Raw genomic sequence first — 57,671 nt, forward strand, 5'->3', positions numbered from 1 at the left:
AAATTAAGTTTAAAAATATTTCTAACTGAGATAAAGGTGACTTTGTCTACTATCAGGAAGGACAAAAAGGTGTTTTATCTTATTATGATTTTGATGAAATTATGTCGCTTTTAAATGAAGCTAGAATTAAACAAATTTATAAATATGCACATAGAGATAGTTTAGGAAAAGAAACAAAAAATGCATTAGATTTTAGTGATAATGCTATCTATTATGTAATTAAAAAACAAAGTTAATTGTTAATTAAACAAATGACTTCTTTATTAAAATAAAGAAGAATTCATCTTGTAAATAATTTTAGCAATTAGCTTTGTTTTTTGCTAACTTATGCTAAAATATTTTCTATGGAAACAAAAAAAGAAACTTCAGATTACACAAGATTAAAACCAAAACACGAACCAGTTTTAAGATCTACGGTTCAAGCTTACATTGAAACAGGAAACGCTGTAAGTAGCGCATATTTAGTTGAAAAATATAGTAAGGTACATCCTGAATTAGATTTTTCAAGCGCTAAAATGAGATACATTTTAGGTGAGCTTGAAGAGTTAGGTTACCTTATAAAAGAGTCCGGAACAAGTGGAAGAATTCCTACTTTATTAGGTCTTAATTATTATGCTAAATATCTTGCTAAACCACAGACATCAGAATTTGAAAACAAAATTGAAGCTATATTAGCAAACAAAAAAGTTGATATTGATAATACAGTTGAAAAAGCAGCTCAAATTATTGCAGATATGTCAGGTTATACAATGATTACAACTAATAATATCGATGATCAAACACTTCTTAAAAGTATTGATTTAGTTGTATTGTCACCTACAAAAGCGACAATTGTATTAGTTACATCAAATGGTGATGTATTTTCAAGAATTTTGAATATTGAAAATAACGAATTTAGAATGACTGACGTTAAAACAGCAGTAAGAATTTTCAAAGAAAGATTAGTTGATAAACCACTTTGTGAAATTCCTGAAACTGTTGCAATTTTAGAACCTATTTTAAAAGAAGCAGTTCAAAAATATCAAGAGCTTATCAACTCATTTGTTAGAAATGTTTTTGGCAACTTCAAGACTAGAACAAGAAATAAAAATAATGTTTATGGAAAAAATAACATTATCTTGAGTCAAAATATTCAAAGAGAAGACCTTTCAAAAATGATTGAGTTGATTGAAAATCACTCAATTTGAGAAAGTATTGAATCTCAAATTGAAGATGAGGAAAACATAAGAATTCAAATTGATAATTCAGGAACATATATGTCAAAGAAAATTAACAATCATAATCAAATCACTGAAATTGCTATAGTAGGTGCTACTACTTCAAAATATGATGATATGAAGACCGCGCTTGCAATGTTGGAAAGAATTTTAAGTAATAAGAAAAAATAATCTTGCTGTAAAAATTAAGAGCAAAAGAGGAGAAAAATGAATAATTATTTAACAAAGGGAAAGATTTTTGAGGGTAATAAAATTACTGCTGAATTTGAGCTTTTCTTAGATTCAAAAGAAATTATTGAATTTAAAGGTAAAAAAACAATCATAGTTGGTAAAAATGAATACTTACCTGATTTTGACAAATATTTAATTGGTCAAAAATTTAATAAAAAATTAACTATCAAATTAGTGTTTCCAAGTGATTACATTTTTAAAGACTTCCGTGGTAAAAAAGCTTATGTTAATTTAAAAGACATAAAACTTCAGATTTCACACATTAAAAAAGAAGAATCAAAAGCTAATGATAAAGAGAAAGAATTATTAGCTGTAGAAATTGAAAAACTTAATGCAGAAAAAATTCAATTATCTTCACAAATTGATTCTTTAAATGCAAAAGTTAAAGAATTAGAAAACAAAATTCAATTAGATCAATATACATACAAATTAAAACTTCAAGAATTAGACGGAAACTTCAAGCAAAAATATGAAGAATTAGTTACAAAAACTAATGAAGCAAAAAAACAAGAAGTTTTAGAAAACAAAAAATATGCATTATCTAAGTTTTTGGAAGAATTTATGGAACCATATAACAATTATATGGGGGCTATGAATGCTGGTTTAAATTCAGATAATGAAGTTGTTAAAAACTACTGCTTTGGATTTTCAATTGTTGCAAAACAATTTGAAAATCTATTTAACGAAAATGGTGCTCAATTAATTGACCCAATTGTAGGTTCTGAATTTGATGCTCACACTCAAGAAGTTGTTCAAATCGAACAAGATAATAATAAAGCTGACAATTCTATTATAAGAGTAGTTAGATACGGTTTAAAAATTAGTGATAGAGTAGTTAAACCTGCATCAGTTGTTATCTCAAAAATAAAATAAGAAAATTTAGCAAATAAATTATTGTTTTGCTAAATTTCTGTTATAATATACTCAATTAAAAAGAGGATGAAAACATTTTATTGCAAAAGGAGATTAAATATGGCTAAAGAAATAGTATTAGGAATTGACTTAGGTACAACAAACTCTGTTGTTACTGTTATTGAAAATAAACAACCTGTTGTTTTAGAAAACCCTAATGGGAAAAGAACAACTCCATCAGTAGTTGCATTTAAAGGAGATGAAATTATTGTTGGGGACGCTGCTAAAAGACAAGTTGAAACAAACCCAAACACAGTTGTTTCTATTAAAAGATTAATGGGAACAGATAAAACAGTTAAACTAAATGGAAAAGATTACAAACCTGAAGAAATTTCAGCAATGATCTTACAATATATGAAAGATTATGCAGAAGCTAAATTAGGTAAAAAAGTAACTAAAGCTGTTATTACAGTTCCAGCTTACTTTGACAATGCTCAACGTGAAGCTACAAAAATCGCAGGTAAAATTGCTGGATTAGATGTTCTTAGAATTATCAATGAACCTACTGCAGCTGCACTTGCATTCGGTTTAGAAAAAACTGATAAATCAATGAAAGTTCTTGTTTATGACTTAGGAGGAGGAACATTTGATGTTTCTGTTCTTGAATTAGAAAACGGAACATTTGAAGTTTTATCAACTTCAGGAGACAACCACTTAGGTGGAGATGACTGAGATCACGCTATTGTTGAATGAATGATTTCACAAATTAAGTTAAAATACGATTTTGATGTAAGAAGCGACAAAATGGCTATGTCAAGATTAAAAGAAACAGCTGAAAAAGCAAAGATTGACTTATCAAACCAATCAACAGCTGCTATTAACTTACCATTCTTAGCAATCACACCAAACGGACCGTTAAACGTTGAATTAGAATTAAAACGTAGCGAATTTGAAGCTATGACAGCTAACTTATTAGATAGAACAAGAAAACCTATTGAAGATGCTTTAAAAGAAGCCGGAATTACAGCTAACGACTTACACGAAGTATTATTAGTTGGTGGATCAACAAGAATGCCAGCTGTTCAAGAAATGGTAAAAAGAACATTAGGTAAAGAACCTAACCGTTCAATTAACCCAGATGAAGTTGTTTCAATCGGTGCTGCTATTCAAGGTGCTGTTTTAGCAGGAGACATTGATGACATTTTATTACTTGATGTTACACCATTAACATTAGGTATTGAAACACTTGGAGGTATTGCTACACCACTTATCCCAAGAAATACAACAATCCCAGTTACAAAATCACAAATCTTCTCAACAGCTGCAGATAACCAAACAGAAGTTACGATTACAGTTGTTCAAGGTGAAAGAGAAATGGCTTCAGACAACAAATTATTAGGACAATTCAACCTTTCAGGTATCGAACCAGCTCCTAGAGGAATTCCTCAAATCGAAGTTAGCTTCTCAATTGACGTGAACGGTATTACAACAGTTAAAGCTAAAGACGTTAAAACAAATAAAGAACAATCAATCACAATTCAAAACTCTTCAAAACTATCGGAAGCAGAAATTGAAAGAATGATTAAAGAAGCTGAATTAAACAAAGAAGCTGACAAAAAACGTAAAGAAGAAGCTGAAACAATCGTTAGAGCTGAATCATTAATTGACCAAATTAAGAAAGCTAACGCAGAACAAGGTGACAAATTAGACGAAAAAGCTAAGGCAGAATCTGAAAAATTAATTAGTGAATTACAAGAATTAATTAACAAAAAAGACATTCCTGCTCTTAAAACAAAATTAGATCAAGTTGAAGAAGTTATCAGAAACTTTGCTAATGCATCAGCTCAACAAAATGCTCAAAATACACAACAAGCATCACAAAATAACTCTGATGAAGATGTTGCTGAAGTAGTTGAAGAATAATTTATATAGATATTAGGACACTATAGTGCAAACTATGGTGTTTTTATTTGCTTTTGTAAGTAAAAAAAACTTAATAAAACCAATTTATTTCTATATTTACTTTTAATAAATATATGTTTTTATCAGATTTATAAATAACACTTTAAATTGTTTAAAAATTTAATAAAAAAATTTTCATAGTATAAAAAATATACTATAATAAGTTAGCACAAGGCACCATAGCCAAACGGCCAAGGCATGAGTCTGCAAAACTTTGATTACGGGTTCGAATCCCGTTGGTGCCTCCATAAATGCGCCCGTAGCTCAATTGGACAGAGCGTTAGGTTACGGCCCTAAAGGTTACGAGTTCGAGTCTTGTCGGGCGCGCCAGATGTTGCTTTGCTTTGTGCGAGAAAATAAAAAATTTAAAAAATTTCGTTATAAAAAATTAATTGTGTGTTATAATATTTACACCAATAACGAATGCGAGTGTAGTTTAATGGTAGAACTTCAGCCTTCCAAGCTGACTGTGAGGGTTCGATTCCCTTCACTCGCTCCATATCAGCGAGAAATCGCTGACCTCATTTGTTTTTTTGTTATGAAAAACAACTCCCTTTTGGGAGTTGTTTTTTATCTTTTTTACTTACTAAAATTTGCTTATTACTTATAATATAAAAATACATGAAGACAAAAATACATGAAGACAAAAATACATGAAGACAAAAATACATGAAGACATTGGAGTATAAAGGTAATCGTTGATATATCAATGATTTATTTAGAAGTTTCCTAAATAAAAAGATGATAATCAAATCAATTTCTCAAATAATAACCTTTTTAATAATTATTACATTTATTGTTTTAGCAATTTGTGGAAAATCAAATGTAGTGGAGAATAATCAATGATATACATATCTAATTTTCGCCCCAATAATTTGAGTTATTTATTCTCTCAAATCATTCTACGACGCTAGTGAGCTGGCTAAAAAAGTTAAAAATGGTTATTACACTTTTAATCCGAGAATGCATTTTGTATTAAGTAATAAAAAGCATCTTTTTAATTTACTTTATATAACAGCAGTAATACCACCTATTGATGTTGTTTACAAAATTTTCTTTGTAAACACTTTATACCTTTCAGATAAGCAAAGAAATTCGATTGAAAAGGTTGATGAATTAATTTATTTAATCAATTTAGAATCTGAAAACAAGTTTTCAAGATTCAAAAATGTTGAATTTAAATTTGATGTTTATGAAATGTCAATTGCCGGCATAACAATGGGATTATTTTTAATAGTCCAAACACTTGTTAAATTTACAGGACTTTCTAAAGCTGGATTAGACTTTGAATATGTGTTTTACATTATCTATGCAATCTTTTTCACAACTTATAAAGCAGCACTTTTAGGAGTTGCATCAGACTTTTTTGCACTATTATTTAATGGTGGAGTTTGATCTTGATATTGAATGTATGCAATAGTTCCAATTGCAGTTGTATTGATTACAAAACTATTCATTTTTATGTATAAGACAAAATCAATAAAAGCAGTTATTGCGACATTTGTAATGATACTTATTTCACTCTTTTCTACCTTCCTTACAGTGGTTTTAGTATCAAATTCAGATAATCCAAAATTCTTTTTTAAGAATAAAAAAACTAACTTAATTGAAGGTCTTAAAATCAGCAAAATTTTTGGAGTTGGTGCTCTTACAGATGCAACTTTATACATAATAATTGCAATTTCATTTATTCTAACTTTTGTTCTATTGTTCATAATGCTTTATGTATACACAAAACAAGATCAAAATAAGAGAATTGCAAGTTATTTCATAAACTTATTTATGATTATTGGAATTGTTCTGATTGTTATGATTGTATGTAGATGAATTTATGGGCCTTATGTCTTCATTAATTATGCAAACTTATTCTTAAAACGTAATTACACAGTAGGAAATAATTATCTAATCATTATGATACCAATCATATTCAGAACCTTAATTTCAATTCCAATTTATGTACTTATTTTATCTACTTTATTCTCACTTCTTGAATTAATCAAAAACAAGATTGAAGCAAGAAAAACTGTTAAATATATCTAACTAAAAGTTAGATATTTTTTTAAACTTTCTATACCATAGAACTAAAAGCAAAATACACAAAAACATTTTTTTAATATAATTAAAAAAATATTTAAGGAGTATTTTATGAGTAATAAAAAATCAAGAAGAGAAATCAGGTTAAATGTTATTCAAGTTCTTTACAAATATGAACTTTTAAATGAAGCAATTGACGTCCCTACTGCAGTTACTGAATTTGATTTTGTTGATATTGAAGAAACAAAAAGATTAAGTTTAATTGCATCTAACTACAAGTTTTTAAGAAAGACTTTATCATCGCTTTTAAACAGTGACTGAAGTTGAGAAAGACTTTCTCCAGTTGTTAGAGCAATAATTTTAAACGGTGCTTTTGAGTTGTTCAATAATCAACCTAAAATTGTTTTCAATGAGTCAGTTGAAATTACAAAAATGTTCTTCCCACCAGCATTAGACCAATCAAACGTGACACAAGAAGAAAGCTACTACAAATTTGTTAATGGTATTTTAGAAAACTATTACAAATTGATTCAGTTAATGGATAAAGCAAAATAATGTCATCAATCAAAATTAATAATCTTAAATTTGTAATTGCATACAACTCACATCTAAAAAAGATTATCAAGCAATTTTATTTTACAATTGAGCAGTTCGCTAACTATAAGTTAATCAAAAAGCAAGCAGATAATTCAGCTTACAGTAAAAAAGAAATGAGTATTTCTTCAAATACACTTAATGAACTTATTGATAAGTTTTTAAGTCACATTGAATTTGAAGAAAATGCAACTGATGCTCAAAAGCAAATGATTAGCAACTTTTATCATTTTATGTTCTATCAACTAATTGCTAAATATTACAACATTGATAATTTGACTTTTGATATTGAGTATTTAGAAAATAACCAAATTAAGTTAGTTAACAATAAGTCATTATCAAAAAAAGAAACTAAACACGAGTTTGATCTTTTAGTTAATAAAGTTAAAAGAACATACTACTATGACTTTTTAGATGAGTTTCAAAAATTACCAAATTACAACACTGTTTTACGTTCTATTCTAAAGAAGGTGCTTTAATGAAAAATAAAGAAATTAGAGAACAATTTCCAATCTTAAAGTCTATTGTTTATTTTGATTCAGCTGCCTTAGTTTTAAAACCCCAAACTGCAGTTGATGCTTTAGTCGATTTTTATTGTAATAAATCAATTTCATCACGTACAGCAGATACACCAATCGGTAGTGAAGTTAATCAAACAATTTCAAGAGTTCGTTCAAAAGTTGCTGATTTAATCAATGCAAAAGAAACAGAAGTTATATTCACATCAGGAACAACTGAATCAATTAATATGTTTGCCCAAATGATGGGGCAAATTCTAAAAGATGGTGATGAAATTTTATTAAGTTCATACAATCACTCTTCAAACATTATTCCTTGATTAGAAATTGCTAAAAAAACAAATTCAAAAGTTGTTATCTCAAATGACATTTTAAGTGATATTAATGAGAAAACTAAACTCATTTCATTTTCTAACGAAACTAACAACGTTAATATTCAGTTAGATATTAATACAATTTGTAAGATAGCAAAAGAAAAAAATATTGTAATTTTAGCTGATGCAGCACAAGCTATTAGTCATAAAAAAACTTCCTTAAATGATTTTGATGCAATAGCATTCAGCACAAATAAATTTTATGGACCAACAGGAATGGGTGTCTTAGCAATTAAAGATACATTACTTTCACAATTTAGACCAGTTAAATTTGGTGGTGGTTCAGTTGATGCGATCGGTAAAGATAATAATTGAACTATTAAAAAGACAATTTCAAGATTTGAACCAGGAACACCTGATTTAGGTGGTTTCTTTATGTTTGATAAATCACTTGATTTTTTCAACTCAATTGGATATGAAAAAACTCAAGAAATTCTTAAGGATTTATCAACTTACTTACACAATCAATTAGCTACATTAGACAATATTGAAGTTTTCTCAAAACCAGGTGACAACATTGCACTTATTAATGTAAGGGGAATTAATCCTCAAGATGTTGCTACTTATTTAGGTTCAAAAGGAATTTACACAATAGCAGGAATTTTCTGTGCTCCTTATTTAAGAAACATTCAAGATAATTATTCATTTTTAAGAATTTCACTTGGAATTTACAATTCATATGAAGATATTGACAAACTTATTGAAGAGTTAAAAAATGGAGGTGACTTTTATGCATTTTAATCAAAATGAAGCTCGTGAAATGATTATGGAGCATTATAAAAACCCAGTTAACAAAAAAGATTTAGATGATAAATTTCAAACCCATTACAGTAATACTTGTTCTGACAAAGTTCAATTAGACATTCAATGAGAAAATAACAAAATCAAAGAAGCAAACTTTAACGGAATTGGATGTGCAATTTTTGTTGCTTCAACTGATATGTTCTTAAGTTTAATTAAAAACAAAACTAAAGAAGAAATCTCAAATCTTATTTCGCTTTTTGAAAAGTTTGTTAATCAAGAACAATTAAGCGATGAGCAAATTACAAAATTAGAAAACCTTTGAGTTTTCTATAATGTTAAATCACACTTAAATAGAGTTAATTGTGCTCTTTTAATTGCAAAAGCTTACCAAGATGAGAACAACAACTAAAAAACCAATTATTTTCCATATTGACTTTGATAGTTACTTTGCATCAGTAGCAAGATTAAAATATCCATTACTCAAAGGAAAACCAATTGCAATATGCAAAAGCAAATCACATGCAATAGCTGTATCTATTAGTTACGAATTAAAAAACACAAAATTAGTTCGTGTTGGAATGAAAAAAGAAGAAATCAAAAGACTAGTTCCTGAAACAGTGTTCGTTGATGTTGATATGGATTTATGCATTAGTACATCTAACTCTATTTTTGGTTTTTTAGGTAGAAAATACACTGAAAATATTCATATATCATCAATTGATGAATGTTTTTTAGATGTAACTAATTTAGTTTATAAAACAAAAGTTTCACCAAAGTTTTTAGCTAGACAAATCCAACAAGAAATTTTAAGAGTTTTTGATATTCCGATCACAATCGGTATATCTCACAACAAATTTTTAGCTAAGATGACTACTAATATTTCAAAACCATTTGGAATCGGATTTACTAATGAAGCTAATTTCAAAGATCAATTCTTTCACCTACCAATTGGTGAATTTCACGGAATTGGTTGAAGGTCTGCTCCAAAACTTGAATCAATGGGACTAAAAACAATTGGTGACCTTTATAAAGCATCTACAAATATGTTGCTAATGCAAACATTATTTGGTAAGTATGCTGAAACAATACTTAAAAATTTACAACCTTATTATTATGAAAATATTCAACATCACGAAGAACAACTTCAAGGGTTAGGGAATGAAATAACTTTTGAAGATTACTATATGGATGAAGAAATTAAAATCAAATACTTTGATGATCTAATTAAAAAAGTTTCAGGAAGAGCTATTAAACACAATTTAGTTGGAAATGTAGTTTCTGTTTTAATCAGAACCAAAGAGAAAAAATGATTTACAAAGCAACATAAAATTTCCAAATATATCAACACATATGAAGATTTACATAGAGTTGCTTTTGATTTATTTGATAAACACTTCAGGGATAAAGAATACATTGGTATAGGTGTAAGAATATCAGGTCTTAGAGATGTTTTTGATATTTACATACCAGTTCCATTATTTCAGGAAGCGACTGAAATTAAAAAGTATGAAAACTTAAATATTAACTTTGCAAACATTGGTGTAACTAAAAATGTAAACAAAGAAAAAAACAAATTCACCTTACAAGGTAGCTTATACAGAAAGTAGGTATTATGAAAATAGGAATTTTTGGTGGTTCATTTGATCCAGTTCATAAGGGTCATTTAGAAATTGCTAAATATGCAATAAATGAACTTAATTTAGATAAATTAATTTTTGTTCCTACATATTCATCACCATTTAAGACAACTAAAAAAATTGCTTCAGGTGAGCACAGGATTAAAATGATTCAATTAGCGACAGATGGTGAAGATAAAATCGAAGTATCTGATTTTGAAGTTAAACGTGGTGGAGTTAGTTATACAATTGACACACTTAAATACTTTAAAAACAAATACAAAAATGACCAATTATTCTTGCTCATTGGTTCAGACAACTTAATGTCACTTAATAAATGAAAAAATATTGATGAAATTTGTAAGCTTGCAAAAATTGTTGTTTTCAAAAGAAGTAACAATTTCAACAAAATTTATGCAAAAAAATATAATGCTTTAATTTTAAATAACCCAATTAGACCTGAATCATCTACTTTATATAAAAAAGGTGAATTAAACTTTGTTCCAGAAGTTGTTGCAGATTACATTGCAGAACACAGATTATATATAGAGCAAATTATTTTCAATACACTTACTGCACTTAGAGCAAAGCACTCTATGTCTTGTGCTGAATTTGCAGTTGCACTTGCAAAAGCACATGGACTATCTGCTAGAGACGCTTATTTTGCAGGATTAGTTCACGACATTGCAAAAGAAATTGATCCTGAAGTTTCAATGCAAATAATTAAAGAAAATGAACCTGAATTATTAGATGGTTTTGAAAACCATATGTTACACCAATACACTGGTTACTTAATTCTTAAACACGCTTTGAAAATCAAAAATGAAGATATTTTAAATGCAGTTAAATATCACACGTCTATGAGAGAAAATATGACACCACTTGATATTGTGGTTTATATAGCTGACAAAATTTGTCAAGGAAGAAAGTATCCTGGTATCCAAAAAGTAAGAGCTCTAGCTTTAAAAGATTTAAAAGCAGGATTTTCACAAGCGGTTCAAGATGCTTATGATTACAACATTAATAAAGGAGTTGTCTTTTCAGATAAGCAACTTGCTTTATACAACAAATACAGAAGTGGTCAATCGCCTTTAGATATAGATTTGAAAGAAGGTAACTAATGCAAATGCAAGAAAGATTACAAAAGATTCTCTCTAAAGCAGGAGTTGCTTCAAGAAGAGAAGCTGAACAAATGATTTTAGATGGAAGAATTTCTGTTAATGGTTATATAGCTAAATTAGGTGACAAAGCTTCATTTAATGATGAAATTTTAGTTGATGGGTTACCGATTAATGGTGAAGAACAAAAAGTTTATTTTGTTTTAAATAAACCACCAAAAACTGTATGTACACTTAAAGATAATTTCAATAGAGCAAAAGTTACTGATTTAATTGATACACCTTACAAAATTTTTCCTGTAGGTAGATTAGATTATGATACAACCGGAGTTCTTATTCTTACAAACGATGGAGATTTAGCTAACAAATTAATGCACCCATCATATGAAGTTGTAAGAGTTTATAGAGCAAGATTAAATGAACCGCTTGATAAAAAAGAATTAGCTAAATTAAACAAACCTGTAATTATTAACAAAAAATTTTCAAACCAACAAGTTATTCACATTGAATCAAAAAGTTATTTTGTTGTTTTAACACAAGGAACTTACCATCATGTTAAGGAATTATTCAAATTAGTTGATAAAGAAGTTATCAATCTTAAAAGAGTTGAATATGGTGGAATTACAGTTGAAAACATTCCTGTAGGAAAATATAGACCACTTACAATAAAAGAAGTTAAAACTTTAAAAGCGTGAGTAAACAAACCAAAGGCTAAAAAATAGTCTTTGTTTTTTTTACTTTTAAAGCTTGCACACTACTGCAAAAGGTAAAAATAATGTATGTTATATAAATTTGTAAAAAATATATAATATATTTAAATTACATTTAAATATATCCTGTTAGGAGTTTGTATGATAGACAATAAAGACAAAGACAAAAAATTAATTGAAGAAATTGATGTTACATTAAAAGCTTCAGACGATACAGAATTTGAATATGAAGAAAATAACAAAATGATCTTCAAGAAAAAACAACCAGTAGTTGAGCAAGTTGAAGAAGAGGAAGAATTACCTCAAAACAATGATGAATATCAAGTTCAATCTCAAATCATTGAGTCACCAACAGAGGGATTAATTCCAATTGTTATTGATAACGAAATGAAGCAATCATTTCTTGAGTACTCTATGAGTGTTATTGTTTCACGTGCTCTTCCAGATGCACGTGATGGGCTTAAACCGGTTCACCGTAGAATTCTTTACGATATGTCAGAATTAGGAATTACTCCTGGTTCACAACATCGTAAATCAGCTCGTATTGTAGGGGATGTTTTAGGGAAATATCACCCACACGGTGATTTATCAGTTTATGAAGCTATGGTTCGTATGGCTCAAGATTTCTCAATGCGTTATCCACTTGTAGATGGACATGGTAACTTCGGTTCAATCGATGGTGACTCAGCTGCTGCTATGCGTTATACAGAAGCAAGAATGTCTAAAATTGCTTCTGAAATGTTAGAAGGAATTAAAAAAGATACAGTTGATTTTGTAGATAACTATGATGGAAGTGAAAAGGAACCTACAGTATTACCTTCAAGATTTCCTAACTTACTTGTTTCAGGTTCATCAGGGATCGCTGTTGGTATGGCAACTGAAATCCCACCACACAACTTAGGTGAATCAATTGATGCAGCTATTGCTCTTGCTAAAAATCCTGAAATTACAGTTAGAGAATTAATGCAATACATTAAAGGCCCTGACTTCCCAACTGGCGCAATTATCCTTGGAACAAAAGGAATTTTAGAAGCATATGAAACTGGAAGAGGAAGTATTCCTGTTCGTTCAAAATGTGAAGTTATTGAGCAACCAAATGGAAAATCAAAAATTATTATTAGAGAAATTCCTTATGCAATTAAAAAAACTACAATCATTGAAAAGATTGCTGAATTACACAAAGCAAAAGTCGTTGAAGGAATTACAGACTTAAGAGATGAATCGAACAGAGAAGGTATTCGTTTAGTTATCGATGTTAAAAAAGGTGTAAATCCACACATTCTTTTAAACAAGTTATTCCAAAAATCAAATATCCAAACATCATTCAACTTTAACTTAGTTGCTATTGTTAATGGAGAACCTAAAACATTAAACTTAAAACAAGCTCTCGAAGTGTTTATTGAACACCAAAAAGATGTTGTTTCAAGAAGACTTAAATTTGATTTAAATAAAGCAGAAGAACGTGCTCATATTTTAGCTGGATTAAAAATTGCTGTATCAAACATTGATGAAGTAGTTAAGATAATTAAACAATCTAAAACAGATGCTGAAGCTCAAGAAAAATTATCAAGCAGATTTGATTTAACTGAAAGACAAACAAAAGCTATCCTTGAAATGCGTTTAAGCAGATTAACAGGATTAAACATTGAAAAAATGGATCTTGAAATTAGTGAATTAAATGTTGAAATCGCTCATTACAAAGACATTTTATCTTCAGAAGAAAAATTAATTAACCAAATTGTTTTAGAACTTGAAGAAATCAAAGAAAAATTCAATGACAAACGTAGAACTGTTATTGATGAATCAGCTGTTGGTGTTATTTCAGATGAAGATTTAATTCATGAAAGAGAAATTGTTATTACATCAAGCTCAAAAGGTTATGTAAAGAGAATTGACTTAGATGAATACAACACACAACGTAGAGGTGGAGTTGGTTCAGTAAGTATGAAAACTTACGAAGATGATGATATTGCAATGATTATTCATGCATCAACACATACAAACTTATTGTTATTCTCAAACATTGGTAAAGTTTATGCATTAAGAGGACATCAAATTCCAGAAGGTTCAAAACAATCAAAAGGAGTTCCTTTTGTAAACATCCTTTCAGGACTAGATGTCGAAAATGGAGAAAAAATTATATCAATTCTTAATGTTGATAAATTCTCAGATGATCAATATTTAGTAACTGTAACTAAACAAGGTATGTTTAAAAAATCTGATCTTAAATTATTTGCAAACATTAGAAAAAATGGACTTATTGCATTTAAATTAAAAGAAGGTGATCAGTTAGTTAGAGCATTTGTGATTGGAAATGAAGAATCTGTATTAATCGCAAACAACTACAGAAATGTATGTATGTTCAAATCTGATGACATTAGACCACTTTCAAGAAATTCATTAGGAGTTAAGGGGATTAAACTTGATGATAATCAAGAAGTTGTATCAGCTTCATCGGATAGCGAAGGTTCATTAATCCTTACACTTGGTGAAAAAGGATTCGGAAAACTTACAGACAAAGAACAATTTAGATTAACAAGAAGAGGTTCTAAAGGAGTTGCTGGTATTGATAGTAACAAAGCTGGAAACTTAGTATTTGCTAGATTTGTTAATACAAACGATGAGCTTTTAGTAATTACATCATCAGGTTCAACAATAAGAACTCAAATTAACCAAATTTCTGAAACAGGAAGAAATGCTAAAGGTGTAAAAATTATTAACTTAAAAGACAACGATTCAATCGTTGCTGTTGAAGTTATTTCACAAGATAATTAAGAAGTACAATAATGCTAAAGTAAATTAGCATTATTTTTTTATTCCTTGCATTAAGTTAAAAAAGGGTATAATAGCGTAGTTAATTTATTAAAATACAAAACAACGAAAATATATAAAAAACTTAATTTGGAAAGGAATTGAAATGTCTAAAAAATCTTCAATTTTCAAAAAGTCATTAGTTGATGCTAAAAACAATTTAAAACGTGGAAACATTTTATTATTAGCTATTGCTTTCATTTTAGGAGCAGTATTCAGTGCTTTAGTTGCTTCATTAGCAAACGATATTATTATGAACCCAATTTCTAAATTATTAGGATTTGACGAATTAGCAAAAATGGAATCAAATGGTGTTCTTTATGGAAAATTCTTAGCTGCATTATTAACATTTATTATTGTTTCATTTGTTGTATTTGCAATTTTATTTGGATACTTCTTAATTGCTAACGCTATTGCAGCTCACAAAGCTGCCAAAAGACCAGTAGTTGCTGAAGCTCCAGCTAAACCTACAACAGAAGAATTAATCTTAAAAGAATTAGTTAAACTTAATGACAAAATGGATAAAAAATAATTTATCCAAAATGAAAAGCTACCTTTTAATTAACAAGGTAGTTTTTTTTGTGACTTTTTAAAATAAAAATAATTCAACGTGCAATAGTTGATATCACTTAAATGTATGAATTATTTAAAGTGCGATTTTCAAGATTCTTAAAGGTTGTTAAATGAATAAATATTTACTAAAATTATTACAATATAGACTTAAGAATAAAAGGTTAGTGCAATTGAAAATGCTATAATAAAATTAAGATTAGAGACTATAGTTAAATACACAAAATGAGTTAAATTTTGGTTTTAAAAATAAAATAAATTAGGGAAAGGTGCATGGGAAATATGAACAAGATTCAATACGGACAATTCTTCACTGAAAGAAATGTTTTTGAAAATAACTCTGTTTTTCAAGAGTTTATGTCTAAAAATGAGTTATGAAATAAAAATATCTTAGAACCTTTCGCAGGTGCTAATAATTTAATTAGATTCTTACAAGAAAAAAATAAAAAATTGAAGTATGAATCTTTTGATTTAGAACCTAAAAACTCAAATGTAAAGAAAAACGATAGTATTAACAATTGATTCTATAAAGACTTTGATTTAATAGTAACTAATCCCCCATATTTATCAAAGCATTCTGCTAGAAGAATGAAAATAGATGCTGATTTTCAAAATTACGATGATTTATACAAACTATCATTAGATAGATGTATAAGCAATGTTAGATTCACAGTCGCAATTATTCCTACAACACTTATTAATAGTAATAGAAAAGAAGATCAAAAATTAATTGAAAAGTTAGTTATTTTTCAATTATTACCAGACAAGGAAAATTTCAATGATACTGAGCACCCTGTTGCTTTAGCTTATTTTGATAATCTAAAAGATGATGGTGACTTCTTGCTTTATGAAAATAATAAGTTGATAGATAGTTATAAAAACTTAAAAAATAAGGAACAAAAAATCCTACAGCAAAGAAATGAATGAAATATAAGATTTAATGTTGTTTCAGGAAATCTTTGCATAAATACAGGTGATAACACAAAAGACAAAACAAATATTAAGTTTCATGATTCTGAATGAAAATCAAATGATCAAGTCAAATCTACTGACAGACATAAAGTGAAATTGTTAATTGAAAATGTAGAAGTGGATGAAGAATTAATAGAAGCATTCAATAAAAAAATTCAGGAATTAAGAAACAATCATTGTGATTATTTATGAGCTTCATTTAAAGGCGTTTCAAGAACAGGCCATTTTAGAAAAAGATTAGATTTTGAAACTGCAAAAAAAATAATAAATTCAATACAAATTTAGAAATGAAAAGTAGACAGTTTTTGTTTTCTGTCTACTTTTCTTATCTTAGTTTAGTTCAAATTTACCGTCTTAATTTTTTAATTGAGTTATTTTGTAATTTCATAATTAATTTATCAAGATTAAGTACAATAGCATTTTCATTAATATCTTTTAGTGCTTGTATTCTGCTTTCTGTGTAATATTGACCATCTAAACAAAATCACACTGAATCAACAGTGTTAGGGCCAAGATTTTTAAGTTGGATAATAACATCATTGTATTGATTATCTTGAGCTCCACCGCATTCATTTGTATATTTATTTACAACATAAATTGTCTTACCGTTATGATGTATGACAAAATCTAGTGATTTTAGTTCTCTTGGTTTGTCATTTGAATTATGAACAATTTCATCATTGAGTAAATAAAGAGCTTCAGCTCCTTTAGGATTTAGTTTTTGAACGTTTACTCCAATTTTTGTTAATTCATCTTTAAAGACGCACTCATAGATATTTTGTCTTTTAGGATCTTTCATAAGGAAAGATAATAAAACATCATCAGTTAGTAATGACTCTCTTATTTTGTCTTCATACTTTTTATCTAAGAATACTCTATCAACAACTTTTTTAATTTTTAATTCTAGTCATTCAGGAATTCCATTTTCTTTGATTTCTTGCTTAAGTTTTTCTCTTTCGTTTTTTCATTTTTCTTCAATTATTTTGCCATATCTATCCATAAATGACACTCCATTTTATTTTCTAGTAATTTTATTATACTAAATTTGAAACTAATTTTTAATGTAGAAAAGTTTGAGTAATCAATCAATGTGATTGATCTAAATTCAGAATAAATTAATTTAATTGGTTGAAAACATAATAAATGTTATATCATTTAATTATATAAAGAGTAAGTAAAGTAATTATTTGTTTTTACTTACAGATGGAGACTTATGAAAAAATCAAGTTTATTTAAATTATTATTTTTAGCACCTGCAACAAGTTTATTGATTTCTGCAATTTCTTGTGGTACTAAAAATGTTAAAGAACCAACACCTGATAAACGGAGAGAACCAATATCAATAGAACCAAAACCTGTAGACCATATTTCTACACCTGACCCAAATCCAACTAATCCTGAACCAGTAACTCCAACACCAGAACCGAATGCTCCAGAAAAATTAAATAGTGTTGAATCATATAAATCACAAATTGAGCAAACAAGAGTTGATTTTAACAATTACTTGAACGATTATGCGAATGTTTATAACGGACGTGCTGAATCATTTGTATTTCATATGGCTAGACCTGAAGGAACTGATGAGCAATATGGATCTTACAAAAATTTTGCCGATGTAATTTTTGGCAAAATTAATACAGTAATTGATGGGTGAGATACTGTAGTGGGGAATAATGCAGAATCTGCTAAAGAAGAATATGCAAAAATTAACAAAATGTTTTCAACATTTGTTAAAGGTTTTAATAAGCAATTAGCTGCGATAAATCCTCCTACTTATTCTTTAAAATCTGAAATGACAATTGATGAAGTTAGAGAACATTTCAAAGAAATCGTTCAAAGAGTTGTTTCAGATAAAAATGAAGATCATTCAAATGAAGAAAACTACAAACCATTAAATGGAAGAATCAATTATGATAAAAATGGATATTTAATTCCTGCTGATACATATTATGAAGTTGTTAAAGATTTCTTAAAATCAGGTTTTAGAAATTTCAAACAAATTTCATTAGTTTCAACATCATCAATTTCATTTGAAGTTACACCACAGAATAAAGTTTATGGAATTTTAATAAATGCAAATGACTTTAGAAGAAATGATATGAATCAAGTTGTTGATAAATACGTTGAAAATGCACTTAGTTTAGTCGATAACTCAATGAATACTTATGAAAAAGTATATGTTCTAGGTAAATACGTTTTAGAAAACTTAATTTATAAAACTGAATCAGGTAAAGAAACAATGAATTCACTTGACTTTGCCTACATTGAACATAAAGGTGTATGTAGACATTATGTTGATCAAATGGCGCTACTTTTATCGAACTTAAATATTCCATACAAAGTGATACAAGGTGACTACCATACTTGATTAAATATCCAAAATGAAGATGGTAAATGATTCTCAACTGATCCAACACATGCAGATACAGGTAAAGCTGAAAAATACTTCCCTCTAGGAAAATCAGGTGAAATCGATTTAGATTTTGAAATGAAAAACTTTTTTAATTATCAAAATGCAGTTACAACAGATTTCACATTATTTGATTTAGAGCCAAATGATGGTTCAAATGAAACAATTAACTTTATTTCTCAAGAAATGCATAATTCATTATTTAATAAGTGAGTTTACAAACTTAAAGATATGTATGCAGATGGAGAAGAAATTTCATCATTAAACTATAGTGATCATAAGTTGTATTTTGTTTCGACAAAAGATAATCAACCTAAATTACAATATGTTGAAACAAACAAAACTATTCCAATTGAAAATATTGAAAACTCAATTCATACAGTTGATGAATTTAGTTCATTAGTTAATGGACTAAGTTTAAAAGTTTTACCAAAAGCTGCTATGCATAGGGATAAAATGTTCTTTATGGCTCAAAATGATAATGGAAATTATATTTATTCATATAATATTAAAACACGTGGACTTAAAAAAGAATTTGTATATAGTGAAGACTACAAAAACTTCTTTATCTTCCTAAATCAAAATGAAAACAAACTTGAGTTTTCATTTGGAGATCAAAATTCAGAAAACAAATTAGTTAAGTTATTTGACTTAAATTTACAAGATCAATAGAAATTGAAGCAGACTAAAATGTCTGCTTTTTGATTAAAAAAACATCTCAAGTTACCGAGATGCAAAACTCTATTTTTTAGCATTCTTGTGCTCTGAAACAATTTCATTAAGTTTTCTAAATCAGTGATTTATTCCACTTTTTGAAACATACATATTATGTTCAGTGTTAAGTAAATTTGATAATTCAGGAAGTGACAATCATTTGTTTTCAACTTTTAATCTAAATAAAACAAGTTGATTGTCTGTGAAATGAATATCTAATCCATTTTCAAACATATAGTTAATGTTTTCAATATGCTTAATTGTACTCTTTGCAATCTTATTAATATTACTCATATCGATATTATTAATACGGTTAACAACATTTTCAAAGTCGCGAGCAATAATTATGTTTTGAAGCTTGTACCAAGACTTTTTAGCATCAATAGCTGCTAAAAAGTCAATAACTTTTTCCTTATTTTTAAGGTAAATTATGTATTTATTATTTCTATTCAAGAAGTTGAAATTAAAGTCATATTGATTTAGTTTTTCTTGAATTTTTACTAAGTGTCCAGGATTATGTGAAGAAATTTCTAAGTGGTATGAAGTTGATGATTTTCCTGAGATGCTACCACTTCCGAAGAATACACCAGCAAAAAAACTTGTAAGTGAATCTTTAAAATCAATTTCCTCAATCATTTCAAGGTCAGAAATCTTAATTAATATTTTAGTTTTTCATTTTTGATTAATGATTGGTTTAATATTAATTTTTTCAAGTTTTCTAATCAATTTTGAATAAAGATATTCATTTTTAATTTTGAGAACATAAAACTCTTTTTCAACTTCTGCAGCACAAAAAAGTAAACCACTTAAAAACCTCTTAATTTCGTGTGGTTTAGATAAGTTGTTTATGACTTCTTTTTTTAACTCTCAACTAAACGATGTTTTATGTTCTTTATTCATAGTTTAATTATAAAAAATATAATATTTTATGTAAGTTATTTTTTAACAAATAAGCAATATTTTTAGTTCATAAAAATGCATATAAAAGTTGGGTTTAGACAGTCAAATAAAATAAATTTATTTGTAATTACTTGCATAAATAAAATTGCTAAAACTTTTTTACCTTACACATAGGTATATTGGTTAAAAACTAACATATAACATAGTTATATGTAAGGTTAATCAAAAAATATTTTTTTGATAAAATTAAAAAGCAATATAAAAGTTTAAATTGCAGAAAAGTAGAAGACACTTCTCACCTGATGACCATAGTCTTGGGTTTAGCTACAATTAAACGTATCAAAAATTCTGATACCTTTTTTAGTAGAACAAGGAAGTGGGTAACCACTTTTTTACTTAACATTTATTTAAGGAGTATATTATTCAAGCAAAAGGAAAGAAAACACCTTCAGAACATTACGTAAATTCTGATATTCCATTCAAACAAGTTTTTGTAATTGGAGCAGATCAAGAAAAAATTGGTGTAATGTACACATCTGAAGCAATTGAATTGGCAAAAAGCCAGAGAATGGACTTAGTTTTAATAAGCGTTGAACCTAAACCAATCTGTCGTATTCTTGATTACGGTAAGTTTAAATATGACCGTAAAAAGAAAAATAAAGAACTAAAAGAAAAACAAACAATTATCCAAAATCGTGAAGTTAGATTAACTGCAATGATTGGAGAAAATGATTTACTTACAAAAAGTAGAAAAGCTAGAGAATTTCTTTTAAAAGGTGACCGTATCAAAGTTTCATTAAAATTAAGAGGACGTGAATTATTGATGAAAGATTTAGGAATCAAGACTTTAGAAAAATTCTTCGCAACATTAGAAGATATTGCTGAAATCACATCAGAACCTAAATTAATCAATAATCGTTTCCTTGACATGAATCTCCAACCAAATAAACAAAAAGTACTTAGATACCAAAAAGAAAAGAATCTTGAATCAAAAGATCAAGATGCTAAAGAAGGAGAATAAAATGCCAAAAATGAAAACTAAAAGTGCGTTAAAAAAACGTATTAAAGTTACTGGAACAGGTAAAATCTTAAGAGAACAAGCTTACCGTTCACACTTAGCACAAAACAAAACTACAAAACAAAAACGTCACTCACGTAAAGCTGCTCTTATGTCTAAATCAGACCTTAAAAGATTTAAAGCTTTAATCTAATCTTGTTAAGTTAATTCATAAACAAGATAATAATTAACATTATTTAAGAAAGGAATTAAATTATGGCAAGAGTTAAAGGTGGAACAGTTACAAGAGCAAGACGTAAAAAATGAATAAAATTAGCTAAGGGATATTTTGGACACAAATCAATCGGTTACAAAGTTGCTAAACAAGCAGTTGTAAAATCTTGAACATACGCTTTCAGAGACCGTAAACAAGTTAAAAGAAACTTCCGTAAATTATGAATCGCTCGTATCAACGCTGCAGTTAGAGCAGAAGGAATGAGCTACTCAAGATTTATTAACGGTTTAAAAAGAGCAGGTGTTACAATTAACCGTAAAATGCTTTCAGAATTAGCTATCAACGAACCAAAAACATTTGCAGTTTTAGTTGATATTGCAAAACAAGCTTAATTTTAAATTGCTATTCACACATCCAAATGGATGTGTTTTATTTTGCTTTTGATGTCTTTAAATTGCAAAATAAAATCTCGGAATAAGCTTCCGAGATAGTATATAAGCTATATAAATTAATTTTGAGGTTTGTCAACAAAGTTTCTAATGATACTTTTAGCTGTAACATCAACATTAGCAAAGATTGGTTTTCATTCTCAATCTATTAATGTATTTTGAGGAACAATATGATCAAAACTAATGTTTACTAATTTATCAAAACTTGTTTCAGTTGAGTTGTCATCAACACCTTTAACAAATTTTTCAGGGTCAAAGTATTTTTCAATTCTGATTGAAACAATTTTAACTTCATCATCAGGTGAAACCATTTCTCTAACTGAATTAATGTTTCCTTTGAAGTATTCTAACTCATTAGGAAAACGTAAGTCGTCAATGATAAATAAACTGCTTTTACCTGCTTTAGAAGATTCGCTAGCAATTGATTTAATTTTTTCAAAAACTCTTGAACATCAAATGTTTGTGTCAATGTTTCTTCCAACTTCCCCCATAGCGATTCAAAGTGGTCTAACAATTTCTTTGTCTTGACCATTTCAGTTAATTTCATCTAAGATTGGTTGAGTAATTTGCTTAATTGGTTGTGCAAAAGATAAAATGTGTGTGTTATCTTCAAATTGAGGTTTTAATTGTTTTGAAAGTTCATTACTTAATAAACCTTTTCCACTACGTCTTTTACCATTGATTAAAATAATAACGTGTTTATTTTTGCTCATATTGTCTCCTTGTGAATCTATATAAATTTATTGTTAATAGTGCATTAAATTATGCGTTTTATGAATCTAAATTTGAAATAAAAACAACGATAGAAATTGATTAATTTCTGATTGCTGTAAATGAATTATAAAGACAAAATTTAAAAACAAAAAGAAATAGATGAAATTTTCATAAAATGTGAAAAATAGGAAAATTACATTTTTTTTGATTGGCAAAATTTACTAACAACATTAGAAAATTAAAAATTTAATTTTATTTCATAAAACTACTTTTATTACTATGCTATAGGTTTAAAAGTATTAAAAGTATTATTCTAATTTTTAAGTTATACTATATAATATAAACGCAATACATATAGACAGTAACTGTATAAATGCTTATACTTAATTTGTTACCGAGTGTATCTCATTCCTGTTCAAATTGTATTGCGTAATAGATTTTGAAGGGAGGCACAAGTATGTCAGAATCAAAATTAAAAGCAGCTAAAAAAGAAGTTGTTTTAGAAATTGTTGATAAAATTCAAAACTCTAAAGCTGTTGCTTTTGCTGAATACCGTGGTTTAACAGTTTCTGAATTAGAAGAGTTCAGAAAAGAAGCTAAAAAACTTGGTGTTGACATCAAAGTTTACAAAAACCGTTTATTCAACTTAGCAGCACAACAAACAGGATTTGCTGACTTAGCAGAATACTTAGTTGGTCCAAACATTTTCGCATTCTCAAATAATGACGATATGTCAGCAGCTAAATTACTTACAAAATATGCTAAAACTCACAAATTATTAGTTGTAAAAGCTGGAACATTTGAAGGTAAAGTTATCAACGCTGCAGGTGTTAAAGAAGTTGCTACTCTTCCAACATACGAAGAAGCACTTGGAATTCTTGCACGTTCAATGATGGCACCATTACAACAAATTTCATTATCACTTAAATTAGTAAGTGAAGGTAAAACAGAATAATAAAAATATTTAGTTTGAAAGGAAACATATTATGGCTAAATTAACAAAAGAAACATTCATCGAATCATTAAAAGAAATGTCAATTAAAGAAGTTATGGAACTTGTAGACGCTATGAAAGAAGAATTCGGAATCGACCCTACAGCTGCTGTTGCTGTTGCTGCAGCTCCTGCTGAAGGTGGTTCAGAAGAAAAAACAAGCGTTAAAGTTGTTTTAAAAGCTGACAACGGTAAAAAAGTTGCAATCATTAAAGTTGTTAAAGACTTATTAGGTGTTGCTTTAATGGATGCTAAGAAAATCGTTGACACATTACCAGCTGTTGTTAAAGAAAACATTAAACCAGAAGAAGCTGAACAAATTAGAGCAGCTTTAGTTGAAGCTGGTGCAGATGTTTCAGTTGAATAATATAACTTCAATTAATTCAAATTTATAATTAAAAAACCTTACAAAATCTGTAAGGTTTTTCTTTTTTATCTCATTAACTATAAAAAAAGTGAGAGCTCATGGCTGTACGTGAGACTCTCTTTAAAAATATCTAACAAAACCACCAGACACAGCACTTCCTCATGTGGCTGCTACATTTCTGTCCTGACCAGGTTAGTGGGTTACTGTTCTGATGGCTTAAATATTATAACACCATTTTTTAATATTCTCTATTTTTTAATTTTAAAATTTCATCTTCAGTTAAATATCTAAACTGATCTTCTTGTAGTGTTTCGTTTTTAATATCTAAGAAAGCAAATGAAATTCTTTGTAATTTAGTCACTGTTAAATCAAAATGTTTAAACATTCTTTTAACTTGATGGTACTTACCTTCATTTATTGTAAGATTTGCAGAATTATCTGAAAGAATTTGAAGTTTTGAAGGTAAGACAATTTCATTGTCTCCTATATCAAAACCTTTTTCAAATTCAGTTATTAAGTTTTGGTCAATTTTGTTATCAACTTCAACATAGTAAGTTTTCTTGACATGTTTTTTAGGTGAAAGTAAATCGTGAGTTAATTGTCCATCATTTGTTATTAATAGTAGCCCTGTAGTGTCTTTGTCTAATCTTCCCACTGTGTGAATATCTTTATATGAGTTAATGTTTTCATCTAATAATTCAAAAACAGTTTTATTTAAGTTATCGTAATTTGCACAAACATAATCAGCAGGTTTATTTAGTAAAACATAAATAAATTCTTGATTAGGAACAATTAATTTATCATCTAAACAAACTTCTTCATTGATTATATTAATAATTGATTTAACCACTTTGTTATCAACTTTAATTCTTTTAGAGGAAATTAACTTTTTAGCATCAGTTCTACTGATGTTTAAGTTAAATGAAAGTCATTTATCTAATCTAGTCATATTATTTTAGTAAAGCATTATAAATGTTGTGTTTATAAACTTCTACTCCTGGTTGAGATAATGGGTCAACTCCAAATAACAATGAAGATAAGATTGCAACAAATTGGAAGAAAGCAAATAAATGAGCTAAATTATTGATTGAAATTTCATCAAATTCAATAATTAAATCATTATCCTCAAATGCATTATTTTTGATATTAAAATTAGGTTGATTTTCACCTTTTGTGCCTAGGAGACCTAGCTGGTCGAATTTTTTATTGTCTTGATTCAAGTTGTATTTTTTATTCTTAAATACAATGTTTGTTGTGATTGAAAAATCACTATCCAAACTATTTGTATTATTAACAGAATCCTTAATTGTTAAATAACCTTTTTTCTCTTTATTTTCACTTGAGTTATATAATGAACAAACATATTCAACAAAGGAATCTAATATAAAATCATTATCATTAATAACTTCAACAGTCTTGTTATTGTATCTTGCAAAAATGTATCTAAAAATAGCTGTAAGAAACACAATATTTTCTTTTATTGGTGTGTTCAAGGTCTTTTCAATAATTGAGACAAATGTCTCGATTAATTCTCTTGAATTAAAATTCAAGAATTCAAGTACAAATAATGATGACGGATCAAATATTGAAACATATCTTTCAGGTATGTTTGTAGGTAATTTCAAGAATAAATAATTATGAATTTTAGCCATCTTATTAAGTATATTATCTGCTTCAGTGCTTGCAACTGTAATAAGTGCATTTAACATTTCAATACTATCGCTTTTTTTTAAGTTAGCTTCAAGTAGTTTTCTATATTCTCTAAATGAAACAGAGCTTTCAATAGAAATTGCACTCTTTGAAATATAATAGATAGCAAATTTTTGCCCTATTAATGAAGAAAGTTGATTTGTTAAAACTTCAGGAGAAATGTTGTTTTGTGTAAAGATAATATTAAAAGCAGGTTTATTATTTAAATAATTATTAAAAATAAAGTCATAAATCGCTTTAGTAGTTAAATATGATTCTCCATCAGCAATCACAACTAATGTATCTATTTTGCTAGATTTTAAAAATTCAACTTTAGCTTTAATTAACTCTAAGTTAAATTCAAGATTATCATCAATATACTTAAGCACATTAGTTTCTTCATCGTCAGTGTTTTGGAAATTTAAAACTAAGTTGTTATGAATACTATTAACTTTTTTAATAATTTCATTAATTTTGCTGTGTTTTAATATTGAATTCACATCCTTAAGTCGGATATTTAGGTTACCGAATTTATACATTTTTCTCCTTATTAATAGTGTTAATTAAATTTTATATTTATTTTTAGAGTTTGTTATTTTAAAACACTTATTTTTATAATAAAAATTCGATATTCTCACGATATAAACTAATAATAGTTTATAATATAGAACGCAAATACATATTTATATGTATTTAACATTATTTCATTTAATAATTTGATTAAAAATTACATTATTTATTCATATTTTGGAGGCAATATGAGAGAAAAACAACCGACTTACATATTTGGTTTAGGTGGTGTTGAAGAAATCGGTAAATCCACATTAGTTGTAGAACATATGAACCATATTTTCTTAATTGACTCAGGGATTAAATTTGCAGACACTTACAACACTGGTGTTAAAGGTATTATTCCTGACTATTCATACTTAAATCAACCTGGAAAAATAATTGAAGGTTTATTCATTACACACGGACACGAAGATCACATTGGTGGTGTTGTTTATTTAGTTAAACAAACAAAAATCAAAAAGATTTTTGCTCCAAGAATTGCAATTCAATATTTAAAACTTAAATTTGAAGAGCACAAAATTACAAGAAAAATTGATTTTATTGAAATCAATAAATCAGATGTTTATAAGTTTGCAAATGGATGTAGAGCTGACTTTTGAACCGCTCAACACTCAATTCCCGATGCATTTGGTGTTAGATTAACTACCCCAAACGGTTCGCTTATGTGTACAGGAGACTTTAGATTTGACTATACACCAATCGGAAACTATACAGACTTTGCAAGATTAGATGAAATTGGTAAAGAGGGACTTACAGTTCTTTTATCAGATTCAACTAATGCCATGAGACCTGAGCATTCACCTAGTGAATCAGACATCTTAACTGACTTGGAACGTCATATGCGTGCTGCAAAAAGAAAAATTATTATTACTTCATTTGCTTCTAACTTAACAAGAGTTAAAGTTATTATTGAGCTTGCTGCTAAATTAGGTAAAAAAGTTATTCCATTCGGTCGTTCAATGATCCAAGGAATTAAAATTGGTAGAAAATTAGGTTACATCAATGTTGCGAATGGTGTGATTGTTGATAAAAAAGACTTGCCTAACATTAAAGATTCAGATCTTGTTGTTTTAACAACAGGTTCTCAAGGTGAAGAACTTGCCGCATTATCTAGAATGAGTTATGGTAAGCATGCAACAATTAAAATTGTAAAAGGTGATATGGTTATTTTCTCATCAAGTCCAATCCCTGGAAACAGAATGGTCGTTGAGTTACTTACAAACAGACTTTACAAATTAGGTGCAATTATTAAAGAAAATGGTGTTGATGGTTACTTACATACATCAGGTCACGCTTATGAGTGAGAGCATGATAAAATCTTTAAATTAACTAGACCTAAATATTTCCTTCCATACCATGGTGACTACAGAATGTGTTTAGTTCACGGACAAACAGCTATTAAAAATGGAGTTAATCCTAAACATGTTTTAATACCTAAAAAAGGTCAAGTGTTTGAAATGTACAATAACGTTATTAAGTCAACTAATAAAACAATTAACTTTGGTCCTATTTACATTGATGGAAACACAGTTTTAAACATTTCAGAAAAAATGCTTCAAGAAAGAGCAAAACTTAAAGACAGTGGATTTGTTAATATTGTTTTCTTAATTGATAGAAACAAAAATGCAATCGTTAATAGACCTCAAATTGTAACAAGAGGAAGCTTCTTTGTGAAAACTTCTAAACAATTAATTGAAGAAACAAGGAGAGTTGCTCACGGTGCAGTTCTATACTACATTAAAAATAATCCAGAATGATCTGTTAAAGATTTGGAAAAATTAATTCAAGATAGATTAAGTACATTATTCTACAAGGAAAAACGTAGAAATCCTATTATCATTCCTACAATTATGTTCCTTGACGAACCGACTGATGAAAAATTAGCTAAAGTTAAACTTAACTTCGGTAAACAGTTAGATATCGATGAACAATTAAATGATCCTACAACAAAGAATTTAAGCAAATCACTGAAGAAACAATTACTTAAGGTTAAAGAATCAATTTTTGGTGAAGTTGAAAACGATGAATTAGAAATTGATGAAGAAGATGAAATTTAACCAATAACACTTGAGCACATAGATAAAAACTCTATGTGCTTTTATTTTTGTAAAAGTAAAATCCCAAACTTTATGTAAATTTTTCATATTTTTAAACAAACTTTTCAAATAATATAAGGTAGTTAAATCAAAGGGGTATAATTAAAATAACCAAATTATTATGGAGGTTATATGTCAGGTATTGTTATTGCTGTAATTATAATTGTTGCAGTGCTTGCCGTAGTAATGCTTGTGATTACAAGTTGTCTTTCAGTGAGAATTGTTAGCGAAACTAACTTCTGCATTGTTGAAAGACTTGGTAAATACAAGAAAACAATGACTAAGGGTGTAAACTTTATGGCTCCTTACATTGACAAAATCAGAGTTAAAAATAACTTTAAGGAAAAAGTTTTTGACTACCCTGCTCAACACGTTATTACAAAAGATAACGCTACTATTCAAGTGGACACAACAGTATATTTAAAAATCTTTGATCCAAAATTATTTGCTTATGGAGCTGAAGATCCATTTTTAGCTATTGAGTTTTTAACATCAACAACACTTAGAAACTTAATCGGGGAACTTGAACTTGATGAAGCATTAACATCTAGAGAAATTATTAACGCTAAGTTAACTAAAATCTTGGATGAAGCTTCAGATGCTTGAGGAATTAAAGTAAAAAGAATTGAAATTCAAAACATTATTCCACCAAAAGAAGTTCAAGAAGCTATGACAAAACAGATGCAAGCTGAACGTATCAAGAGAGCTCAAATCCTTGAAGCTAGTGCTGAAAAAGAAAGTAAAATTCTTAGAGCGCAAGGTGAATATGAAAGTACAATCTTACGTGCAAAAGCAGAAAAAGAAAGTATGATTGAAAGAGCGACAGGTAAGAAACAAGCGATTGAACTTATTACAACTGCAAACATTTCAACTGAATACTTACAATTACAAAGTATTGAACAATTAGAAAAACTTGCAAATGGTCATGCTACAAAAATCATTATTCCACCTAACTTAGCAGATGTTGCTAAATCAATGTCAGTTGCAAAAGAAGTTTTAGATTTACCTTCTAGAGAAGAAGCTAAAGTAAACAAATAGAAATTAAAAACAAACAGTGTAATTATTAAAAAAACACTGTTTGTTTTTTGATTTTAATTATCCAGCATAAGGAGCAAATAAAATAAGTGAAATTCCTATGTTTATAAGAATAATTCAGAATAGAGAAATTCTTCTTTTAGCTAAGTAATATGAACCTAAAATACCTATTGGTACATAGATTTTTAACAGAATATTTTTGTATCCCACAAAATAATTATTGCTTGTTCATCCTGCGTAACCTTTAGAAGATGAATTAAAGAAAATTTCAGGTACATAAATAGAGATGAATAATTGAATTGCAAGAGCAATAATTATTCCTGAAACAATTGGTTTCATAATGATTAACATATTAGCAATGAAAGTATTAGTTTTAAATTTTTTAATATACTTCATTGCAATTACCATAATGATAATGGCTGGTAAACAGAAAATTACATAAGTTAAGAAAACTGCTATATAACCTCATCATTGACCAGATGCAACTAGGTAACCTGTGAAAAAAGCGAATTTAGTTGACACAACACCAGGTGTAGTGTTTGAAATTGCAAACACATTATTGATTGCATTTTCATCAATATTTGCTCCAAAAACTTGTGCTAAAAAGTTTCACAATCATTGGAATATTGGCATAAAAACTTGACCACCACCAAAGATTGAAAGTGAAATTAATATTAAAAGAGGTAAGCAAACTAATAAAGCAGTAAGTAGCATTATTTACCTCCTTTTTTAATGAAGGTAATCCCATTTTCCTCAAGTGATTTATTTAATGATTGCTTATTGATAAAGTGCTTTTTATTTACTAAAAAAACTACAGCAAAGACAAATAAGATAATCACAATTGAGAAAATTGGTAAATTGTAAGGTGATGGAACAAACAAGGAAACACAAATTGAAAAGAGCATAATAATTAATCAAACTGGTAATTTGAGTGATTGCTTAGATTGCTTTATATATCTTTGCGCAAATGCAATCAGAAAAGCAATAATTGAAACAAGCACACCGACTGAAATTATTTTTAAGTACTCACTAGGTATGTATTTGGTAAAGATAACTAAGAAAATAAATGCAAATATTACGTGAGGTAATATTCCTAATAAAGTAACTAAGGTTCCCTTAAATCTACCTAAAAGACTTATAGATATATATGAAAGTGTTTGAATAACAGAAGCTCCTGGAAGCATATTTGTAACAATTACAATATCATCCATTTCTTCGTTAGTTATTCATTTTTTATTATCAACTGCTTCTTTTTTGATAACCGGTAAAAGAGCATTACCTCCACCGAATCCAACAAAAGTAACTTTGATAATAAATCAAAACAATTCTCAAAAACTAACTTTTTTCTTATCTTTATTCATTATGTCTCCTATTTATTTAGCAATATTTTATAGTTTTTTCAAAATAACTAAACAATAATAAAAAGTTTAATGATTTTTCTCATTAATTTAGATGAATTTAAGAATTTTTAAGATTTTTATGACTATAAAATAAATAAAATGCTATTATATATTTGCATCAGTCGACAGCTGCATTTTATGTAGAGGAAAGTCCGTGCTAACACCATCTGCGATGATGGTAGTGATCGTGCTAAGCCAAATAAGCTTAGGTTATGCATTATGTGTATAAACGACTAGTGCCACAGAGACGAGAAATATGAAACGGGTAAACTCCACGAGTTAGAAACTCAAATTTTGGTAGAGGAACCATTATTTTAGAACTGAATAAAATAATGGAGTGACATTAAGTCATTAGATAAATTGTCGACCTAGACAGAACACGGCTTATAGATGCAAGCATTCAGGCAACTGAATGTTTTTTTAATACAAAAAATCCACCAAATGATGGATTAGTTAAATATTTGATCCACTTGTTCTTTGATGTGTTCATCAACGTGATTTGGTTCAGTTTGATTAATTGGAGAAACTTTTGTTCCAAAGTATTTAATTTCTTTTGAATCATTACCTGTTAAGAATTTAAATGTTCCTTTTAATCAATCAGAATGATTGCCTCAAGTGTATCAACCCTGTGGTGCACCTTGAGTTGAAACTATAACTGTATTTAAGTTAGTTAATAAAGGAATTGCATCACCTTGCTTTGAGTATTTGTAACTAAATGTCTTATTAGCAACTGAAATAGCATCGATGAAATTTTTAACTATGACACTAGGTCCGAAGTTAATCATTGGGTTTGAAATGATTAATAAATCAGTTTCTTTAAGTTTTTGAATTCATCTATCTGACTCAACATCTGTGTAATAAGTTGTAAATGTTTGTTTAGTTAAAAAATGTTCATTTAGCTTTGTAGTTGATAAGTCCACTCTTTCGATTAATACATTTTCTTTTGATTTAAGTGCTTCTTCAATGTAATTTAAAATGTTAGTTGAGTATGATTTTTCATTTTGTAAAAGATTTCCATCTAAAATTAATACTTTTTTCATATTTTCTCCTTAAATTTTATAAAAAGTTAATATTTAGTTATTTTTTAGCTTCGAAAATAACTTTTTTATATTGGTTATATTTTAGCAAACTTTTAATAATAGGTATGATAAAACACAAAAATAATATAAAAAGTTGGTATTGATTAACAAATACCAACTGTAAAAATTATTTAGTAGAGTAACCAAATTTTTCAAGTGCATCTGCATCATCGATTCATTTTTTAGCTATCTTAACTTTTAAAGTTAATGATGTAGGAATATCGAATTGATGTGCAATTTTCTTTCTAGCAACTGTACCTATTTTTTTGATTTTTTCACCGTTTTTACCTATAACCATACCTTTTTGAGAAGCTTTTTTAACATAGATAATTGCATCAATATCTAATCTATCTTCAGATTCTTCAAATTCTAGAACTTCAACAGCAATTGAGTGAGGTAGCTCTTCATAAAGTTCATTAATTGCAGATTCACGGATGATTTCTTTTGCTATAAAACGCATAGATTTGTCTGTGATGTATTCAGGATCATATTGAGCTTCACCCTCGTAAGCGTATTTTTCAATTTCACTAATTAAAGCACTAATTGATTTAGGATCGTTTACATCAGTAGACATAATTGTTTCAAAACCGTGTTCTTTAAGCTCTTTGATTTTATTAAGTAGCTTTTGAGGATCTTTTTTAATTTTGTCAATCTTAGAAATAACAGCAATCTTGTTTTTTACGTGCTTGATTTTTTCTAAAATCATTTCATCACCTTTACCAATTGCTTCATCAGCAGGAGATAAGAATAAAAGAACATCTATGTCTTTAGTTGCATCATAAGCATTTTTGTTTAAAGCTTCACCAAGTTTATTTTGTGGTTTATGGATACCAGGTGTATCAATGAAAATGATTTGTAAATCATTTTCTGTATAGATACCTGTAATTTGGTCTCTGGTTGTTTGAGCTACATTAGCAACAATTGCAACATTGTAGCCGATAATAGCATTAAGAAGACTACTTTTACCTACGTTTGGTCTTCCTAAAATACTTGCAAAACATATTTTCATAATTATTTAATTGTAATTTCTTCAGCTCTGATGCTGTATGGAACTAATTCTTCAACTGTGTTAACTCTTAATTGTTTTCCATCATTACTGTATTGGTAAACTTTTGCATCAAGAGGCATAAATTCAGTCATAACTTGTCTACATCCAGCACAAGGGCTAATGATTTCATTTTTCCCACTAATAATGTGAATTTCTTTAAATGATCCAACTTTTCCACCGTATGCTACTGAACCAAACATAGCACTTCTTTCAGCACATAAACCTGATGGATAAGCAGCGTTTTCAACGTTAACTCCATAATATTCTTTCCCATCTTCTCCGATCAAAATTGCTGCTACTGGGAATTTTGAATATGGTGTATAAGTATATTTAAGTAAATCTTTTAATTTTTCAAATGTCATATTTGTACCTTCTTTCCTTGTTATTTTTAAAGGATTAAAAATATCATCAACCATTTTATTCATTTGAATTCTTTCTTCTTCAATTTCGTGGTCATATCCTGCTAAGTGGACTAATCCGTGAGTGAATAAGTAGCAGAATTCTCTTTTAATTGAGTGTCCAAAATATTTTGCTTGTCTTACAACTTTGTTTCAACAAATAACTAACTCTCCCAGATGAATAAATGGAAGTTCGTCATACATAGAACTATCATCAAATCCAAATGAAAGGATGTCAGTTACATAATCTTTGTTTCTGTATTCTTTGTTTAATCTCTTAATTTTTTGAGGAGAAACTAATGAAACATCAACAATGATTTGTTTTTTTATACCAAAGTATTCTGCAAAATTTTTGATAATTTGCTTCATTTCTTTTTCAAAAATAATTGCATCTTTAATTTTTGAATTAATAGTCAATGATATTTTTGTCTTTTTCATACTTTATAATTATACTTTAAATATGTAAACATATTTAGTTGAAGCAAATAAAAAAACTTGAAAATTAATCAAGTTTAGTAATTTAATTTAATACGTTTTTTAGTTTCGAATTGATAATCAACTGCTCATAGCTTTCCATCAGTGAATTGAAGTGGTAATCCATTTGGAACTTTGTGTTTTGTAGCATAATAAATTTTGACTCTTTTGTTATCTAAAATAACATAAGCACCCGGGTTCGATGAGAATGCTCTGATTTTATTAAATGCTTGTTCAACTGATAAATCGCTTGTTATGAGTGCATCTTCTTTTAATAATTTTGGACTTAAAATGACTTTTTCTTCATCTTGAACAATTTCCTTAAAATCACCTTTAACATAGTCTACAAGTCATTTTGTGATATTTTCAGTAGCTAATTTTGATAATTTTACAAACAATGTATCAGATGTGTCTGTGTCTTCAATTGGAATTGAAACCATTTTAATAATGTTACCTGCGTCCATTTGTTTTGTCATATACATTAATGAAAGTCCGGTTTCTTTATCTCCATAAAGAAGTGAATATTGAATAGGTGCAGCACCTCTATATTTAGGTAATAGTGAACCGTGAATATTAATTGAAGCTAATTTCGGAAGAGCTAAAACTTTTTCAGGAACATATTGACCAAAAGCACAAGTTAGTAAGATATCAAAATCTAATTCTTTAAGTTCGTCATAAATTTGTCCGATTTTTTCAGGTTGAAAAAGTCTAATGTTATATTTTTGAGCTAATAATTTTGTAGGAGTAGGTAAAAGTGCATAACCTCTATTTGCTGGTTTATCAGGCTGCGAAACAATTCCTACAACGTCAAAGTTTTTGATAACTTCCTCAAAAATAGGAACCGAGAACTCCGGTGTTCCTGCTAATAAAATTTTCGTTTTATTCATTTTTCTCCTATCCGATTGAGATTTCCTTGTAAATTAGCTCTCTCATAACTTCAACGATTTTAGTAAGCATTTGTTCAGTTAATTTAGTTGTTGATTTACTATTTTCATTAATTTCTTTTAAGTGTGTAAACATTTTTTCAGATGTAAAGTATGTTCCAAAGAAAGTAATTTTATTATTGATTGATCTTTGTTCTAAAATTTCCATAATTACTGAATCTCAGAATCAAATACTTAAGTTTTTAAGTCCAATTTCATCTAAAACTAACAAATCAACTTCACTAAGCTGTTTTTTAATAAAATCAATGTCATTTGAGTTTTTCTTATCAAATGTTTTTTTGATCTCTTGGTCTAAATCATTTATATTGATGTAAGCAACAGTTTTGTTATCTAATGCAAAAGAATTTGCGATTCTTGAAAGTAAATTACTTCTTTGAGATTTTCTTACTCCAGAAATTAAAAGCCCCTTCATTGATAGTTCATTGTGTTCTTTTAATTTTACCTTTAACTCTTCTACATATTTGTGTAAGTCAATATAGTCTTCATCATTTATAACTACATTTTCAATAACTTCATCATTAATTGGTTCACTGATGTCTGTGAAAATTAAGTGATTTTCTAATCTTAATTTTCTACCTTCATCATTATTTGCTATTTTTCTGACTAACTGCAATTTACCATTTTCATCTCTTAAAAAATAATTTCTAATAGGTAGATTTTTATCGATAGTTCTTTGCTTATAGTAATCAATTAAATGAACAAAATAATCTCAAATTTCCTTATCTGAGATATTTAATTCATCTATTAGTTGTGCTAATATTTCTTTTTTCTTGATATCAGCAATAATCTGTGCAGGATCTATTTTCAAGTTTTTATCTAGAAAAATTCTTCAATCTAGATTTTGATTATTGTTTGTCATTAATTAAGTCTCCAATTAATGTTTAAGTGCATTCTTGAAAGCTTCTTTTTCATGGAAAATTTTTTGTTCTTTTTTATCTTTAAATTTTCCATCAAAATAAGCTTCGATTGTGTCGAATCTCATAAGACCTGCATTTTTAATTTCAACCATCATTGAGTTTGCATGTTTAAATCACTCGTTAGGAGTTGAAGATTTTTCTTTAGAAATATATAAAACATAGTTAATGATTTTTGAATCAGTAAATTTGCTAATTCATTCATCTAATTTGTTTTCAATTTTTTCATTTCTGAAACCATATGAAATTGATTTATAGAAATCTCTTGTGCTTAATTTAATTAAAGCTTCATATTTATTTGAATACTTATATTCGTTTAATAAACTAATAGGCTCTAACATAGAAAAATCAACTGGTGCAAAATCGGCATTTTGTTGTCTTAATTTACCTAAATTAATTAAATTGTCAACAAATTCATTCTTTGGATATTGAGCTTGCTCATTCTCATTATTAAATACATCAAAGAAACTTGCTGAAACATCTTGAATGTGTGGTGTTTCGATGATGTTTGATTTTTTCAATCTATTATTAACTTTAATTTTGAAGTATGTATCACCGATTTTAGATTTCAACATTTCTGAAATTAAATGGTTATTTTTAATACCAGCTGCATTAAGTGGTTTTTGAATACTAAAGATAGTGATTTTTTGTTCATCATCTCTTAAAGTATCAATTAAACCAACGGCTTCAAGTTGTAATCTAGCTTGATTTAATCTGTTTTCGTGCATATTTAAGAATGTAGTTAGAGTTAAAAAATCATAGCTACTTCTTTTGTATTTGCTATCTTTAACAATATCTAATAAATATTGGTAAAGAAAAACAGGGTCAGCACCTAAAAATGGACCGTAAAATTCACGTAAATTACTAAGGTCCTCCATTGTTATTTCGTTAACTTTTTCAACTGCGAAATATTGATAAATCATCGGTGCTTCCTCCTGTTTTTTCTTGTGTTTGAAATTTTTGGTACTCTAATTTTACTTACTTATTTTTTTAGCTCCAAAAATTCTTTTATTTTTTCTTTACTATCTCTAATATTAATAGGGATATGCACAACCTTTTTTGACCTAAAAAAATCTTTTGTGTCTCAATTGTAGTTGTTTTGGTTGTCTAAAATTTCTTTTGTAAAGTTATCCACACCCCTAATTTTTAAGAATTGTGACCTATTTTCTTCATCTATTTGCATATGATAGACTGTAGAGAAAAAGATTGAAAAATCGACTATTTTTGTATATAAAATTGGTATTTCTACAAAATCGTACTGATTTGATTTAAGGTGCTCAAAAATTACTTCAAAAACATACTTTTCAAGTATTTTTAAGTTATTTGGATTTAAACTTACCCATTGCTTAATAAACGGTTTTCAAACTTGATTATTTTTGATTAAAAAACTACCGATTTTATTGTTAATTTTGTTGATAAAATCAGTATTTTTTTCATATAAATCGTTTACAAATTCATCAAGATTTAATGTTTTGTAACCTAATTCTCTTGCAGTATTTAAAAAGTGTGTTTTACCAGAGCAAATTTTACCTACTATTGCTATCATAATTTAGCATACTTTCTTTTAATCTAACTAATTCAAGTTCATCAAGAATAGACATTGCATTTTGTAGATTAAGTTTTAATAAGTAGTTATCTTTTGACTCATTAAAATCTGGAACATTTGTATATAACTGAGCCATTTTATAACAGAATAGCCCTTGGTCATATCCGGATTCTAATTTTGTAATAATTGATTTTGTAAAATTATCAGCTCAAGTATCTTTTTGTTCATATAAATTAATGAAACTTTTGTATTTATCAAGAATACTGATAGCGGTTTTGTCTCCAATACCTTTAATACCTGGTAAGTTATCGCTGCTATCCCCTGCTAAACCTTTATAATCAGGAACTTGATTTGGATAAATTCCATATTCTTCAGGATAAATATCTAATGTTAATAAATCAAATTTATTTTTTTTAGGTCTCTTAATAATAACTGATGTGTGTTCATCAATTAATTGATGTAAGTCTCTGTCTTTTGAAAAGATAATTTTCTCTTCTCCTTGAGCGACATTTTTAACGTAAGTGCCGATTAAATCGTCAGCTTCATAACCGGTTTGCTCTTTTCAAGGAATTTCTAAAAGAGTTAACATTTCTTTAATTTTGTCCATTTGAACAAATAATTCAGATGGAGCTGAAGCTCTACCACTTTTGTATTCATCAAAAGCTTCGTGTCTGAAAGTTTTTCCTTGACTATCAAAAGCTATAAAAATGTGTGTTGGATTAAATTGGTTGAATATTTTAAGAAGTTGATGGAAGAATAAGTTGATTGCATTAGTAGGAAAACCTGTTGAAGTTCTTAAAATGTCATTAGGATTTCCATAATATGTTGCATAAAATGATTGAAAACTTAAGTAGTTTCCATCAACTAATAAATGTAAGTTTTTCTTATCCATTATCTACCTCTCTTCAATCACTAAAGTTATAAAACCCCTTACTAATTTTGATTAAAATCAACATTTTTCTAGGTCTTGTGTCGTTAAGAATTTCAATAGCTCTATTATTAAAACCAAAAACTGTTACAGATTTTGTTGAATCTGTTACTGATAATCTAGGTCTACCTTTAGCATCCTTAGTCACTTTAGTCAACATAACTTCAATTCACTCATATTGATCTGTAAGTTGATCTAATGTTAATGTATTGTGTTTGTTTGAAATATTTGAATTTAAGTTATAAATGCTTCCTAATAATTGAGATTCATATTGAATTTGTTCATTTAAATCACTTGGTATGAGTTCAAATTCAATTTGCTCAATATTTTGCATTTTAATAAACTCTTGGAGTTGTTGTTTTTTGTCGCCTTCAATTTTCTTATATGAAGCGACAAATAAATCATTAAGTTGCTTGCAAATGATTAGTCCATTTAATAAAGTTTGCATTCCATAAAATTCTCTAAATGCATTAGCTTTAATAAGTGTTTCAATATTTGACTCAGTTACATTTCCTAAATTTCTCAATCTAAGATATGCGACTATAAAGTTTTCATATTGACCATTTTGATTTCTTTCTTCAAGTATTTTTTCAACAGCACTTTCACCAATTCCTTTAATCATATTGAATGGTAAATAAAGTTCATTATCAACAATTTCAACCATATTTGATGAATTGTTAATTTCAGGTGATTGAACTTTTATGTCTTGATCACTAGCTTCAACAGTGTATTTTTTGATATTTTGCTGGTCTGATGATGAATTTGAAATTAACACTTTATAGAAAATAAGTGGGTAGTTTGCTTTATAGAAAGCTAACTTATATGAAATTAATGAGTAAGCAACAGCATGCGATTTATTGAATCCATAAGCAGCGAATTTTTCAATATTTGAATAAATTTTTTCTAATAAGTCTATAGAAATATTGTTTTGTAATCCACCTTTGAAAAATTCGGCTTTATAGCTATGTAATAGCTTTTCATCTTTTTTAGAAATTGCTCTTCTAAGTAAATCAGCTTGAGCAAAAGACATATTTGCAACTTGTTGTGCAATTTGCATAATTTGCTCTTGGTAAACAATAATTCCAAATGTAGGCTTAACAATTTGATCATATAGTGGATGAATTGTTTCTATTCTGTTTTGGTTTTGTTTATTTTTACCATATGTACCAATAAATTCCATTGGACCAGGTCTAAACAACGAAACAATTGCATAGATATCATCAAATGAATCAATTTTAACTTCCTTAATTGTTCTTTGCATTCCTATTGATTCAAGTTGAAAAATTCCGTTTGTATGTGTGTTATTAAGTAATTTTTTAGTTTTATCTTCTAACCGAACTGAATAACTATCTCCTATGACTTTTTCAAAAGTCTGTTCACGTTCTAATAAATCTTCAATTTCTTTAAGAATAGTTAAGTTCTTAAGTGCTAAAAAGTCAATTTTAATAAGACCATATTTTTCTAAATGGTTTAATGTAAATTGAACTTGTTGAATTAGCCCATTATTGTAAATTGTGGGAATAAGTTTATTAATTTGTTGATCACAAACGATAATACCAGCAGGGTGTGTTCCGATTTGTCTTGGTAGCCCCTCAATTTTTGAAGCATACTCGTGTAAGTTAGAATATTTATCTACATATGATCTATATTTTGAATTAGTTTCATAAGCATCAACAAGACTTGAGTCAGTTGACTTAATTGCATTGCAAATTTTTTCAACTTCTGAAAGTGGTACATCTAAGTATCTAGCAACATCTCTGATGCTGTTTTTTAGTGCTAAAGTTTGAAATGTTGTAATTAGAGCAACATTTTCTTCTCCATATTTATTTTTAATGTATTCTAAAACTTCATTTCTTCTGTTATCTTGAATATCAATATCAATATCAGGAAGAGAAACTCTGTCAATATTTAAGAAACGTTCAAATAGCAATCCAAATTCGAGTGGATTAATATCCGTAATTCCTAATATATAAGAAATAATTGAGCCAGAAGCACTACCTCTACCAGGTCCTACTTCAATTTTATTTTTCTTAGCTCAAGCAATTGCGTCTTGAATAATCAAAAAGTAGTTAATAAAACCTAATTTTGCAATAACAGAAATCTCATAATTAACTCTGTTTACAACAACATCTTCGCCGAATTTGTAAATAAGTTCTTTGGTTCTATCATTAATTAATAATTTTTTAAATTCTGCTGCTGCATTATCTGAAAATTTAGCTAATTTAATTGAATTATTAGGTTTAGAAACATTGCAATTTTGTGCAATGTATAACATATTTTTATATACATCTTCGTGAAGATCTTCCCAATCTTCTTCATCTAAATATTCATTATATGTTTGAGTTTCTTCGTTAATTGAACCAATTTTTTGAATAACTCTGAGGATTTCATTATCCTCAAAATTTAAAACTTTTTTAGCTGGTGCATAGACAGTTTGATATTCAAGTGGAGTTTTATTATTTAAATAAAAATTACTTAAATATTTATCAACTGCAATACCTTTAGATCTATGTCCTAAGTATTGATGGTCAATAATGAAAATATCTGAATTATCAAGTTCATAGTATGAAACTACTTTTCCTTCAGATTTAGCATAAATAAGTTGATTAATAAAAGCGTATCCATCATTGTTTTTAGCTAATACAATAACAGTAAATCCTTCTGATAAATCAAGTTCAATACCAATAAGCGGTTTGATATTAAACTTATCTTGCATATCTCAATAATATTGCAATGCATATAAGTTTTCTTTATCTGTTAAAGGCAAGAATTCTAAATCATTTTCAACTGCTAATTTAATGAGTTTTTCAACTCTGATAGCAGAGTTTAAAAATGAATATTCAGTATTTGTGTGAAGATATATTTTTTTCATATTTAAATTATATTTTTCTTTTATCAAACTAACAGAAAATAGCTGATTTTTTTAATTAAATATATCTACTAAATTCATAAAAATTTCATTAATCACTTATTTTTTTGAGTTCATAAAATCAATTTTTTGAATTTTAAAAGCAAAATGTGTAAAAAAATATGAAAAATAAAGCTTTTTGTAAAGAAATTACAAATAAATAAGATATTGCAGTTAATAAAGAGTACAATCAAAATATATTGACATTTTAAAGATTAAAAATGTCAGTCAGGGGTGATTATGTTTAAATTTAGCAAAATTAAAAATAAGTTTAAGAAATTATTTCTAGGGTTATCACTTGCATCAATAGGAATTGGGGGCGCATTTTCTATAAGTGCAAATACAAGCGATATTGCAGAAAGTGGAGAAAAACTAAAAGAATTGGAATTAAAAAAATACTTAAAATCTTTGGAAGTATTTAATGATCAATTAAGACCATTTAGCAAGACATTATTTTCAGATATTCATAAAAAAATGGGAATAGATAATTATATTAACAATCCAGAAGTGGTAAAGAATACAGAAAAAATTAAGATTGGTATTATTGATCTAGGTTTTGTTAATCCCTACTTATTTTTGGGTCGACCTGAAAAAGTGAAGTTATATTTACCAACTTATAGAGGGAACCATAATGAAGAAAGGTTAGCAGTTGATGTTGTAACTGGTAATAATATAATTGATGGTAATTATTACTCTCTAAAAAAAGCATTATCTAAAAATATAAGTGATAATGTTTCTGGAAATTCAGATTCGACTAACAATATGAAGTTCTCTGAAAGAATACTATATGAATTTTTCAATTCACATTCTACACAAATTTCTAATTTAATAGCTGGTGATTCTGGTATTTTAAAAAATGCAGAAATTCACAGTGCTAGTTTAAATAGTTTCACTTATTATAATGATTCTAGAAATGTTACATTTTATGATTATAAGAAAAATGAAGTTGTTAGAATAGCGAACCCTGATTTAAGAACGAATGAATGAAAAAAATATTCAGACGATCATTTTTATTCTGATTTAAAATCACTTGATTTAATTATAAAGAAGATGCTTGCATCTAAAGTTAACATTATTAATATTAGTGTTGGTTTACAAAGCTTAATGTATAACAGTACAGCTTATAAAGAGTTTTTGAAAAATCTAACAAAACCAGATGAAAATGATACTGCTAAAAAACCTAAATATAAAAATCTGGATGAATTTTGAAAAATTTGTACTGAATTTAAGTGACATTCAAATACTTTTAAAAAGGAACGTCCTGAAGAATTTGAAAAGTTTAAAAAGACATTAATGAACTTGAAACATGAATTTCTATTTGAAATATACCAAAATAATAAACACAAATTTAATCCATTTCAACTTGCTCTTATGTATCCAGGACATCCATTATTCACTTATTTTGATAACAAGAATGATTTTAATAACTGAGGATATAGAAATAACTATATAGAAAAAGTAGTTTCATTAGATAGAAATAGATGACATTACTCTAAGTTAAGTGGAATGATAGATGAATATGCAAATAAATATAATGTGAAGTTTTTCATTTCAGCAGGAAATTATGAAAGAGCAAATCTTTTATTAAGATATATAAATACATATACAAATGAGTGAGAAAATAATTGAAAATTACGTTGAAAAATGAATTTCAATCTTAAGGATCAACAAAGTTTTGGATTTATTAAAACTGCACATAATGCAATATATGTTGGTGCGATAGATAGAAAAGGAGAGTTTATGAATTTCTCTGACCAAGGAGCTTTTGATATTAGTGATTTTCCACTCATTGTTAATTATGGCTCTGAAATAGGTAATAAAAATATCTACTATTTTGACTCACCTTATTCAAAATATTTGTTTCATATTTATAAGAAGAATTTCATTGGTTTAAGAGGAACGAGTTTCGCAACTCCGTTAGCTGCCAGTTTGGTAGGGTTATATTGTGCTTCAGAGAACAAAAAACCAGGTAAAATAAAGATAAGAGAATTGAGAGCAGCCCTGGCTTCATCATCATTCTATACTGATAACTACCCAACATATGGATATACACCAAATTTTATGAAAGACATTGATTTAATATATTCAATGAATGATGAACCAATACAAAGTTTACATGATAACAATGCAAGATCTGTGACAGGATTTGGATCTGTTAATTTTGACGTATTGAGAGATACGCTAAATAACAAGATATATCTTAATTTACCAAGCAAAAATGATGAAAAAGTACCCCTTATAAAATTAAAGGAAAATAAAAAAGGTTTAACAATTAACTTTAATAAAAATAAGAAAAATGAAAATATTTATGAAGAATTATTAATAAAAAATAAAGATACCATTAAAAAGATTTTAGAGATTGACATTAGTGAAAAAATAATTAAAAAGAATATGAGATTAGTATTATCTTGAGATATGCTTGATTTTAATATCAATACTCGCGATTATCGTGAAAATGGCGTTAATATATCTGATGATTTCTATTTAAAAGAAGCAAAAAAAGAATTGACTAATTTATTTGATTTTGAGCTCGAAATTGATTCATTAGTTGGAACTTGATCAAATATTGACTATAAAGAAAAAACACCATTTACTTGATTAAAAAGCGAAGGTACAGATTCAACGATAGAATTTATAAGAATAAAAGAAGCTGATTTGAAATACGCTCAAAAAATAAAAGTTTATTTGAAACCGAAATCACATGTAAAATACAATGAATTAGTTGACTATAAATATAAATTAATAAACAAAATTTTAAATGATGGATTACTTACTATAACTATATCAGGCGAGACTGATGCGTAAAGCCTTTTTATTATTAACAGTAAGTTCTAGTTTATTTATACCCTTAATTTCTTCAGTCAGCTGTTCAGAAGAAGATGAAAGTAAGTTTTTCACAAAAGAAGAAAAAAAGATAATATGAGGGGGTCAATATAAACCTGAAGAATTTTTTAATGAGTCTTATTCGCTGATAAGTGAAATTAATCAAACAAATGAACTTCAAACAGAAATTAAAAAGATTATTGAAAATATATCTATATATTTAAAGAATTTGTTGTTATCAAATTCCAATGATAATAAAAATGAATCGTTGATCAATTTTGTCAATGAAAGAAATAAAATTCAATTTTTGATTTCATCAACATTAAATTCAATTGAAGAAAAATATGCGTTATTGAAACAATTAATAGATCCAAATACCGAAAAAGAGCAACAAAAATCTGAATACGAATCGTTTAAAATCGAAAAGTTAAATGAACTAAAATCTAAATTATCTCAGTATGTGGTTGAAACTAATTTTAATGAAACAATTTTAAACAATGGGTTGGATATAATTAAAAAAATAAACAATGAAAAAACTCAAAAATATAACTTGAGCAGAAAATTTAAAATTAACTTAAAGTCTTTTAAGAATTTTTATAAAAATTTTGAATGAACATTTGGTAACTCTATATCTAAGTTTGAAAAAGATATTTTCCAAAACAGAAGTGATCAATTTTGATTTTCTGATATCTTATTAACAACATTAAACCATAAAGTTGTGAATAGAATATTTTCAGAAACAACAAATAGTAAAACAAAAGAAGAATTTGTTAAATTAGCAGGTAAATTTATAGATTTCTGAAAATTTAACTATGAAGAAGATAAATTTATTAGTGATCCTAATTTATTAAGATTAATTAAAAATGCAAATATTTGATCAATTAATTATTGAGACTCACTAAGCATAAGTAATGAATCAAGCAATAAGGTTGAAGTAGATTTAATAAACAATAAAAAATACTTTTTTGATCAATTGATTTTTAACAACTACGAATTCAATAAAAATGAAGCTATTCAAATAATTAAAAAAGTATTGGAACTTATGCCGTCTGAGAAAGAATTTGAAGTAGATTCCTCAGAAAAAGATGATCGAAATATATTCCCTGATTGGATAGTAGATAGAAGTGATATTTGAGTCAAAGAGTGAGCTACTACTAAATTTTGAAATTATTACAATAACATATATTTAAATGATATCTCTAGAAAATGAGAAGAATCAAATTTTTGATCTTTAAATACACTAAATACAAATGGTTTCAAAAATCCACAAAATAGAAAATCACAATTCTATAATAATGTAATGAACAAGTGTTTAGAAGATCTTAACCAAAATATCACAACCTTATCAATTGCGCTTGATTGATTTAATCCTGATGAAGATATTTTAATTTGGTATGACCCAGAGGATGGTATTGATAATTGGGTTGCTTATTCTAATATAAATCCATTTAATAATTTATATGTAAAAAATAATAAAGGTAATAAGGTTTTTATTAAAACTCCTAAAAATATTTATTCAACTTTTATGAATAAATTTTTGAGAATATGTCAGTTTATATTGAGGTTTTACTGAATGCTTCCTTCATCTATTTCGGATCTTGAAGGTTTAAGTCATTATGAAGAATTAATTGATTTAGCTAAAATACCAAAAGAATTACTTGAAAAGTCATCTGAAGATATGAAAGAAATATGAGCTGAAATACAGAGCAAGCCAGACTTTACTAAAGAAGATATGGAATGATTTAAAATATCTTATTACTTATCTACTTATGGAGAAAATGTTGAATATTTAAAAGAACCAGGATTGGAAGGCTTCAAAAGAAAAATAAGACAAGGTGACTATTCGCATTTAGGTAATTTATATAATATTTCATATTCATTTACAGAAGATGAAATAAATAATATCAAGCAAAGATATTTCTCATCTGACGAAATGATGAATTCAAACAATAATAACAACGAATTTTATGAATTAATCGAGCAATTGCAACATATTAAAAATGTAATTGAGACAAGCAGGAACAATAAAAATCCAAATCATAAGTTTTTCAAACATTTGAAAAATTATGTTGCTAAAAATATTAATTTTAATGAATGATTAAAATTAAAAGAAAATCAAAACAATTATTTTAGCAATGATGTTAAATCTAAAACTAATTACCAAATCGATAGAACAATTGAATTTCTAAATGAATTAATCGCTATTCTTAAATCTAATTAAAAAAATACAAGCAAATAATTACAGTTTCAGTTGTAATAATTACTTGTATTTTTATTTTAATATCTTGGAGCTAGTGTTATTCGCTCATTTTCTATCTTATATTCGTATCTTTCTGAATCTATTTTGTACTCATATTCATCAAGTTCTGAGAACCGAAGTCTAAGAATATACATAATAAGCTCATAAACCATTATCATAGCTCTTACATCATTTTCACAGTACTTTTTAAGTTCAGGAACAATGTCATTTTCTCAATGTGAATCCCCGATTAGTTTTGCGTGTCTAATTTGAGCTTTCTCCATTGCCATAGTTCCTTTTTGAATAACTAATTCTGAATAAGGCGTAATCAATGTTTTGAGTTTTAAGTTGTTATGTGTAATGTATTTTTCAACTTTCTTAATGCTACTAAATCTTAGTAGTTCATTAATATAACAAATTCTATCTAATGTAAATCTTTCAGTATCGCTATTAATTAATTTGACTAATTCTAATGTTTCATTGCTTGTATTTTCTTTAAATACAATGAAATATTTGTCTGAACTTAGCCTAGATTTAAGTTCTGTTGATGTTGATTTAAAAATATCATTTAAGTCAATTGCTAAATTGTTGATTTCATTAATTACTTGTTTGAAGTTTCCTAATGTTTCAAAATGCAAGTGAATTTGCTCTTGAATTTTTTCATTATTATTTTTGTATTCAACTTCAATTAAATTAAGAAGTTCTTTATTTCTTGTGTTTTCGTATGTCTTATTATATACAACGTAACCTTTTGCATCTTTATCGTGAATTATCTTAAACATATATATTATTTTGGATAAATCAAAGTTTTTTGTGTCTATGACAAAGTTCTCTTTGTAAATTTCTTTACCATTTTGAGTTTTGATAACAGATACCTGGTTAACAATTTGCTGGTATGATGATGTACCAGGGATGACCGGATAAATTGATGAAAAACCTTCATAGTCATATCAAACAATTACCGAATCTTTTAAGTGAATTTTAAAGATTTTATCAAGAGCAGCTTTAACATTTATTGCATTTATTTTTTCATATTTGTTAATTAGCTCATGCACTTTATCTTCAGATTCTTTGACTATTCTACCAAATGAATAAGGTATAAAATCTTTTCCATAAAGATATGCTCTAATAACTAATTTATCAGGTGATTTGAATACATCTGTAGGTATATTAATAAGAGAACTGTTTGAAATCTGTGAGTTTTTGTATGCATTTATATAATCATTTAAATTATTCATTAATTCAAAATTATCTTCAGCATCTTTGCTGAAACAATATCTAAATAAGTTGTAATCAATATTAGATAATTCGGGTGCTAAATAATAAGAATTGATTATTTTGTCAATGTAACTATCAAATTGCTCGTAGTAAACATATGACTCAGGTGAACTTCCTCTCTTGTCTTTTGTAAGAAAAACACCATTTGATTTTTCAATTAATGAATTAACTGATTTATAGATATCGTGAGTTTCTTTTATTTGGTCTATAAATTCACTAAATGTCTTAATTGCATTAGGTATTGCTACAAATTCTTCTAAATTAAGTCCTAAACTTCTATCGCAATAATATCCTCTTTTAGCACTCAAAATAAAGGAATTTGAATTTTTTGTAAAGTTATTTAAGTAGTCTTGTTCATTTCACGAATCATACAATGCAAGTGTTCCTGATTTTAACAATCCGTGTTCGATTGGAGTGAATAAATTATAAAAATCATCTTCGCTCATTCAATCTAATTTATCAGATTTATTACTTGGTTTTGAAGGCGATTTTATTTTTGTCATTGCTGAAAAGACTTCATAAAAATCAATCTTGTCTTTTTGTGTTAATCTAAGTTTATTAACAAATGGATTAATAATAATTTCGCTAATAGATTCAAGAGGAATATTTGCTTTATTTAGTACGTTGTAGTTATAAAAGTTTTTTTGATATAAATCTTTCTTAGCTTTATCAACATATGATAGACCTACATATTTTTTAAGTTGTTTATCATATATAAGTGCTGATGAAGTTAAATAAAATACATCATTTTGATTCTCGATTTTATAAGCAAATACAGGTTCAATAATTACTTTGATTTTGTCATCATTTAAGTAATTAAGAGTTTGTTGCAATTTGACTTCTAAATTATCAATTTGCTTAATATAACCAACTTCATTTGGTTTATAGTTGTGTTTATTTAAATATCAGTTGTATGCATCCAATTTAAATTGTAAGAATTCAGAAATGTTAACTTTAATAAATTCAACTTGTTCGCTATTTTCTTGTTTTGCAAAAATTGAATCTAATTCATGCAAGAAATTATTGCTTCAAACAAGTTTATCTGAATTTGTATCTAGTTCCATTTGCAAGCTTTGTTCAGACATAAATTCAGACACTTTATTTGCGTCAATTGCGTTTTCGCTAGACTCATCCTCATCATCGTCTAATTCGTCAATATTGCCGAATTTAATATTGCTTAAATAATCATCAATTGATACATTATATTTACCAAAATAAGCTGATTGTTTAATTCAATCAACTAAATTATTTGAATGAAAAATAAGTAAAGGATTTTTGAAAAAAACCTTTAGAAAGTTGTTTGCAGTTATCTTAATAATGTTTTTTTGCTCCATAATTTACACCCCTTATTTTGATTATATCAAGTTGTCAATATTTGATTGTAACTTATGTGTTTGAACCATAGGGATAAATAAAAATATCACCAGAAGAATCTCTGGTAATATTGAGTTATTTATCATTTTTTAAAGTATTCTTGAACTTTTTGATATTAAGAATATCCTTGAATTTGTTAAAGAAGTTTTGGAAGATTGAGAACGCTTTTTTCTTAGTTTCATATCTATTTGATGAATTTGCACCACGTGGAAATAATGGTGCTTTGATAGCTGAATCCAAGCCTTGTCCATCAAATTTTAAGCTTCCACTTTCAAGTGAGTTAAGAATGTATTCTTTAGCTTGCTCAGCTTGAATGTTTTGGCTATTAATAATTGTGTTAATTTCTTGTCCGGCTCTTTGATGAACGAATTTTTCTCATTCTTCTCAAGTGTTAATTTCAATTTCATTTTCAGTAGCAGTATTTGAAATATCTTGAATATTGTATTGGTCAATGAATTCTAAAATAAGATCCTTTTTGTTTCTAAGAGAAGTACTTGACTGTGCAAGTTTACCAACTTCTTTTTTAACTTTTTCAGTATCTGTTTTTTGAGCAAATCTAGTTGCAATTAATCTAATGATGTATTCAACATTAATTTCATCTTGTTGAACTAATTCGATTTCAAAGACAATATCATTGATGATATTTTCTTTGTAACCATCATTCTTTTCTTTGTCCTTAAATTCATTTCAAATATTTAAGTAGTAAGATTGATAATCTTGCAAGTCTCTGTCAGGAATAATTTTATTAGCATCTTGTTGGAATTCATCAAACACCATTAATGTATTCTTACATTTTAAGATTTTTCCAAATAACTTAGCAAATTCTTTCTTCTTACTTTCAGGGAAGTATTCGATTCTTTGATCTAAATTCTTAAGTGGGAATTCTTTTTTTATTTCATTAACATAGTCAATGTAACCCTTAACGTGCACACCTGTTTTCTCATTAGTTTCACCATTTAAGTAGAAATTATAATCTCTAAATAAAGCTGTATTAGAAGCTTCTTTATCGTTAAGAGCAAATAATGCAATAGCATCTTGAACTTCTTTTCTTAAATCTCTAAAGCAAACTATGTTTCCACATACTTTAACAGAGTTTAAAATTCTGTTTGTTCTTGAAAATGCTTGAATTAAACGGTGATATTCAAGTTTTCTATCTACTCATAAAGTATTTAATGTAGGTGAGTCAAATCCAGTTAAGAACATATCAACAACTATTAAGATATCAATATCTTTGTTTTTCATTCTTAATGAAACATCTTTATAGTAGTTAGCAAACCCTTCAGCACCATCTAATGAGAAGTTAGTTTTGAACATTTGATTATAATCATTCATAGCTTGTGCTAAGAATTCTTTATCAGTTGAATCATAAGTTACATTTGTAGGGATATCAATATCTTCTTCCTCAAAAACTCCTGATTCAGGATCTGGATTAGGTGCATATGTGAATATTGTTGCAATTCTTAAATTTCTATGTTGCTCTGCTAATTGTTTTTTGAATTCAAGGTAGTATTTTTTAGCCATCAAGATATTTTCAACTGTAAAAATAGAGTTGAAACCTTGAAGGTTTGTATCAACTTTTATTTCTTTAGCAGTGTTATCCTTGCTTTTAACCATTTCATCATAGTTAACTAATTTAGAAAATGAGTAACCATCTTTTGCTCTGGTTTTTCTATCAAAGTTTTCAAGAATGTACTGAACATTCATTGCGACTCTTTTGTCTGATTCCTTGATACTTTTCTTATCGATTCCATATATTTTCTTATCTTCAATACCAGAAGCAGATTTAAATGTATTCAAGAAATCAACTTTAAATTTAAGAACGTTATGGTCTCTAATACCATCTAAAATTGTGTAAGTATGAAGTTGGTCTTTGAATATATCAGTTGTTAACATTTGGCCATTTGTTGTATTTGCGTTTTCAACAAATATAGGTGTTCCTGTAAATCCAAATAAGAAGTATTTTTTGAACTTGTTAACAATTCTTTTATGCATCTTACCGAATTGTGAACGGTGGCATTCATCAAAGATGAATACAACTTTTTTATCATATATAGTTGATTTAGGTGTTTTTTCAATAAATTTTGAAAGTTTTTGAATTGTTGTGACTAAGATTTTAGATCTTTCATCTTCAACAGTTTCATTTTCAAGCACTTGACTTAAAATGTTCGTCGATTGCACACCTTTAACACTTCCTTTTTCAAAACGGTTATATTCATTAATTGTTTGGAAGTCTAAGTCTCTTCTATCTACAACGAAGATAACTTTTTCAATGTCGTCTAATTCTTTTGCTAATTCAGCAGTCTTAAATGATGTAAGTGTCTTTCCTGAACCGGTAGTATGTCATATATATCCAGTTGCATCTTTTTTACCTCAGTTACCTAATGAAGACATCATTTTGATTTTTGAAATGATTGCTTCAGTAGCTGCAATTTGATATGGACGCATTACTAATAGTTGTTTATTTGAATCAAAGACACAATATTTAGTAAGAATATTTAACAACGTGTGTCTTGAAAAGAATGTTCTAGTAAAGTCAATAAGATCAGTAATTTTTCTATTCTTCCCATCTGCTCAATATGATGTATATTGGAATGATTGTTTGCTTTTCTTAACAGCTGAACCGGATTTGTTTGATGAAGTTTTTAAATCCCTAGTTGTATTTGAGTAGTATTTTGTTTCAGTTCCATTACTAATGACAAAGATTTGAATAAATTCAAAGAAACCTTCATCAGATCAGAAACTTTCACTTTGGTATCTTTCGATTTGATTGAAAGCTTCTCTGATGTCTACACCTCTTCTCTTAAGTTCAACGTGAACCAAAGGAAGACCATTTACTAAAATAGTTACATCATATCTATTTTTGTATTTACCATGGTCAGCTTCATACTGATTAATTACTTGAAGTATGTTGCTTTGTGGATTTTTAAAGTCAATTAATCTAATGTTTTTAGTTTGGGATTCACCATTAGATAATTCTCTTTCAAGAGGGATAATGTTATTTTTTTGAATAATTTCTGTTTTTTCTTTAATACCTTTGCCTTTTCCTGAAATTTCAGAAAGAATGTGTGTTCATTCACTATTTGTAAAAGTAACTTGATTTAATCTTTCAAGTTGCTTTCTAAAGTTATTTTTAAGTTCTTCTGAATTTTTGATTTGAATATACTCATAACCTTGACTAGTTAGAAGATTAATAAACTCTTTTTCTAAGTCAGCTTCTGACTGATAATTTGTAGGTCTTTGTCTTTGTTTTTCAAAATCAAACTCAGCAATAACTGTGTTTTCAGGAGTGTGTAATATTGCGTGATTTTCTTTTGCCATAGTAAATCCACCTTTATTTGTTGTTATATGTTGCTTATATTAGTTTTATACAGCTTGGATATAGGTATTAAAGTGTTAATTATTTTTATCTGATAATTTATCAAATATTAAATTTCTATAATATTCATATTGTTGTTGTCTTCTTGCTTCTTCAGCTGGAAGACCTATTTTTAAATTGTTGCACATAGTGTCAAAAGTATCTAGAATATCGACTATTTTGTTTTGAGTTTCTAGTGATGGTAAAATACATTCTACATCACTAAAATCACTGATTGATAAGAAGGGTTGACTACCCTTTTGGTATTGGTGTAGCTTCATAGAAGATAATAAATAATATATAAATTTGTCATTGGCAATATTTTTTAAGCCCTTAATGATTGTTCCATTATATGTAACAAAATGTTTTCCATCTCCTCAAATAACATTACCTACACTACCAATATGACCTACAATTGCAGAATTTTCATTATTATATTCATCAAAATAAGAAACAATACCATTAGCACCATAAACTGGATAAATTCCGTTTTCTGTGGATGGAATATTGTTTCCCTTTCCATATTTCATTGTCACAAAGTACTTTAACTTAATTTTTATAGTTCCGAATATATATTGAATTAACTTAATTAAACCTGTGGTTAAGTTATCTTCTCTCTCTCTCTCATTAATTTTTCAAATGAGTTAGTTTCAAGATATTCAAAGATTGAATCTCTATAAAATTCATATTGTTGCTGTCTTTTAATTTCTTCGGCTGGAAGTCCGATTTTAAGGTCTTTACAAATTGATTCAAAATTTTCTAATATATGGACTATTCTAAATTGAGTTTCCAAAGTAGGAAAAGTTACTTTGACTTCAGCGACTTGATTCGACATTAATTTAGCATTTGAAAAAGTCTTGTTTACGTATTTATCTAAATTAACTGATAAATAAAAGTATAGATATTTTGGAAGTATGATTGACTTATTTACATCAATTAACCCACAAACGTTTGTCACACTGAATTTACCTGATCTATAAAATACAGTTCCAGCATATCCATCTGTAGTTCAAGAAACATATTCTCCATCAAATTTGTATTTGCTAATTTTTCCTAATTCTCCATTGTTTAGTGTTTGAGATGAGTAAACAGGATACTCTCCAGGGTTTTGTCTGATGAAATCCTTGCTAATTACTTCGCCTCTAAATAATTTAGCTATTTTAGAAAGCTGAATAGTAATGTTTGTGTTGAAGATATATTGAATTAACTTAATTAATCCTGTGGTTAAGTTATCTTCTCTCTCTCTCTCTCTCATTAATTTTTCAAATGAGTTAGTTTCAAGATATTCAAAGATAGAGTTTCTATAAAATTCATATTGTTGCTGTCTTTTAATTTCTTCGGCCGGAAGTCCAATCTTAAGGTCTTTACAAATTGATTCGAAGTTGTCTAATACATCAGCAATTTTATTTTGAATATTCAATGATGGTATTGGTAGAGTAACGTTTTTGATATCTTCTTTTGACACATTAAAACGAGTTACCCCATTAACGCATCTTGTAATTTGAGATCTTATGTTTTCGGATCTTAAAAGATGTTTAATATAACTTAAATTAAGCAATTCAGGTTCATTTGGTCTTAACCCAAAGCAAAAACTATTTAAGTAGATATCTTCATTAATTTGCCCAATAACAACACTAGTCATACCAGCGTCGTGTATGTTTTCAGATGAACCAGTAAATAAGATATCGCCAGTCATTATTTTATTTTGATTTTCACCATCTTGAATTTTTACAAAGTTATTAATATCAAGGCTTAAAGATGGATTATTGTATACATTATTGAATGTAACAAACTTTTTGTTTCCGTTTTCAAAATCATTCTTGTTTTTTGATTTTAAACCTGAATAAAACTGACCTAATTCACCCAATTTAATGAAATTAATATTTTCTTGTAAGTTTTTTGATTTATCGTTTGAAAGCAATGAATTTCTGTAGTATTCATACTGTGTGGATCTAGCTTTCAGCTCCGCTTTCAGCTCCGCTTTCAGCTTTTCTGTGTAACTAGAAAAGATATCTAATATATTTGCTATATGCTTTTGAGTTTCTAGATTTGGAAAAGTTACTTTAACTTCAGCGACTTGATTCGACATTAATTTAGCATTTGAAAAAGTCTTGTTTACGTATTTATCTAAATTAACTGATAAATAAAAGTATAGATATTTTGGAAGTATGATTGACTTATTTACATCAATTAACCCACAAACGTTTGTCACACTGAATTTACCTGATCTATAAAATACAGTTCCAGCATATCCATCTGTAGTTCAAGAAACATATTCTCCATCAAATTTGTATTTGCTAATTTTTCCTAATTCTCCATTGTTTAGTGTTTGAGATGAGTAAACAGGATACTCTCCAGGGTTTTGTCTGATGAAATCCTTGCTAATTACTTCGCCTCTAAATAATTTAGCCACTTTAGAGAGTTGAATAGTAATTGTTGTGTTAAATATGAATTGAATAAGTTTAATTAGATTTACTATTGTATCTTGGTTTGATATTTTTTCAGTTAACTGATCAAATGATTCTGATTCAAGATATTCAAAAATTAATTTTTCATATATCTCTAGTTGTTTTTGCTTTTCGCTGCGGTCACTTGATAAATCTACTTCTAACTTGTAACAAACTTTTTCAAGATTTTCAATAGTTTCAATTATTTTGTTTTGGTAATTTATTGAAGGAATTGTTATGTCTATATCTAAGACTTTCAGTAAGTTAGAATCAATTAAATTACTTTTATCTTTAACTAATTCGTGGATTAAATTGCTTTTTGTTCTTAAAAAGTGGTGTAAATACTTATTTGTTAAAACATTTTCATCATTTGATTTGATAATTGCAGGATTTATATCTCCATCTTGAGAGATAAATTCACTAATTTCCAGTCTGTTTTCATCAATCGACAAAACTACATCAGATAGTTTTTTAACTTCGATTGATTTAAATTCATTTTTAGGAAGTAAATTATCAATAAAGTCTAAATTAAGTTTATTTTCACTCATTTTACCCTCTTTTAGTTTTATAAGTCTTCAAGACTTTTATCTAATTTCTCAACAATTTCATCAATTTTTTCTCTAAGCACAGCTTGCTCTGCAACAATTTCTTTGATTTCTTGATTTAACTTCTTAATATCAATAACTTCTCTTGTATCTTCTTTTTCAACATAAGTATTTACAGAAAGGCTGTAATTATTATTTGCTATATCTTCTGTTCTAACAATTTTAAGGACATTTATTTTATCTTCGTCTGAATTGTATAAGTTAATAATGTTTTGAATATTTTCATCAGTTAACTTGTTGTTATTTGCAATTTTAATGAACTCCTTGCTTGCATCAATGAATTTAACTTCATTGCTTGTTTTATTTTTCTTAATTACAAGGATGCAAGTTGAAATACTTGTTCCATAGAATAAGTTGTCTGGCAATTGAATAACTGCATCAACAAAGTTGTTATCTACAAAGTATTTTCTGATTTTAGCTTCAGCTCCTGCACGATACATAATTCCGGGAAAACAAACAATTGCAGCTGTACCATCAGCTGAAAGTTTGTGAAGTGCGTGTTGGACGAATGCTCAGTCAGCTTTAGATTTTGGAGCTAGCACACCAGCTGGTGCAAATCTAGGATCAGCAATTAATGTTGCATTAGCATCGCCTTCTCATTTAATTGAGTAAGGTGGATTAGAAACGATTACATCAAATGGTTCTTCCTCATCTAAACCAGGATGAGTTAATGTGTCATCACAAATGATTTTGAACTTACTGTAGTTAATATCGTGTAAGAACATATTGATTCTACATAAGTTATAAGTAGAAACATTAATTTCTTGTCCATAAAGACCTTCTTTAATGTTGTCTTTCCCGAGTACTTTAACTGATTGAAGCAATAGAGAACCACTACCAGCACACATATCATAAACTTTTCTAACTTCAGTTCTATTTCCAAGAGCAAGTTTGAAAAGTAATTTACTTACTTCTTGTGGAGTAAAAAATTCACCACCTGATTTACCTGCATTTTGTGCATACATAGAAATTAAAAACTCATATGCATCACCAAATAAGTCAATAGTGTTGTCTTCGAAGTTTCCAAGTTCCATTTTTTTAACACCTGTAAGAAGTGCTCTTAATGTAGCATTACGTTTTGAAACTGTGTTCCCTAATTTGTTGCTGTTAACATCAAAATCTTGGAAAAGTCCTTTAAGGTCACCTTCACTTGAACGACCCTTTGCAGAATTTTCAATGTTTTTAAAGATATTTTCAAGTGTTTCATTCAAGTTTTCATCGTTGGTTGCATTAGCTTCAACATTTGTAAAAAGTTGTGATGGGTAAACGAAAAACCCTTTTGCAGAAATAATAGCTTCTTTTATATCGTCTGTAATTTCGTCATCACTTAAAGCTTCATAATTAAAATCTAAATCACCGCTTTCGTGTTGAATGGTATTTACATATCTTGTGATACTTTCTGAGATAAAACGATAAAAAAGTGTTCCAAGTACATAGTTTTTGAATTCTCATCCATCAACTTGACTTCTTAATTGATCAGCGATGTTTCAAATTGTCTTATGTAATTCAGCTCTTTGTATTTCTTTTGTATTGTCCATAAAAATCCCTTTCATTTACAACTAAATTATTGTTTTACGCTAGAATATGTTATTCTAGTGTTCGATTTTCATTTAAAAAATACTGTTTAACACTTAGTTAATTCATATTGATTGTTTTACACAATCAATTTATATTTTTGTTATTTATTGCTATTGTAAAAAAAAAAAAAAGTCAAAGAAAATAAACAAAATTGCAAAATAATAAGAAAATATATTATTTTATTTTCATCAAAATTTAGTTCTTTCTTTAATATATGGTTATATGTTCCTGATTTAGCATTATTGTTATATGTGTTGTAATGAAAGGTTATATTTAAAACTTTTAATTTCATCATAAACTATTTAGTATGTAGTATAAAAAATGTATAAAAAAACTATGTTCCCATAACATAGCAAACGAAATATCTTTCACACTCACCTGTGTATATAAACTATCAACCATACAAGCGACTCTGGTCTTCTAGTATTTTACATACCAAATGTTATTTTTTTATCACTATAAAAATTATTTATTAATGTATATTCAGATAATCTTGATAGTAAATACAAGTTATTATCACCCTAGCTTTTACTTTTTTCTCTGTTGAATAATTCACCTATTTCAAATAAAGCTTCAGAAAGTGTTAATTCATTATTGTTGTTATCATCTTTATTTTTTCTTAAAAGCGGTATGCTTATAAAATCTTCAGGTTTATCAAAGTGTCTATTAATTTCTTCAGAAGATATTTTAGTTGAGTCATTAGCAAAGGTAAAACCTGCTTTTTTCAATGAAAGGCCAAAAAAGATTCTATATGGTAATTTGTATTTTCTAATAACGTAATCTATATTTAGATTTTTTGAAAATTCTGACATTACATCTTTGTCAGGATAAAAGAATATA

At 27.6% G+C, this 57,671-nt stretch carries 47 protein-coding genes, 3 tRNA genes and 2 other RNA genes (2 of these 52 cut by a window edge); 29 read left to right on the plus strand and 23 right to left on the minus strand.

Going from position 1 to position 57,671, the window contains the following annotated elements; all coding sequences use genetic code 4:
• From VBN07_RS00455 to VBN07_RS00540, 18 genes are all read left to right on the plus strand, one after another.
• Nucleotides 1-236: the end of a class I SAM-dependent methyltransferase gene (locus VBN07_RS00455; RefSeq protein WP_323177376.1), read on the plus strand. The gene continues 541 nt to the left of window position 1, outside the view; 236 of the gene's 777 nt are visible here — the last part of the coding sequence; its start codon lies beyond the left edge, outside the window; its stop codon occupies nt 234-236.
• Between the two features lie 108 nt (nt 237-344).
• A complete protein-coding gene (locus tag VBN07_RS00460) occupies nt 345-1,388 on the plus strand; it encodes a heat-inducible transcriptional repressor HrcA (protein ID WP_323177377.1) in 1,044 nt (347 codons plus the stop codon).
• Nucleotides 1,389-1,424: 36 nt separating this feature from the next.
• Nucleotides 1,425-2,321: a nucleotide exchange factor GrpE gene (grpE, locus tag VBN07_RS00465; protein WP_323177378.1), complete on the plus strand. Its 897-nt coding sequence runs from the start codon at nt 1,425-1,427 to the stop codon at nt 2,319-2,321.
• 99 nt (nt 2,322-2,420) lie between these two features.
• Entirely contained in the window at nt 2,421-4,223 is a 1,803-nt protein-coding gene (dnaK, locus tag VBN07_RS00470; RefSeq protein ID WP_323177379.1) for a molecular chaperone DnaK, read from the plus strand.
• Between the two features lie 212 nt (nt 4,224-4,435).
• A tRNA-Cys gene (locus tag VBN07_RS00475) sits at nt 4,436-4,510 on the plus strand.
• 5 nt (nt 4,511-4,515) lie between these two features.
• Nucleotides 4,516-4,592 (plus strand) — tRNA-Arg (locus VBN07_RS00480).
• A gap of 95 nt (nt 4,593-4,687) precedes the next feature.
• Nucleotides 4,688-4,761 (plus strand) — tRNA-Gly (locus VBN07_RS00485).
• Nucleotides 4,762-4,883: 122 nt separating this feature from the next.
• Complete coding sequence (locus tag VBN07_RS00490; RefSeq protein WP_323177380.1) at nt 4,884-6,302, plus strand: hypothetical protein; 1,419 nt, start codon at nt 4,884-4,886, stop codon at nt 6,300-6,302.
• Between the two features lie 105 nt (nt 6,303-6,407).
• Entirely contained in the window at nt 6,408-6,851 is a 444-nt protein-coding gene (locus VBN07_RS00495; RefSeq protein ID WP_323177381.1) for a transcription antitermination protein NusB, read from the plus strand.
• On the plus strand, nt 6,851-7,369 hold the full coding sequence (locus tag VBN07_RS00500) for a hypothetical protein (protein WP_257088811.1): 519 nt from the start codon (nt 6,851-6,853) through the stop codon (nt 7,367-7,369). The genes VBN07_RS00495 and VBN07_RS00500 overlap by 1 nt, the downstream gene beginning before the upstream one ends.
• Nucleotides 7,369-8,523 carry an aminotransferase class V-fold PLP-dependent enzyme gene (locus VBN07_RS00505; protein ID WP_323177382.1) on the plus strand — a complete coding sequence of 385 codons (1,155 nt, stop codon included), beginning with the start codon at nt 7,369-7,371 and terminating at the stop codon, nt 8,521-8,523. The genes VBN07_RS00500 and VBN07_RS00505 overlap by 1 nt, the downstream gene beginning before the upstream one ends.
• On the plus strand, nt 8,513-8,935 hold the full coding sequence (gene sufU / locus VBN07_RS00510; RefSeq protein WP_323177383.1) for a Fe-S cluster assembly sulfur transfer protein SufU: 423 nt from the start codon (nt 8,513-8,515) through the stop codon (nt 8,933-8,935). Before VBN07_RS00505 ends, sufU begins: the two co-directional genes overlap by 11 nt.
• The gene (locus VBN07_RS00515; protein ID WP_323177384.1) at nt 8,919-10,133 is read left to right on the plus strand and encodes a DNA polymerase IV; all 1,215 of its coding nucleotides are present in this window, start codon (nt 8,919-8,921) and stop codon (nt 10,131-10,133) included. Before sufU ends, VBN07_RS00515 begins: the two co-directional genes overlap by 17 nt.
• A gap of 5 nt (nt 10,134-10,138) precedes the next feature.
• Complete coding sequence (locus VBN07_RS00520; protein WP_323177385.1) at nt 10,139-11,263, plus strand: nicotinate-nucleotide adenylyltransferase; 1,125 nt, start codon at nt 10,139-10,141, stop codon at nt 11,261-11,263.
• On the plus strand, nt 11,263-11,982 hold the full coding sequence (locus tag VBN07_RS00525; RefSeq protein ID WP_323177386.1) for a pseudouridine synthase: 720 nt from the start codon (nt 11,263-11,265) through the stop codon (nt 11,980-11,982). The genes VBN07_RS00520 and VBN07_RS00525 overlap by 1 nt, the downstream gene beginning before the upstream one ends.
• A 231-nt stretch (nt 11,983-12,213) precedes the next feature.
• Complete coding sequence (gene gyrA, locus VBN07_RS00530; RefSeq protein ID WP_416235050.1) at nt 12,214-14,745, plus strand: DNA gyrase subunit A; 2,532 nt, start codon at nt 12,214-12,216, stop codon at nt 14,743-14,745.
• Between the two features lie 142 nt (nt 14,746-14,887).
• The gene (locus tag VBN07_RS00535) at nt 14,888-15,313 is read left to right on the plus strand and encodes an MscL family protein (protein WP_323177388.1); all 426 of its coding nucleotides are present in this window, start codon (nt 14,888-14,890) and stop codon (nt 15,311-15,313) included.
• Between the two features lie 320 nt (nt 15,314-15,633).
• Nucleotides 15,634-16,608 (plus strand): Eco57I restriction-modification methylase domain-containing protein, encoded by a 975-nt coding sequence (locus VBN07_RS00540; RefSeq protein ID WP_323177389.1) that lies wholly within the window; start codon nt 15,634-15,636, stop codon nt 16,606-16,608.
• A gap of 61 nt (nt 16,609-16,669) precedes the next feature.
• Here VBN07_RS00540 and VBN07_RS00545 read toward each other — a convergent pair whose 3' ends face one another.
• Nucleotides 16,670-17,323 (minus strand): hypothetical protein, encoded by a 654-nt coding sequence (locus tag VBN07_RS00545; protein WP_323177390.1) that lies wholly within the window; start codon nt 17,321-17,323, stop codon nt 16,670-16,672.
• Between the two features lie 213 nt (nt 17,324-17,536).
• Between VBN07_RS00545 and VBN07_RS00550 the strand changes: the two genes are divergently transcribed.
• Nucleotides 17,537-19,405: a transglutaminase-like domain-containing protein gene (locus tag VBN07_RS00550; RefSeq protein ID WP_323177391.1), complete on the plus strand. Its 1,869-nt coding sequence runs from the start codon at nt 17,537-17,539 to the stop codon at nt 19,403-19,405.
• A gap of 69 nt (nt 19,406-19,474) precedes the next feature.
• Here VBN07_RS00550 and whiA read toward each other — a convergent pair whose 3' ends face one another.
• Nucleotides 19,475-20,347, minus strand: coding sequence for a DNA-binding protein WhiA (gene whiA, locus VBN07_RS00555; protein ID WP_323177392.1), 873 nt, complete (start codon nt 20,345-20,347; stop codon nt 19,475-19,477).
• Between the two features lie 472 nt (nt 20,348-20,819).
• Here whiA and infC point away from each other — a divergent pair, with 472 nt between their 5' ends.
• The 3 genes from infC to rplT all read left to right on the plus strand — a co-directional run bounded on the left by infC (nt 20,820) and on the right by rplT (nt 21,971).
• A complete protein-coding gene (gene infC, locus VBN07_RS00560) occupies nt 20,820-21,368 on the plus strand; it encodes a translation initiation factor IF-3 (RefSeq protein ID WP_416234920.1) in 549 nt (182 codons plus the stop codon).
• A 1-nt stretch (nt 21,369) separates the two neighbouring features.
• A complete protein-coding gene (gene rpmI / locus VBN07_RS00565) occupies nt 21,370-21,558 on the plus strand; it encodes a 50S ribosomal protein L35 (protein ID WP_257088789.1) in 189 nt (62 codons plus the stop codon).
• A 62-nt stretch (nt 21,559-21,620) separates the two neighbouring features.
• The gene (gene rplT, locus VBN07_RS00570) at nt 21,621-21,971 is read left to right on the plus strand and encodes a 50S ribosomal protein L20 (protein ID WP_257088787.1); all 351 of its coding nucleotides are present in this window, start codon (nt 21,621-21,623) and stop codon (nt 21,969-21,971) included.
• Between the two features lie 116 nt (nt 21,972-22,087).
• Here rplT and VBN07_RS00575 read toward each other — a convergent pair whose 3' ends face one another.
• Nucleotides 22,088-22,741 (minus strand): hypothetical protein, encoded by a 654-nt coding sequence (locus VBN07_RS00575; protein ID WP_323176545.1) that lies wholly within the window; start codon nt 22,739-22,741, stop codon nt 22,088-22,090.
• Nucleotides 22,742-23,199: 458 nt separating this feature from the next.
• Between VBN07_RS00575 and rplJ the strand changes: the two genes are divergently transcribed.
• Both rplJ and rplL read left to right on the plus strand, forming a co-directional pair.
• Nucleotides 23,200-23,697: a 50S ribosomal protein L10 gene (gene rplJ, locus VBN07_RS00580; RefSeq protein ID WP_323177393.1), complete on the plus strand. Its 498-nt coding sequence runs from the start codon at nt 23,200-23,202 to the stop codon at nt 23,695-23,697.
• A 31-nt stretch (nt 23,698-23,728) separates the two neighbouring features.
• A complete protein-coding gene (gene rplL / locus VBN07_RS00585; RefSeq protein ID WP_257088781.1) occupies nt 23,729-24,100 on the plus strand; it encodes a 50S ribosomal protein L7/L12 in 372 nt (123 codons plus the stop codon).
• A gap of 128 nt (nt 24,101-24,228) precedes the next feature.
• Here the strand turns inward: rplL and ffs are convergent.
• The 3 genes from ffs to VBN07_RS00600 form a co-directional block, all read right to left on the minus strand.
• An RNA gene (gene ffs / locus VBN07_RS00590) (signal recognition particle sRNA small type) lies at nt 24,229-24,323 on the minus strand.
• Between the two features lie 15 nt (nt 24,324-24,338).
• Complete coding sequence (locus VBN07_RS00595; protein WP_323177394.1) at nt 24,339-25,049, minus strand: pseudouridine synthase; 711 nt, start codon at nt 25,047-25,049, stop codon at nt 24,339-24,341.
• A 1-nt stretch (nt 25,050) separates the two neighbouring features.
• Nucleotides 25,051-26,328, minus strand: a complete 1,278-nt coding sequence (locus VBN07_RS00600; protein WP_323177395.1) for a hypothetical protein — start codon at nt 26,326-26,328, stop codon at nt 25,051-25,053.
• Between the two features lie 219 nt (nt 26,329-26,547).
• On the opposite strand from VBN07_RS00600, the gene VBN07_RS00605 reads away from it, so the two are divergent.
• A complete protein-coding gene (locus VBN07_RS00605; protein WP_323177396.1) occupies nt 26,548-28,419 on the plus strand; it encodes a ribonuclease J in 1,872 nt (623 codons plus the stop codon).
• Nucleotides 28,420-28,590: 171 nt separating this feature from the next.
• Nucleotides 28,591-29,496, plus strand: coding sequence for an SPFH domain-containing protein (locus VBN07_RS00610; RefSeq protein ID WP_323177397.1), 906 nt, complete (start codon nt 28,591-28,593; stop codon nt 29,494-29,496).
• A 57-nt stretch (nt 29,497-29,553) separates the two neighbouring features.
• On the opposite strand, the gene VBN07_RS00615 is transcribed toward VBN07_RS00610, so the two are convergent.
• Entirely contained in the window at nt 29,554-30,207 is a 654-nt protein-coding gene (locus VBN07_RS00615) for a chromate transporter (protein WP_323177398.1), read from the minus strand.
• Nucleotides 30,207-30,854, minus strand: coding sequence for a chromate transporter (locus VBN07_RS00620; protein ID WP_323177399.1), 648 nt, complete (start codon nt 30,852-30,854; stop codon nt 30,207-30,209). Before VBN07_RS00620 ends, VBN07_RS00615 begins: the two co-directional genes overlap by 1 nt.
• A 153-nt stretch (nt 30,855-31,007) precedes the next feature.
• On the opposite strand from VBN07_RS00620, the gene rnpB reads away from it, so the two are divergent.
• An RNA gene (gene rnpB / locus VBN07_RS00625) (RNase P RNA component class B) lies at nt 31,008-31,285 on the plus strand.
• Nucleotides 31,286-31,342: 57 nt separating this feature from the next.
• Here rnpB and VBN07_RS00630 read toward each other — a convergent pair.
• From VBN07_RS00630 to dnaE, 9 genes are all read right to left on the minus strand, one after another.
• Nucleotides 31,343-31,933 (minus strand): FMN-dependent NADH-azoreductase, encoded by a 591-nt coding sequence (locus tag VBN07_RS00630; RefSeq protein ID WP_323177400.1) that lies wholly within the window; start codon nt 31,931-31,933, stop codon nt 31,343-31,345.
• A 166-nt stretch (nt 31,934-32,099) separates the two neighbouring features.
• Nucleotides 32,100-32,981 carry a GTPase Era gene (gene era / locus VBN07_RS00635; protein ID WP_323177401.1) on the minus strand — a complete coding sequence of 294 codons (882 nt, stop codon included), beginning with the start codon at nt 32,979-32,981 and terminating at the stop codon, nt 32,100-32,102.
• 2 nt (nt 32,982-32,983) lie between these two features.
• The gene (gene cdd, locus VBN07_RS00640) at nt 32,984-33,856 is read right to left on the minus strand and encodes a cytidine deaminase (RefSeq protein ID WP_323177402.1); all 873 of its coding nucleotides are present in this window, start codon (nt 33,854-33,856) and stop codon (nt 32,984-32,986) included.
• Nucleotides 33,857-33,930: 74 nt separating this feature from the next.
• Nucleotides 33,931-34,779, minus strand: coding sequence for a methionyl-tRNA formyltransferase (gene fmt / locus VBN07_RS00645; protein ID WP_323177403.1), 849 nt, complete (start codon nt 34,777-34,779; stop codon nt 33,931-33,933).
• A 7-nt stretch (nt 34,780-34,786) separates the two neighbouring features.
• On the minus strand, nt 34,787-35,695 hold the full coding sequence (locus VBN07_RS00650; protein WP_323177404.1) for a hypothetical protein: 909 nt from the start codon (nt 35,693-35,695) through the stop codon (nt 34,787-34,789).
• A gap of 15 nt (nt 35,696-35,710) precedes the next feature.
• Nucleotides 35,711-36,673 carry a hypothetical protein gene (locus VBN07_RS00655; protein WP_323177405.1) on the minus strand — a complete coding sequence of 321 codons (963 nt, stop codon included), beginning with the start codon at nt 36,671-36,673 and terminating at the stop codon, nt 35,711-35,713.
• A 59-nt stretch (nt 36,674-36,732) separates the two neighbouring features.
• On the minus strand, nt 36,733-37,296 hold the full coding sequence (locus VBN07_RS00660; protein WP_323177406.1) for a dephospho-CoA kinase: 564 nt from the start codon (nt 37,294-37,296) through the stop codon (nt 36,733-36,735).
• Complete coding sequence (locus VBN07_RS00665) at nt 37,277-38,188, minus strand: 5'-3' exonuclease (RefSeq protein WP_323177407.1); 912 nt, start codon at nt 38,186-38,188, stop codon at nt 37,277-37,279. The genes VBN07_RS00660 and VBN07_RS00665 overlap by 20 nt, the downstream gene beginning before the upstream one ends.
• Complete coding sequence (gene dnaE / locus VBN07_RS00670) at nt 38,181-41,096, minus strand: DNA polymerase III subunit alpha (protein WP_323177408.1); 2,916 nt, start codon at nt 41,094-41,096, stop codon at nt 38,181-38,183. The genes VBN07_RS00665 and dnaE overlap by 8 nt, the downstream gene beginning before the upstream one ends.
• A 276-nt stretch (nt 41,097-41,372) precedes the next feature.
• Here dnaE and VBN07_RS00675 point away from each other — a divergent pair, with 276 nt between their 5' ends.
• Complete coding sequence (locus tag VBN07_RS00675; protein ID WP_323177409.1) at nt 41,373-43,937, plus strand: S8 family serine peptidase; 2,565 nt, start codon at nt 41,373-41,375, stop codon at nt 43,935-43,937.
• Nucleotides 43,930-46,176: a hypothetical protein gene (locus VBN07_RS00680; protein WP_323177410.1), complete on the plus strand. Its 2,247-nt coding sequence runs from the start codon at nt 43,930-43,932 to the stop codon at nt 46,174-46,176. Before VBN07_RS00675 ends, VBN07_RS00680 begins: the two co-directional genes overlap by 8 nt.
• Nucleotides 46,177-46,232: 56 nt before the next feature.
• Here the strand turns inward: VBN07_RS00680 and VBN07_RS00685 are convergent, their stop codons facing one another.
• The 6 genes from VBN07_RS00685 to VBN07_RS00710 form a co-directional block, all read right to left on the minus strand.
• Nucleotides 46,233-48,806: a UU173 family protein gene (locus tag VBN07_RS00685; protein WP_323177411.1), complete on the minus strand. Its 2,574-nt coding sequence runs from the start codon at nt 48,804-48,806 to the stop codon at nt 46,233-46,235.
• Nucleotides 48,807-48,921: 115 nt separating this feature from the next.
• Entirely contained in the window at nt 48,922-52,164 is a 3,243-nt protein-coding gene (locus tag VBN07_RS00690; RefSeq protein ID WP_323177412.1) for a type I restriction endonuclease subunit R, read from the minus strand.
• A 75-nt stretch (nt 52,165-52,239) separates the two neighbouring features.
• Nucleotides 52,240-52,731, minus strand: a complete 492-nt coding sequence (locus VBN07_RS00695) for a restriction endonuclease subunit S (protein ID WP_323177413.1) — start codon at nt 52,729-52,731, stop codon at nt 52,240-52,242.
• Nucleotides 52,732-52,802: 71 nt separating this feature from the next.
• Nucleotides 52,803-55,196 (minus strand): restriction endonuclease subunit S, encoded by a 2,394-nt coding sequence (locus VBN07_RS00700; RefSeq protein ID WP_323177414.1) that lies wholly within the window; start codon nt 55,194-55,196, stop codon nt 52,803-52,805.
• A gap of 17 nt (nt 55,197-55,213) precedes the next feature.
• Nucleotides 55,214-56,791 (minus strand): type I restriction-modification system subunit M, encoded by a 1,578-nt coding sequence (locus tag VBN07_RS00705; protein WP_323177415.1) that lies wholly within the window; start codon nt 56,789-56,791, stop codon nt 55,214-55,216.
• A gap of 561 nt (nt 56,792-57,352) precedes the next feature.
• On the minus strand, nt 57,353-57,671 hold the 3' portion of the coding sequence (locus tag VBN07_RS00710) for a hypothetical protein (protein WP_323177416.1). It continues 257 nt past the right edge of the window; only the last 319 of its 576 coding nucleotides appear in the window; the start codon falls outside the window, past its right edge — the gene reads right to left on this strand; the stop codon is at nt 57,353-57,355.

It is taken from the genome of Mycoplasma sp. 4404 (assembly GCF_034863325.1).
Lineage (GTDB): Bacteria > Bacillota_I > Bacilli_A > Mycoplasmatales > Metamycoplasmataceae > Mycoplasmopsis.